Raw genomic sequence first — 57671 nt, 5'->3', positions numbered from 1 at the left:
GTGCCTCGGCGCGGAGGACGGCCCCACCCCCGTCGACGGCAGTTCGGCCATCGCCGACCGTCTGATGCTCAAGCTGGACCCCGCCACGCTGGGCTGGGCGCTCGGGCAGCCCTCCGGCCGGGGTGAGATGCGGGCCTGGTTCGGGCTCGCCGACGGCCGTGACGCCGACCCCCTCTCGCTGCTCCTCGCGGTGGACGCGCTGCCGCCGACCGCCTTCGAGCTCGGGCTGAAGGGCTGGGTGCCGACGGTCGAGCTGACCGTGCACGTGCGGTGCCGTCCGGCGCCGGGCCCGCTGCGCGTCTCCATCACCACCCGCAACCTCGCCGGCGGCTTCCTGGAGGAGGACGCCGAAGTCTGGGACAGCGCCGACCGCCTGGTGGCCCAGTCCCGCCAGCTCGCCCGGGTCCGGCTCGGCTGACCGGGGCCCGCCGCCGGTGCCGGGTCAGTCCAGCCAGTGCCGGCGGCCGACGCTGATCAGCCGCATCTGGCGCGTCGCGGTGTCGGCCGCGCGCCGGCGCTCCTCCTCCGGGGCTTGAAGCGTCTCCAGGAACAGTGAGGCCGTGGCCAGCATCTGGTCGACGTACAGGCCCGCGAGCATCAGCAGGTCGGCCTCGCTCCAGCCCGCCGACACGGGGTCCTTGGCCAGCTCGTCCCTGACCTCTCCGGCGGACCTGACCAGTTGCTCCCGTATCGCCTCCCGCACCGGCTGCACCCCGCCGTGCCGTTCACGCGCGACGAAACGGACGTGGGCGGGGTGGGCGGCCACGTGTCCGGCGATCAACTCGACCGCGCGGGCGATCCGTTCGTCGCTGCCCTCGGCCGGCGACACGGTGGTCCGGATCATCGGGTGCAGGCTCCCCAGCGCCTCCTCCACCAGCGCCACGCCCAGGTCGGCCGTGGAACGGAAGTGCCGGTAGAAGGCGGTCGGCGCGACGCCCGCCGCGCGCGTGACCTCGCGCAGACCCAAACTGCTCAGGCTCTGCTCCTCCAGCAGTGCGAGCGCCGCGTCCAGCAGCGCCTGCCGGGTCTTCCGCTTCTGGGCTAGACGGACACCGGGGGTGTGACTCATGCCATGCAGTTAACAACTGTTCTCTGAAATTGAGAACCCATGAGGCGCGCTAGACTGGATAGTCAGTGAACAAGTGTAACTACGAGCGTTCACCGATGGTTGGGGGATCCGCTCCATGCTGTTTCTCGTCGCCGCACTCCTGCTCCTCGGCGTGGTCCTGGGCACCGTCGCCCACGCACCGCTCACGTTCTCCGTCGCCGTCGGCCTGGTCATCGCCGTCTGGCTCGGCGTCTTCGCGATCCGTGAACGGCAGGGCCGCCGCCGCGGCACCTCCGCCCACTGACGCACGGTCCACCGACGCACGGCAGGGAGACCACCATGCAGCTCACCGCACCGGCCGCCCGCGATACCGGCATCCGGGACACCGACGGCATGGCCGTCGCCTCCTTCGTCCTCGGCCTGCTCGGTCTGCTCGTCCTCAACGTGTTCCTGGGTCCGATCGCCATCGCCCTGGCGGGCGTCGCCCTGCGGCGCGGCACCGCGCGCCGCGGCCGGGCCCTCCTGGGCCTCGGCCTGGGCATTGCCGACCTGCTCGTCCTGGCGGCGTTCATGTCCGCGGACAACACGATGTCGTGGAGCCTCTGAGCCACCGCACCGCCTCGTCCAGCCCGCTCCGCGACGAGGCCAGCCTTGCTCTGAGGCCGGGCGCGACCGACCCGTAGAATCGGCCTCACCATGGCTTACCTCGACCACGCCGCGACGACCCCGATGCTCCCCGAGGCAGTCGAGGCACTCACCGCGCACCTCAGCGTCACCGGCAACGCCTCCTCCCTCCACGCGTCCGGCCGCCGCGCACGGCGCACCGTCGAGGAGGCCCGCGAGACCCTCGCCGAGGCACTCGGCGCCCGTCCCAGCGAGGTGGTCCTCACCTCCGGCGGCACCGAGGCCGACAACCTCGCCGTCAAGGGCCTGTACTGGGCCCGCCGCGACGCCGAACCGACCCGCACCCGGGTCCTGGCCAGCCCCGTCGAGCACCACGCGGTCCTCGACGCCGTCCACTGGCTCGGCGAGCACGAGGGCGCCACCGTCGAGTACCTGCCGGTCGACGCCCACGGCCGCGTCCACCCCGACGCGCTGCGCGAGGCCATCGCCCGCGACCCCGACGACGTGGCCCTCGCCACCGTCATGTGGGCCAACAACGAGATCGGCACGGTCATGCCGGTCCGGGAACTCGCCGACGTGGCCGCCGAGTTCGACGTGCCGCTGCACGCCGACGCGGTCCAGGCGATCGGTCAGCTCCCCGTCGACTTCGCCGCCTCCGGGCTCGCCGCGATGACGGTTTCCGGTCACAAGGTCGGCGGCCCCTACGGCATCGGCGCACTGCTCCTCGGCCGCGAGTACAGCCCCGTACCCGTCCTGCACGGCGGCGGCCAGGAACGCCACGTCCGCTCCGGCACCCTCGACGTCCCCGCCGTCGCCGCCTTCGCCGTCGCCGGGCGCCTCGCCGCCGGGCAGCGCGAATGGTTCGCCCGCGAGATCGGCGCCCTGCGCGACGCCCTGGTCGACGCGGTCCGTACGGCGGTGCCGGACGCGATCCTCGGCGGCGACCCGGCACCGGGTGGCCGTCTCCCCGCCAACGCCCACTTCACCTTCCCGGGCTGCGAGGGCGACTCCCTCCTCCTCCTGCTCGACGCCCAGGGCATCGAGTGCTCCACCGGATCCGCCTGCACCGCGGGCGTGGCCCAGCCCAGCCACGTCCTCCTGGCCACCGGCACCGACCCCGACCTGGCCCGCGGCACCCTGCGCTTCTCGCTGGGCCACACCTCCACCGAGGCCGACGTCGAGGCACTCGCCAAGGCCATCGGCCCGGCGGTCGAACGGGCGCGGGCGGCGGGGCTGAGCTAGCCGACGCCGGGGTCAGGCGCTCTTCGAGGTACCGGGGGAGGGGGCCGAGGGACCGGGAGAGGGGGTGCTCGTCGCCGCCCGCCGCACCAGCTCCATGTACCGGTCCCAGTCCCAGTGCGGCCCCGGATCGGTGTGGTCGGTGCCCGGCACCTCCACGTGGCCGATGATGTGCTCGCGGTCCAGGGGTATGTCGTACCGCGCGCAGATCCCCGCCGTCAGCCGCGCGGAGGCCGCGTACATCTCGTCGGTGAGGTCCTGCGGGCGGTCCACGAAGCCCTCGTGCTCGATCCCCACACTGCGCTCGTTGTAGTCGCGGTTGCCCGCGTGGTACGCCACGTCCAGCTCGCGGATCATCTGGGTGACGCGGCCGTCCTGCCCCACGATGTAGTGCGTGGCCGCCTTGTGCGCCGGGTCCTGGAACGCCTTCACCGCGCTAGCGAAGCTGCCCTGCGTGACATGGACGATCACCATGTCGACGCCGAAGTCGTCGGGCCGGTCCGCCCGCCGCCAGTTCTCGTCCGACGCCGCCACCCAGCTGGCCGCCGCGTAGTCGACCACGCCCTCCTCGCGGGGCCGCTCCACCCCCGGCACGCGCCACCACAGGCGGGCCAGCTCGTCGCGCGCCAGCACCGCGGTGCCCACGGCCGCCGCGGTGCCGCCGACGAGCAGCGCCCGCCGGCCGATGCGCCGGTCCGCGTCCCTGGACCCGCCGGACCCGCCGCCCGGTCCGCTCGCGGACCCGCCGGTGGATGAGCCTGTCGATGCGTGCTTAGCCCCCATGTGATCGTGAACGCATACTCGCGCGCTCCGGTTCCCGCCTCCCCGTACTCTGGAGGGGTTATGACTGACACCTCGCAGCGCACCCGTCCCCTCCGCGTCCTCGCCGCCATGTCGGGCGGAGTCGACTCCGCCGTCGCCGCCGCCCGCGCGGCCGAGGCGGGGCACGACGTGACCGGCGTCCACCTCGCGCTCTCCGCGAACCCGCAGTCCTTCCGCACCGGCGCGCGGGGCTGTTGCACCATCGAGGACTCGAGGGACGCCCGCCGCGCCGCGGACGTCATCGGCATCCCGTTCTACGTGTGGGACCTCGCCGACCGCTTCCGGGAGGACGTGGTCGAGGACTTCGTCGCCGAGTACGAGGCCGGCCGCACCCCGAACCCGTGCCTGCGCTGCAACGAGAAGATCAAGTTCGCCGCGCTGCTCGACAAGGCACTGGCGCTCGGCTTCGACGCCGTCTGCACCGGCCACTACGCCCAGGTGATCCTCCGCGAGGACGGCACCCGCGAGCTGCACCGCGCCTCCGACATGGCCAAGGACCAGAGCTACGTCCTCGGTGTGCTGGACGACCGCCAGCTCGCCCACGCGATGTTCCCCCTCGGCGACACGGTCACCACCAAGGACGAGATCCGCGCGGAGGCCGAGCGCAGGGGCCTGGCGGTGGCCAAGAAGCCCGACTCGCACGACATCTGCTTCATCGCCGACGGCGACACCCAGGGCTTCCTGGCCGGCCGGCTCGGCAAGGCCGAGGGCGACATCGTCGACGAGGCGGGCAACCGGCTCGGTACCCACGAGGGCGCCTACGGCTACACCATCGGCCAGCGCAAGGGCCTCAGGATCGGCACCCCGGCCCCCGACGGCAAGCCGCGCTACGTCCTGGACATCTCCCCGGTGACCAACACCGTCACCGTCGGCCCCGCGGAGGCCCTGGACGTCGACGCCCTGCGCGCGATCAAGCCCCGCTGGTGCGGTGCCGCCCCCACCGGCCCCGGCACCTACACCGCCCAGCTCCGCGCCCACGGCGGCGAGACCGAGGTGCGCGCGGAACTGGTCGACGGTGCCCTGGAGGTGACGTTCACGGAGCCGGTGCGCGGCGTCGCCCCCGGCCAGGCGATCGTGCTGTACGACGGCACGCGGGTGGTGGGGTCGGCGACGATCGCGTCCACCTCGCGGGCGACGGCGGGCGCGGCCTGAGCGGAGGGACCCGCCCACCCAGGTCGGCCACCGGATCACCGCGATCACCGCGCGAAGAACTCCGCCAGCACCGGCGCCAGCATGCCCGGCTCCACCATGTGGGTCTGCCCCTCGACGGTGCCGTACCTCCCGTCGGGGGCGGCGTCCGCGATCGCACGGGCGGCCTCGTGCCACCAACCGTCGCTCGCGCCGCCCGCGAGGGCCAGCAGGGGACAGGTGATCGAGGCGATCTCGGCCCGGGGAACGCGGTTGTCGCCCATCACCGCGTCGTCGTACGCCAGACTCGGCGCGACCGACTCCATGCCGGCCCACATCGGCGACTGGCGGGCGCCCCGGATCATCTCCTCGCCCAGGCCGGCCAACCGCAGGAACAGTTCCACCGCGCCCCCGTGCCGCCCCTGTCCGAGAGCCTCCGTCAGCCGCTCCCGGTACTCCGCACCGGCCCGCGCGGTCGCGTCGTCCACGGCGTACGGCACCTCGTACACGGCGACGCGGCGCACCGGCAACCCACTCGCCGCCGCCCGGAGCGCCAGCGCGCCGCCCGACGAGACACCGAACAGCGACGCCTCGCCGCCCAGCGCCTCGATCAGCGCCGTCAGGTCCTCGACCTCGCGCTCCACCGAGTAGGGCGCCGTGTCGCCGCTTCGCCCGCGGCCCCTGCGGTCGTACACGGTGACGTCGAGACGGCCCGACAGTTCGGCGGCCAGCGGAACCATCGTGGCGCCGGTCGACATGGCGCCGCTGACGAGGACGACCGCCGGTCCGTCACCGGTGCGTTCGTAGCCGATGCGCGTGCCGTCGCGTGAGAGGGCCTGCATCTCCATGCCTGTGCAGACTGCCCTACGGCACGCGAATAATCGGTCAGGAACGGGTCAGGACACCTCCGCGTCGTAGAAGCACAGGTGGTCCTTGATCTCCGCCACCTCCGGCTTCGGGTCCGGGTACGCCCAGACCAGGTCGGCGGCGTCCGGCAGCGACCAGTAGGACGCGTCGCCCTTGAAGGGGCAGTGAGTGGTCGTACCGGACGGCGTGAGCAGGTCGAGCCGCACGTCCTCGGCCGGGATGTAGTACCGGTCGGGACAGCCCGTCTCATGCAGCACCAGCGCCGCGTCGCTCTCGGCCAGCACCCGGTCGCCGCGCACCACGCGCACGTGCCGGTCGCTCGGTTCGACGGTGATGCGGTGTCCCTTGAGTCCCTTGGTCACGATCGTCCTCCCGGTGGCGGGGTGTCGCTCACTGCAGCGCGCCCGGAGGCCGGGTTCTTCCCCTCCGGGCCCGGCCGTACGATGAAGACCATGAACATCTGCGTCTTCCTCTCCGCCGCCGACCTCGACGAGCGCTACACGCGCCCCGCGCGGGAGTTCGCCGAACTGCTGGGCAAGGGCGGTCACACCCTCGTCTGGGGCGGGTCCGACGTCGGCCTGATGAAGGTCGTCGCCGACGGGGTGCAGGAAGCCGGGGGACGACTGCTCGGCGTCTCGGTCGACTTCCTGGCGGCCAAGGCGCGCGAGGGCGCCGACGAGATGGTCATCGCGCGGGACCTCGCCGAACGCAAGCGGCTGCTGCTGGAGAAGGCCGACGCCGTCGTCATCATGGTGGGCGGCACCGGCACGCTGGACGAGGCCACCGAGATCCTGGAGCTCAAGAAGCACGGGCACACCGACAAGCCGGTCGTCCTGCTCAACACGGCGGGCTTCTACGACGGCCTCAAGGAGCAGTTCCGCCGCATGGAGGACGAGGGCTTCCTGCCCCGCCCCCTCACCGACCTGGTGTTCTTCGCCGAGGAGCCGGTCGGCGCGCTCGCCTACCTGGAGGAGAGCCAGGGCATCGAGTAGGCCCGCGGTGATGCGAGCATGGCGGGCATGGCTACACATGTGATCACCGGAGCGGGCTCCGGCATCGGCGCGGCCGTCGCCCGCCGCCTGTACGAACGCGGCGACGAGATCGTGCTGCACGCGCGCGACGCGGGCCGCGCGAAGGAACTGGCGGCCGCGTTCCCCGGCGCCAGGACGCTCGTCGGCGACCTGGCGGAACCGGACAAGCTCTCCTGGGCCGTCTCCCACCAGACGCTGCCCGACCGCGTGGACTCGCTGCTGCACATCGCGGGCGTCGTCGACCTCGGCACGGTCGGCGACCTCACCCCGAAGACCTGGCGCAACCAGCTCAACGTCAACCTGGTCGCCCCCGCCGAGCTGACCCGCCTCTTCCTGCCCCAGCTCCGCGTCGCCCAGGGCCACGTGCTGTTCGTCAACTCCGGCTCCGGCCTCAACGCCCACGCCGGCTGGTCCGCGTACGCCGCCTCCAAGCACGGACTGAAGGCCCTCGCCGACTCCCTCCGCCACGAGGAGCACGCGAACGGCGTCCGCGTCACCTCCGTGTACCCCGGCCGCACCGCCAGCCCCATGCAGGCCAAGGTCCACCGGCAGGAGGGCAAGGAGTACGACCCCGCCCGGTGGATCGACCCCGAGTCGGTGGCCACGACGATCCTGATGGCTCTGGACCTCCCGAGGGACGCGGAGGTCAACGACCTGACGGTGCGCCCGGGGCGGTAAGCACCGGTTATTCCAGCCCGTCCGGCGTTCGAGGACGAGGCCGTCCAGGCCGAAGCGGGGGTCCGGCGGCGGCAGCCCCCGGGCACGGGAAGGGCAGGGGCGGCGGGGGCGAAACCCTTCCCGGCACCCTGCGTACGCTTCCCCTGTGAACGACAACCCCCGCTTCGGCCCCGCCACCGGCATCGGCTCCCTGCCGGGCCAGGACGCCCGCGAGGCCGCGAAGACAAGCACCGGCACCTTCGAGGACTTCCCCTTCCTCCCCGAACTGCCCGCCCGCGGCCCCGGCGCCGACATGATCGGTCGCACCGCCGGCCTGCTCGTCGAGCTCTACGCGCGCGTGGAGCCCAGCGGCTGGCGCCTCGGTGACCGTCCGGGCCGGGACACCAAGCGGGCCCGTTCCTGGCTGAGGGAGGACCTCGACGCCCTGGAGGAGTTCACCCAGGGCTACGAGGGCCCGCTCAAGGTCCAGGCCGTCGGCCCGTGGACCCTGGCCGCCGCCCTGGAACTCCGCAACGGCGAGGCGGTTCTCTCCGACGCCGGCGCCTGCCGCGACCTCGCCGCCTCGCTCGCCGAGGGCCTGCGCCTGCACCTGGCCGAGGTGCGGCGCCGTGTCCCCGGCGCCCGTGTCGTCCTCCAGCTCGACGAACCGTCCCTGACCCCCGTACTGCGCGGCCGGGTGCGCACCGCCAGCGGCTACCGCACCCACCGCGCCGTCGACCGGCAGGTCGTCGAGTCCGCCCTCCGGGACCTGGCCGCCGTCCACGGCACAGGCCCGGTCGTCGTCCACTCCTGCGCCCCCGACGTGCCCTTCGCCCTGCTGCGTCGCGCGGGTGTCACCGGTGTCTCCTTCGACTTCTCGCTCCTCACCGAGCGTGACGACGAGGCGATCGGCGAGGCGGTCGAGGGCGGCACCCGCCTGTTCGCCGGTGTCGTCCCGGGCACGGACACGGCATTGTCAGACCCGGCCGGTAGCGTCATGGGTGTCAGGACGCTGTGGCGCAGGCTGGGGCTGTCTCCGGGGCTTCTCGCGGAGGCGGTCACCGTCACGCCGTCGTGCGGACTCGCGGGCGCGTCCCCCGAGTACGCCCGCCGGGCCCTCGCCCACTGCGTCCGGGCGGCGAGATCACTCGCGGACAACCCAGAGTAACGGGAGGACAACACGGTGGCCGGCGACAAGCAAGCGGAGACGACGAACGTGCCCGCCGAGGCGCGTGAGAAGCACGTGCAGCTCGCTGAGCAGATCGAGGAGCACCGCTTCCGGTACTACGTGAACGACGCTCCCGTCGTCAGCGACGCGGACTTCGACCGGCTGCTGCGTTCCCTGGAGGAGCTGGAGGAGGAGTACCCGGAGCTGCGCACCCCGGACTCCCCGACCCAGAAGGTCGCCGGGTCCTACGAGACGGAGTTCACGGCCGTCGAGCACCGTTCCCGCATGCTCTCCCTCGACAACACCTTCAACGACGAGGAGATGGCCGCCTGGACCGAGCGCATCGCCAAGGAGCTGGGCGAGCAGGAGTACCACTTCCTGTGCGAGCTGAAGGTCGACGGACTCGCCGTCAACCTCACCTACGAGCGCGGCCGTCTCGTCCGCGCCGCCACCCGCGGGGACGGCCGCACCGGCGAGGACATCACGCCAAACGTCCGTACCATCGCCGAGATCCCGGAGCGCCTGAAGGGCGACGGGGTCCCCGACCTCGTGGAGATCCGCGGTGAGGTCTACTTCCCGATGGAGAAGTTCCAGGAGCTCAACGCCCGGTTGAACGAGACGGGGGACAAGCCCTTCGCCAACCCGCGCAACGCGGCGGCCGGTTCGCTGCGCCAGAAGGACCCGCGCGTCACCGCCTCCCGCCCGCTGCACATGGTGGTCCACGGCATCGGCGTCCTGGAGGGGTACCAGGGCAAGGGCATGACCCGCCTCTCCCAGGCCTACGACCTGCTCAAGACCTGGGGCCTGCCCACCTCCCCGCACAACAGGGTCGTCGACGGCCTCGACGGCGTACGCGAGTTCATCGCCTACTACGGCGAGAACCGGCACTCGGTGGCCCACGAGATCGACGGCGTCGTCGTCAAGCTCGACGAGATCCGCCTCCAGGGGCGGCTCGGCTCCACGGCCCGGGCGCCGCGCTGGGCCATCGCGTACAAGTACGCGCCGGAGGAGGTCAACACCAAGCTCGTCGACATCAAGGTCGGCGTCGGCCGCACCGGCCGCGTCACTCCGTACGCGCAGGTGGAACCGGTCACCGTGGCCGGCAGCGAAGTGGAGTTCGCCACCCTGCACAACCAGGAGGTCGTCAAGGCCAAGGGCGTCCTCATCGGCGACACCGTGGTGCTGCGCAAGGCCGGCGACGTCATCCCGGAGATCCTCGGGCCGGTCGCAGACCTGCGGGACGGCAGCGAGCGGGAGTTCGTGATGCCCGCCGAGTGCCCCGAGTGCGGGACGCCGCTGCGGGCCATGAAGGAGGGCGACATCGACCTCCGCTGCCCCAACGCCCGTACCTGCCCGGCCCAGTTGCGGGAGCGCGTCGCCTACCTGGCGGGCCGGGAGTGCCTGGACATCGAGCACTTCGGCGGCGTCGTGGCGGCCGCGCTGACCGGGCCGCTGGAGCCGGCCGACCCACCGCTGGTGGACGAGGGCGACCTCTTCGACCTCACCGTCGAGAAGCTGTTGCCCATCAGGGCGTACGTCCTCGACCCGGACAGCGGTCTGCCCAAGCGCGACCCCAAGACGGGTGAGGAGAAGATCGCCACGGTCTTCGCCAACAAGGAGGGCGAGCCGAAGAAGAACACCCTCTCCCTGCTGAAGCACATCGAGGAGGCCAAGACCCGCCCGCTGGCCCGCTTCATCAACGGCCTCTCCATCCGGTACGTGGGGCCGGTCGCCGCCCAGGCCCTCGCCCGCGAGTTCCGCTCGATCGACCGCATCGAGCAGGCCACCGAGGAGGAGCTGGCGAGCGCGGACGGCGTGGGTGCCACCATCGCCGCCGCCGTCAAGGAGTGGTTCGCCGAGGACTGGCACCGCGAGATCGTCCGCAAGTGGAAGGCGGCCGGAGTCCCGCTGGAGGAGCAGTCGACCGGCGAGGACGAGGGGCCGCGCCCGCTCGAAGGACTCACCGTCGTCGTCACCGGCACCCTGGAGAACTTCACCCGTGACGGAGCCAAGGACGCCCTGCAGAGCAGGGGCTCGAAGGTGACCGGGTCGGTGTCCAAGAAGACCTCGTTCGTCGTGGTCGGCGACAACCCGGGGTCGAAGTACGACAAGGCGATGCAACTGAAGGTGCCGGTTCTGGACGAGGACGGTTTCGCCGTGCTGCTCGAACAGGGACCCGAAGCAGCGGCCGAAGTCGCGCTTTCGGCCGAGGAATAGCGGTTGAAGGCCACCCGATCGGCGCATACCAGATGCATACGGGTGGCCGGGTCGCATTCGGGCAACCGCCGACGACCGGTGCCCCTGGAAGCCTTGCGCGGCCTACTGTTGGGATGTGCGCCTGCCGTGCCCAGCTGCGGTTGGGGCATCCTCCTGTCCCCGAGGGACGGGGGGAAGGGTTCTCCAACGCGGAGCCGTTGATGGTGGTCGAGGCGGGGGCCGCGTGGCGTGGGCACCGCCGGCTGTGAGAGGGACGGGAATGGAACCGACCGAGAGCGCCGCCGCGGGCTCACGGCTGCGTCGCATGGTGGGCGCGGGGCACGTGAGCCGGTGGCTCGGGCAACGGGGTGGTGGCGCACCCCGTCCCGCGGTGGGCGCCCGCGCCTCCGCGCCGCCGACGACCGGCCACGGCTCGGCGCCACCGGGTGACGGTCACGGCTCGGGGCCCGGGGGCCCCGGCCACGGCGCCGCACCGTCGCGCGCCGGCCACGTCCCGACGCACACCGACACCGACGGCGAACGGCACCTGTCCTGGCCCGCGTTGCCCTCGGCGGTCGTCGCGGCCGCCGCCTTCGTGCTGGGCGCCGGTTTCTACCGGGCGTTCACCGGCGGCCACGCGCTTTTCCCGTCCGGCCCCGCCGGCTGGGCGCTGGCCGTGCTGACCGGCATCGTCGTCGGCCACCTGGTGATGCTCGGCCGGTCCCGCTGGTGGGGCGGCACCGGGTCCGGCGCCGCCCTCACCCTCGCCGTCCTGCTGCTGTACGGCTGGGTTCCGGCCGGCATGGTCAGCCTCACCGTCGTCGTCCTGGTCGGCATAGCCCGCCGGGGCCGGTGGCGGCACGGCATCCTGCACGGCGCGGTGGACGTCCTCGGTATCGCCGCGGGGGCGATGCTGCTCGGTGTCTGCGGCTCCGTGCCGTCCGTGGAGGACCCCTGGAACCCGGCCACCTGGGGGGTGTACGCGGTGCCCAAGGTGGTGCTCGTCGCCGTCGCCTACCTCGTCGTCACCCGCGCCCTGCTGTGGTACCTGCAGACACCGCGGGCCGGCCTGCCCACCGTCGCCCGCACCGCCCTGGTCAGGCAGGGACTGGTCGCCGTCGCGCTGCTCGGCATCGCCCCGCTGGTCTGCGTGGTGGCCGTCGCCAAGCCGCTGCTGCTGCCGCTGTTCGCCATTCCGCTGATCGCCCTCGACTACACCCTGTGGATCGCCCGCGCCCGTGCGGAAGAGCAGTTACGCGACCCGCTCACCGGACTGCCCAACAGGCAGTGGCTGTTGGAGCGCACCTGGACCGCGCTGGACGACGCCGAGCGCATCGGCGCCCGCGCCGCCCTGCTGCTGATCGACCTCGACCGCTTCCGGTCGGTCAACGACACCCTCGGTCACCTCGCCGGTGACCGGCTGCTGCTGCAGACCGCCGACCGGCTGCGGCAGGCCCTGCCGCGCGGGGCGGAGGCCGCGAGGCTCGGTGGCGACGAGTTCGCCGTCTTACTGCCCGTCGCCGACTCGACCACGTCGGCGACCCGGATCGCCCGGGGGCTGGTCGGCACGCTCAGCTCCCCGATGGACCTGGACGGGCTCACCCTCGTTCTGGAGGCCAGCGCCGGTGTCGCCGTCTTCCCCGACCACGCGCTGGACGCGGAAGGGCTGCTGCGCCGCGCGGACGTGGCGATGTACCAGGCGAAGCGCGACCGCACCGGCGTGGAGGTCTACGAGTCCAAGCGTGACTCCAACACCCCGGACCGCCTGGGCCTGCTCGGTGACCTGCGCCGCGCCCTGGACGCCCACGAGGTCCAGCTGCACTACCAGCCCAAGGTCCGCTTCGACGGACACGTGGCCGGACTGGAGGCGCTGGTGCGGTGGGTGCACCCCGAGCGGGGCAAGGTGCCACCGGACGAGTTCATAGCGATCGCCGAGTCGTCCGGGCTGATGCCCCACCTCACCGAGTACGTACTGGAGACGGCGCTCGAACAGGTCGCCCACTGGCGTTCCCAGGGCCTGTTCGTGCCGGTCGCGGTCAACGTCTCCCCGCGCGACGTGCACACCCCGGGCTTCGCGGGCTCGGTCGCGGCCCGGCTGGCCCGGCACGGAGTTCCGGCCGGAGCGCTCCAGCTGGAGATCACGGAGCACGTCCTGCTGGAGGACCCGCAGCGCGCCGCCGACACCCTCAACGCCCTGACCGGACACGGCGTCAAGATGTCCCTGGACGACTTCGGCACCGGTTACTCCTCGCTGGTCCACCTGCGCCGGCTCCCGGTCAGCGAGCTGAAGATCGACCGCTCGTTCGTGGCCCGGCTGGCCGTCGACACCGAGGACGCCGAGATCGTGCGCTGCACCGTCGACCTGGCGCACTCCCTCGGTCTGCTCGTCGTCGCCGAGGGAGTGGAGGACGACGAGACCTGGGAGCGCCTGCGCGACCTCGGCTGCGACGCCGTACAGGGCTGGCTGGTCGCCGCCGCGATGCCGCCGGACGAGACCACCGCCTGGCTGCTGGCCCGTGGCGCCCGGGGCTGGCAGCGGCCCGCCGCCGCGCTCCCCGCGGCGGCGGGGGACGACCCGGGCCGGGTCGGCTGACCTCCCGCATCACGGGTCGGGCGAAGGGCACCCGGCACCCCGTGGCCGTCCACGTCACCCGGCCACGCCGGCCGCCCACCCACCGAGGCGACCCGTCCACGTCCGACGCGCGGCACACCCGGGAAACCAGCCATGTCACTGTTCGTTCCGAAGTTCGACGAGTCCGTGGTCGTCCGCGAGGCCGACGCGGAGGTCGTCGGCCGGGCACCCACCACCGTGCGTCTGCTGGCCGACAGCAGTGCTACCGGCGGCGCCCTGTCCACGCAGCGCGTCACGCTCACCGCGGGCGCCGACGGCGCCAAGCCGCACCGGCACGAGAACCGCGCCGAGATGTTCTTCCTGCTCGACGGCGCCGCCGACATCCTCTCCGGCGAGGACGTCCTCACCGCCGGGCCCGGTGACCTGGTCGTGATCCCGCCGGGCAAGCCGCACGCCTTCGCCGCCGTGCCCTTGACCGGCGCCGACCTGCTGATCGTCCTCACCCCGGGCATCGAGCGCTTCGAGTACTTCCGCCACCTCCAGCGCATCCGCCTCGGCGAGGCCACCCCGGAGAGCCTCCTGGACGTCCAGGACCTGTACGACAACCACGTCCTGAGCAGCCCCGCCTGGGACGCGCGCCGCGCCTGAGCGGGCGGCGGGGGAAACCGTTTCACGGGCACGGGGCGCCGCCCCATAGGATTGGGCCAAACCGACTTGCCAAAGCCGATTCGCCCCAACCACACACTCACCCCAGAGGAACGCTGCATGCCTGGCATCACGCGCGAGGAGGTCGCCCACCTCGCCCGGCTGGCGCGTCTGGAGCTGAAGCCCGAAGAGCTCGATCACTTCGCGGGACAGCTGGACGACATCATCGGCGCGGTCGCCCGCGTCAGTGAGGTCGCCGACCAAGACGTACCGCCGACCTCGCACCCGCTCCCGCTGACGAACGTCATGCGGCCGGACGAGGTCCGTCCGTCGCTCACGCCCGAGCAGGCGCTCTCCGGCGCCCCGGCCCAGGAGCAGCAGCGTTTCAAGGTGCCGCAGATCCTGGGGGAGGAGTAACCGCCATGAGCGACATCATCAAGCTCACCGCGGCCGAGATCGCCGAGAAGATCGCCTCCGGCGAGCTGACCGCGGTCGAGGTCACCGAGGCCCACCTGGCCCGCATCGAGGCCGTCGACGAGAAGGTGCACGCCTTCCTGCACGTCGACCGCGAGGGCGCCCTCGCCCAGGCCCGTGCCGTGGACGCCAAGCGCGAGCGCGGCGAGAAGCTCGGCCCGCTGGCCGGCGTCCCCCTGGCGCTCAAGGACATCTTCACCACCGAGGGCGTGCCCACGACCGTCGGCTCGAAGATCCTGGAGGGCTGGATCCCGCCGTACGACGCAACCGTCACCAAGCGCCTCAAGGACGCCGACGTCGTCATCCTCGGCAAGACCAACATGGACGAGTTCGCCATGGGGTCCTCCACGGAGAACAGCGCCTACGGCCCGACCGGCAACCCCTGGGACCTCACCAAGATCCCCGGCGGCTCCGGCGGCGGCTCCTCCGCGGCCCTCGCGGCCTTCCAGGCCCCGCTCGCCATCGGCACCGACACCGGCGGCTCCATCCGCCAGCCCGCGGCCGTCACCGGCACGGTCGGCGTCAAGCCGACCTACGGCGGCGTCTCCCGCTACGGCATGGTGGCCTTCTCCTCCTCCCTCGACCAGGGCGGTCCCTGCGCCCGCACGGTCCTGGACGCGGCCCTGCTGCACGAGGTGATCGCCGGGCACGACCCGATGGACTCCACCTCCATCGACGCCCCCGTCCCCGCGGTCGTCGACGCGGCCCGCAACGGCAGCGTGCAGGGCATGCGCGTCGGCGTCGTCAAGCAGTTCCGCGGCGAGGGCTACCAGGCCGGCGTCGTCCAGCGCTTCGACGAGTCCGTCGAGCTGCTGAAGGAGCTGGGCGCCGAGATCGTCGAACTGGACTGCCCGTCCTTCGACCTCGCGCTCTCCGCGTACTACCTGATCGCCCCCTCGGAGTGCTCCTCCAACCTCGCCCGCTTCGACGGCCTGCGCTACGGCCTCAGGACCGGCGACGACGGCACGCACTCCGCCGAGGAGGTCACCTCCCTGACCCGCGAGGCCGGCTTCGGCCCCGAGGTCAAGCGCCGCGTCATGCTCGGCACGTACGCCCTGTCGAGCGGCTACTACGACGCGTACTACGGCAGCGCCCAGAAGGTCCGCACCCTCATCAAGCAGGAGTTCGAGCGGGCCTTCGAGCAGGTCGACGTGATCGTCTCCCCGACGACCCCGACCACCGCCTTCCCGATCGGCGAGCGCGCCGACGACCCGATGGCGATGTACCTGGCCGACCTGTGCACCATCCCCACCAACCTGGCGGGCAACGCGGCCATGTCGCTGCCCTGCGGCCTCGCCCCCGAGGACGACCTGCCGGTGGGTCTGCAGATCATCGCCCCCGCCATGAAGGACGACCGCCTCTACAAGGTCGGCGCCGCCGTCGAGGCCGCGTTCGTGGAAAAGTGGGGCCACCCGCTGATCGAGGAGGCACCGTCGCTGTGAGCGCACTGTCCAAGGCCAAGGGCTTCAAGAGGTCCAAGTCCGGTCTGTACGTCTCGATGGCCACCTCGGCGTTCGGCGCCGTGGGTGTCTACAAGCAGATCAAGAAGGCTCGTGGCGACAGCGACACGCTGCGGCTGCTCGACGCCGTCGTGACCGGCGCCGCCGTCGTCACCAACCTCGCCATCCTCTACCGCGAGCTGAAGCGCCTGGGCGACGACGACGTCCTGCTGGGCTGAGAGGGAAGTTACACCGTGACCACCACGACCGACCTGGTGTCGTACGAGGACGCGCTGGCGTCGTACGACCCCGTCATGGGCCTCGAGGTCCATGTCGAACTCGGCACCAAGACCAAGATGTTCTGCGGCTGTTCGACCGCGCTCGGCGCCGACCCGAACACCCAGACCTGCCCCGTCTGCCTCGGCATGCCCGGCGCGCTCCCGGTCGTCAACGCGACCGGCGTCGAGTCGGCGATCAAGATCGGTCTCGCGCTGAACTGCGAGATCGCCGAGTGGTGCCGCTTCGCCCGGAAGAACTACTTCTATCCGGACATGCCGAAGAACTTCCAGACCTCCCAGTACGACGAGCCGATCGCCTTCGACGGCTACCTCGACGTGCAGTTGGAGGACGGGGAGACCTTCCGCGTCCAGATCGAGCGCGCCCACATGGAGGAGGACACCGGCAAGTCGACGCACGTCGGCGGCGCGACGGGCCGTATCCACGGCGCCTCGCACTCCCTCCTCGACTACAACCGCGCCGGCATCCCGCTCATCGAGATCGTCACCAAGCCGATCGAGGGAGCGGGCGAGCGCGCCCCCGAGGTCGCGCGGGCCTACGTCCGCGAGCTGCGCGAGCTCATCCGTGCCCTCGGCGTCTCCGAGGCCCGCATGGAGATGGGCCAGATGCGCTGCGACGTGAACCTGTCGCTGCGCCCCAACGGCACCGAGAGGTTCGGCACCCGCAGCGAGACGAAGAACGTCAACTCGCTGCGCTCCGTCGAGCGCGCCGCCCGCTTCGAGATCCAGCGTCACGCGGCGGTGCTGAGCGGCGGCGGCACGATCATCCAGGAGACCCGCCACTTCCACGAGGACACGGGGTCCACGACCTCCGGGCGAGTGAAGGAGGAGGCGGAGGACTACCGGTACTTCCCGGAGCCCGACCTGGTGCCGGTCGCCCCGTCCCGCGAGTGGGTCGAGGAGATCCGGTCCAACCTGCCCGAACTGCCGCTGGTGCGCCGCAACCGGCTCCGCGAGGAGTGGGGCATCTCCGGCAACGACATGCAGTCCATCCTCAACGCCGGCGCGCTGGACCCGATCGTCGCCACGATCGACGCCGGTGCCGACGCGGCTTCCGCCCGCAAGTGGTGGATGGGCGAGCTGGCCCGCAGCGCCAACGAGTCCGGCAAGGCGCTCGACGAGCTGGCGATCACGCCGGTCCAGGTCGCGCGGGTCGCCGAGCTCGTCACCAAGGGCGACCTGAACGACAAGCTCGCCCGCCAGGTCATCCTGGGCGTCCTGGCCGGCGAGGGCACGCCGGACGAGGTCGTCGACAAGCGTGGCCTGAAGGTCGTCTCCGACGAAGGCGCGCTCACCACCGCCGTCGAGGAGGCCATCGCCGGCAACCCGGCCATCGCCGACAAGATCCGCGGCGGCAAGGTGGCCGCGGCCGGCGCCCTGGTCGGCGCCGTCATGAAGGCGACCCGGGGCCAGGCGGACGCGGCCCGCGTCAAGGAGCTGATCCTGGAGAAGCTGGGCGTCGCCGAGGGCTGAGCACCGCTGCTCCGAGGTCCTGGGGAACGCGTCACCGCGACGGGTTCCCCAGGACCTCTGTTGTGAGCAAGCCCACTAAGTGCGCAAACGATCACTTCCGCCTGGAAGAGTGATTTCGCATTGCTCATGCGTTCTTTGCGGGCGGTTCACACTAAGTAAGACTGTTCCCGGTCAAAGATCCACAATCAGACACCTGGGAGCACGTTCGTGGCAGCCCTCGCACGCTGGTGTGTACGACGTCGTCTCGTCACCGTTCTGCTCTGGCTCGTCGCCCTCGGCGGCGCCACCACGGCCGCCGCGGTCGCGGGCTCCGCGTACTCCAACGACTACGGCGTGCCCGGCACCGACTCCGACCGCGCCTCCCGGCTGCTCACCTCCGGCTTTCCCGGCCTCGGTGGCGACAGCGACACGATCGTCTGGCACACGACGACCGGCACCGTGCGCGCCCCCGACGTCGAACAGGCCGTGACGCGCACCCTGGACCGCATCGCGGAACTCCCCGGCGTGGCCTCGGTGACCAACCCCTACGACGACTCCGACTCGCCGCGGATCAGCGGGAACTCCCGCACGGCGTACGCCTCGGTCACCTTCGAGGACGCCTCCCAGGACATAGACCCGGCCGAGGCGCGGGCCGTGGTCGACACCGCGAAGGCGGCCGGGACCGACGGTCTCCAGGTCGAACTGGGCGGCAGCGCCGTCGCGCTCACCGAGACGCCCGACGACCACCTTGCCGAGGCCGTCGGCGTGGCCGTCGCCGCCGTCGTCCTGTTCCTCGCCTTCGGCTCCCTCGCCGCCTCCCTGCTGCCCATCGCCACCGCGCTCGTCTCCGTGGGCACCGCGTACGCCGGTATCACCCTGCTCGGCCACGCCATGACCGTCGCCGACTTCGCGCCCATGCTGGGCACCCTCATCGGTCTCGGCGTCGGCATCGACTACGCCCTCTTCATCGTCACCAGACACCGGCGCGGACTGAAGCGCGGCCTCACGGTCGCCGACGCCGCCGAGAACGCCGTCGCGACCACCGGACGGGCGGTCGCCTTCGCGGGTGCCACCGTTTGCATCGCGCTGCTGGGCATGCTGATCCTCCGGCTCAGCTTCCTGAACGGCGTGGCCGTCGCCGCCTCGCTCACCGTCGTCCTCACCGTCGCCGCCTCCGTGACGCTGCTGCCGGCGCTGCTGTCGTACCTCGGCCCGCGCGCCCTGAGCCGCCGCGAGCGGCACCGACTCGCGGAGCACGGGCCCGAGCCCGAGCTGCCGACCGGGTTCGCCGCCCGTTGGTCGGCGTTCGTGGAGCGCCACCCCAAGCTGCTCGGCGCCCTCGCGCTCGTCGTCATCACCGTCCTCGCCCTGCCCACCCTCGGCCTGCGCCTGGGCACCTCCGACCAGGGCAACGACCCCAAGGGCAGCACCACCCGCCAGGCCTACGACCTCCTCGTCGAGGGCTTCGGTCCCGGCGTCAACGGTCCCCTCACCCTGGTCACCGAGGTCGGCGGCGCCGAGGACCGGCTCGCCCTGGACAACCTCGACGCCTCCCTGCGCACCACCGAGGGCGTCTCCTCGGCGACCCCGGTGACCTACGACTCGGGCGGCGACACGGCGTACCTCACCGTCGTGCCCGAGTCCTCACCGCAGTCGCCGGACACCAGCGAGCTGGTCGAGCGGCTGCGCTCCGAGGTGCTGCCGCGCGCCGAGAACGGCACCGCGCTCGACGTGCACGTGGGCGGTGTGACGGCCGGCTACGACGACTTCGCCGAGGTCATCGTCGGCAAGCTGCCCCTCTTCGTCGGCGTCGTCGTGGGCCTCGGCTGCCTGCTGCTCCTGCTCGCCTTCCGCTCGATCGGCATCCCGGTCAAGGCCGCCGCGATGAACGTCGCCGCCGTCGCCGCCTCCTTCGGCATCGTCGTGGCGATCTTCCAGTGGGGCTGGGGGAGCGAGCTGCTGGGCCTCGGCAGCGCGGGCCCGATCGAACCCTTCCTCCCCGTGATTATGGTGTCGGTGCTCTTCGGGCTCTCCATGGACTACCAGGTCTTCCTGGTCAGCCGGATGTACGAGGAGTGGCTGGAGACCGGCGACAACCGTCGTGCCGTCCGGGTGGGCCTCGCCGAGACCAGCCGGGTGATCAACTCCGCCGCGGTCATCATGATCTCGGTCTTCCTCGCCTTCGTCCTCAGCGGCGACCGCGTCATCGCCATGTTCGGCGTCGCGCTCGCCGCCGCCGTCGCCCTGGACGCCTTCGTCCTCCGCACGCTTTTGGTGCCCGCCCTCATGCACCTGCTCGGCAGCGCCAACTGGTGGCTGCCGCGCCGCCTGGACAGGCTCCTGCCCCGCATCAGCATCGAGCCGCCCGAGTGCCGTGCCGCCCATGAGAGGCTGGCCGCGGCGACGGACGCCGAAGTGGCGGACGTCCTTGCGGAGGAGGAACGGCAGCAGGATGTACGCGATACCACTGGGTGACGACGGAGCCGAACTGCGCCCCCTGGAGACCTGGCACGCCGAGGAGTTCCTGGCCCACCTGGACCGGGGCAGGGAGTTCATCACACAGCACATCCCCTTCGGCGCCAAGGCCACCGACGTGGCCTCCGCCCGGGAGATCCTCCAGGCATACGCCGACAGGCACGCCGCCGACAGCGGCTTCCTGCACGGGCTGTGGCTGGACGGCAAGCTCGTCGGCGGACTCCTCTTCCGGGTCTTCGACGCCGCCACCGGCGTCTGCGAGATCGGCTGCTGGCTGGAGCCCGCCGGAACGGGCCGCGGCCTGGTCACACGCGGTGCCCGGGTCCTGATCGACTGGGCGTTCGACGAGCGCGGCATGCACCGTGTGGAGTGGCACGCCTCGTCCGCGAACACCCCGAGTGTCAACGCCGCCCGGCGACTCGGCATGATGCGTGAGGGCGTGCTGCGCGAAAGCTCCCTCCACCGGGGCGTCCGCCAGGACATCGAGGTGTGGGCGGTACTCGCGCCCGAGTGGCGTGCGGCACGTGAGGCACGCGCGCGTGCCGCTCACAAGGATCATTAAGGGACCTCTCAGACAGCGTCCGTACGGTGCGAGGCATGGGAACGAAGACAGTGGACGAGACCGGCGTGAAGACCGACGAGCACAGGACGGACGAGGCAGCGGAGGCTCCCGAGACCACCGGAGCCGAGAAGTCGGAGGGTGCGGAGGACACGCCCGACGACGCCGAGGCGGCTGACGACATCGACCTCGCCACCACCGAGACCGAGGGTCCCACCGGCGTCGGCCAGGGCGCCGGTGCCGTCGTCTCCGCCGGTCTGGGCATCGTCTCGCTGACCGGCAGCTGGGTCGGCACCGTGGCCTCCGCACGCGAGTCACTGGTCGGCCAGCTGCAGACGTCCTCCTCGTCCAACGTGGGCATGCTGATAGAGAAGGGCTACGGCAACGCCTGGCACGCCACCGCCCTGTGGGGCGGGGCGTTCGCCCTGGTCGCGCTGATAGTCGGTGTCGTGGTGCTGGCCCGCCCCGCGTTCGGCGCGCCCGGCCGCCCGCAGGCCCCGTGGATCAAGTCGGTCGCCTGGGCGGGCGTCGCCCTCGGCGTCATCGGCCTGCTGCTCGCGGTCCTGAAGTACACGGACATCCTTCTCGGTCTGCCGTCCACCGGCTGACCAGGCTTTCTCAGGGGTCTTAGGGCATCCACGCGCCCCCCGGCGCACGCCCTAAGACCCCCCATGCACGTCCATGGCCCCGCCCGGCGCCGAAGATGCGGAACTCACCCGATGTGGCGGCCTCTGGGAGACGAAGGTTGAGGCATCGCAGACAGCGAAGCACCGGCCGAGGTCGGCCGTTCCGAGGACGCGCTCGGCATCCTGCGCGAGGGCGTCGAACTCACCCGGCGGACGGGGCTGCTGGAGACCGAGGCCTGGGTGTGGGGCAATCTCACCGAGTCGCTGATTTCGCTCGGCCGCTGGGACGAGGCGCTGGAGGCCGCGGCGCGGGCCGGAGCCCCGGCCCGGGGCCCGGCGCCACGCGGCGGCGCCGCCGTCAAGCGGGCCGTCGTCGCCCTCGCCCGCGGTGGGACGGCCGAGGCCGTCCCGGCTGCTCGCCGAGGCACGCGCCGCCTACGGCACACACGACCCCATGCCGCAGCGCCGCCTCCCGCTGGCCGTCCTCGCCGTCGGCATCGCCGCCGCCGAAGGCCGCGTCCCGGACGTCCGCGCCCGAACTCGGCCGGGCCCTGGACGCGGGCCTGCCGCCCGGCACCCAGCGCTACGGCTGGCCGCTGCTGCTGTCCGCCGCCGAGGCGGAGGCCGACGCCCGCGGGCTGCCGGCCGCCGAGGAGGGGCGGGCCGAGGCCCTGGAGCGGCTCATCAAGGCCGCCAGGTCGCTCACCACCGGCGCACCGGCCTGGCTCGCCCACGAGAAGTGGGTCCGTGCCGAACTCCACCGGGCCGAGGGCCGGGACACCCCGGCGCTCTGGACGGAGGCGGTCACCGCCTTCGAGTGCCTGGAGCGGCCCTACGAACTCGCCCGGGGCCGGCACCGGCTCGCCGCCGCCCTCCTGGACACCGGCGGCGAGGACGAGCGCGCCCGCGCCACCGAACTGCTCCTCCTGGCCGGCACCGTCGCCCGCCACCTCGGCGCCCGTCCACTGGCCGACGCGGTCGACCTGCTCGGCCGGCGCGCCCGTCTCACCCTGGGCCGCGCCGCCGGGCCGGAGCGCGCCCCCGCCGACCCGGCCGAGGCCCTCGGCCAGCAGGGAACGTGACGTGCTGCGCCTGGTCTCCGACGGCCGCACCAACCGCCAGATAGCGGAGAAGCTCTTCATCTCCCCGAAGACCGCCAGCGTCCACGTCTCCTACATCCTGGCCAAGCTCGACGTCTCCGGCCGCGGCGAGGCGGCGACGGTCGCCCACCGGCCGGCGCTCTTCCCGGCCGAACCGCTCCGGTCCGGTTCGGCGGAGTGAGGCTTACGCTGTGAAGGACGCCGACGGACGGAGGCTTTGTGTTCAACGCATTCGAGGAGCTGTTCTCCCCCGGCCGCAGGCACACCCGCGACGAGCAGAACCGACTGGAACTGACCCGCCAGGACGTCGGCGACGGCGACGGTGACCCGGGCCACGGCCCGGTAGACCTCTCGTCGGGAAAGGTCGTCGTCCAGGTCCCGCGCCCGGCCGAGGCGGAAGACGACTGACGACACCCGGGCGCATCAGGTCACCCGCAGCTCCAGGATCCGGTCGTCGTCCTCCTCCGCGTCGCCCCGGCCGTCCGTGTTGCTGGTCACGAGCCACAGCCTGTCGCCGTCGGCCGGGACCACCGTGCGCAGCCGGCCGTACTCGCCCTGGAGGAACGCCTGCGGATCGGCCGCCGCCTCGGTGCCCTTCAGCGGGATCCGCCACAGACGCTCACCGCGCAGGCCCGCCATCCACACCGAGCCCTCGGCGAAGGCGGCGCCGCTGGGGGAGGCCTCGTCGGTGCTCCACTGGGCGAGCGGGTCGTGGAACCCGGAGCCGCCGCCCTTGCCCTTGCCCTCGGCCTCGGGCCAGCCGTAGTTGTCGCCCGGCTTGATCGCGTTCAGCTCGTCCCAGGTCTGCTGCCCGAACTCCGAGGCGAACAGCCGCTGCTCGTCGTCCCAGGCCAGCCCCTGCACGTTCCGGTGGCCGTACGAGTACACGACGGAGTCGGGGAAGGGGTTGCCGGGAGCCGGCTCGCCGTCCGGCGTCATCCGAAGGATCTTGCCGCCCAGGGACTCCTCGTCCTGTGACAGCCCGGTGTCACCGCTCTCGCCGGTGCCCGCGTAGAGCATCCTGTCGGGGCCGAAGGCGATCCGGCCGCCGTTGTGGATCTCCCCCTTGGGGATGCCCCTCAAGACCGTGTCCGGTTCGCCCAGCCGCTCGCCGGGCGGCTCCTTCTCGTCGTACCGCATGCGCACGATCCGGTTGTCCGAGGCCGAGGTGAAGTACGCGTAGACCATCCGGTCCGAGGCGTAGTCGGGGGAGAGCGCGATGCCGAGGAGGCCGCCCTCGCCGGACGGGGACACCCCGGGCACCTCGCCCAGCTCCGTCTTCTCGCCGGTCTCCTCGTCGACCCGCGTGATCGTGGCCTCGTTCCGGGAGGAGACCAGCAGGCCGCCGCCGGGGAGCGGTGCCAGGCCCCAGGGACTCTTCAGGCCGGTGGCGACCGTACGGACCACCTCCACGGAGCCCTTCGCGGGCGGGGTCTCCTCGGTGGCAGACCCCGGGGGCGACGACTGAGCCGCCGTACGGCTCGCGGAGGTGCCGCCGTCCGCTCCCGACGGTTCCCCGCCGTCGGAGGAGCAGCCGGCCGTCAGCAGCAGGGCGGCGGCGGCCAACACGGCCGACACGGCTCGACGTTGCACGATCATGGTCGACAGGGTCCCTTCGAAGCGGCGGGTTCTCCTTGTCATACACCGCACGCGCCCTCCAAGTTCCCGATCGCCCGATCCCGAACCCGGCAATCGCGTGCGTCACTCCCAAGAGCCCTGAGCCGCCGGCAGCCGGCGCACCTCCGCCAGGTCGTCCTCGGTCAGCCGCAGGGCGGCCGCCCCCGCGTTCTCGTTCACCCAGCGCTCCTGCTTGGTCCCCGGCACCGGCACCACGTGCCGCCCCTGCTCCAGCACCCAGGCCAGCGCCACCTGCGCCGGCGTGACCGAGTCGCCGTGCCGGGCCGCGATCCGGCGCAGGCCCGCCACGATCGGCTGGTTGGCGGCCATCATCTCGGCGGTGAAGCGCGGGTGCCGGGCGCGCAGGTCCTCGGGTTCGAAGCCCTGGCCGGGCGTCAGCGTGCCGGTCAGGAAGCCGTTGCCGAGCGGCATCGCCGCCAGGAAGCCCACGCCGCGCGAAACACACCACGGCAGCAGGGTCCGCAGCGCCTCCGGCGACCACACCGACAGTTCGGCCTCGACCGCGCTCACCGGGAACACCTGCTGCACCCGCTCCAGCTGCCGCACCGTCGCGTCGTGCAGCCGAGCCCCCGACCGCCGGGCCGACCGCGCGCCGACCGCGCAGAGCCCGAGCGCCCGCACCTTCCCGGCCCGCACCAGCTCCGCCATCGCACCCCAGGTCTCCTCGACGGGCACCTCGGGGTCGGCGCGGTGCAGCTGGTAGAGGTCGATGACATCCGTCTGCAGCCGGCGCAGGGAGGCGTCGCAGGCACGTTTCACGTAGCCGGGGCGGCCGTTGGCCACGATGTGCTGATCACCCACCAGCAACCCGACCTTGGTCGACACGAAGGCGTCCTGCCGCCGCTCCTTCAACACCCGCCCGAGCAGCAGCTCGTTGGTGAACGGGCCGTACATGTCGGCCGTGTCGAGCAGACAGACGCCCAGGTCCAGGGCCCGGTGCACTGCCCTGACCGACTCCTCGCCCCGCTGCCGGGACGCGCTGTACGCCCAGTTCATCGGCATGCACCCCAGTCCGACGGCCCCCACCGCGAGTGCCGTCGCGCCGATCGTCCTGCGCTCCACCTGGTCGTGACCCTCCCTCGTCAGGCCACCCAACCTAACCTCTGCCCTTCCGCACCCCTGACATAGCCTCCTGACCATGACTGCTGACGTGTGGCTGCCCATCCCGCCGGACGAGATCGAGGGTCTCCCCGAGGGCCCCGCCTACCGCTACTGGAACGGCGAGGAGACCTTCCCCGCCGACCCGGCCGACTGCGCGTACTACGTCGTCCCCTACATGAAGCCCAGCGGTATCGGCACCCGCCCGCTGCCCGAGATGCGCTCCGTCCAGGTCGTCCAGACCCTCTCCGCGGGCATCGACCACGTGGAGCCCGGACTGCGGCACCTGCCTGAGGGCGTGCGACTGTGCAATGCGCGCGGCGTGCACGAGGCCAGTACCGCGGAACTCACCCTCACCTTGATCCTCGCGTCGCTGCGCGGCGTTCCCGATTTCGTCCGGGCGCAGGACCGGGGCGAGTGGCTGGGCGGCTTCCGGCCCGCGCTCGCCGACCGGAAGGTGCTCATCGTCGGCTACGGATCGATCGGCGCCGCGATCGAGGACCGGCTCGTGCCGTTCGAGGTCGCGCCGGTCGTGCGCGTCGCGCGCTCCGCCCGCACCACGGCGCGCGGCCCGGTGCACCCGCTCACCGAACTGCCCGCCCTGCTCCCGGAGGCGGACGTCGTCGTCCTCTCCACCCCGCTCACCGAGGCGACCCGCGGCCTGGTCGACGCGGAGTTCCTGGCCCGCATGAAGGACGGCGCTCTGCTCGTCAACGTGGCGCGCGGCCCCGTAGTCGACACGAAGGCGTTGCTCACCGAACTGGAGAGCGGGCGCATCACCGCCGCCCTCGACGTGACCGACCCCGAACCGCTGCCGCCGGGCCACCCCCTGTGGCAGGCTCCGGGCGTACTCGTCAGCCCGCACACCGGGGGCCCGACCTCCGCCTTTCTGCCGCGCGCCAAGCGGCTGCTGGTGGACCAGTTGAGCCGTTTCGTGAACCGGGAGCCGCTGCGCAACGTGATCCTGACGACGGGTGCTTAGCCCACCTCCGGGCACCCTCCGCAACGCCCCGGACGCGGTGGGTGTGCGCATAACCGCTGGTCGTCACGGAGAGTAGAGACACTATGTCCCTGAGTGACGAACCTGGTGTATCGTCCGACAGGGGACGCGCCGCGCACCGGTCGGCGCCGGGGATGGATCCAGACAGTGAGGGGGGCGACGGGCGATGCACGGCCTATGGACGAACGACCCGACGTGGCGGAGCCGCCGCCGGCGACCCTGGCGCACGACCACGACCGCGCGCAGACGGGGCCGGTCCGGCCACCACGGTCCGCCCGGCCCTCACCGGTACCGGTACAGCGGCCGAGGGACGCAGACACAGGCGGCGCCGAGGGGCACGCGGGCCGCGGGGACGGCGCGGACCAGGAGGCCCCGGTGAGCCCACCGACCCCCGTACCCATGCTGGACGGCGCGCTCCGCGCACAGCCCTCGCCCGGACCCATGCCGTCGTCCCGGTCGTCGGCCGCCGCCGGCGGGCCGACCCTCGTCCGCCAGCTCGTCCTGGCCTTGATCTGCGCGGGTTACGCCGTCGGTTCCGCGTTCGGCTGGGGTTCGGACTACGTCGCCCAGATCATGGGCGACTTCGGGCTGAGCGCCGCCGCGGCAGCCGCCGCCGTCTCCTGCTTCGTCTACGCCCGTGGACCCCGCGTCCGCTTCCGGCCCGCCTGGCTGCTGTTCGCCCTCTCCTCGGCGATGTCGTCCCTGGGCAACGCGGTCTGGGGATGGTACGAGGTCGTCCTGCGGCAGCCCGTGCCCAGCCCCAGCTACGCGGACCTGTTCTTCCTGTGCTTCGCGCCGCCCGCCATCGTCGGGCTGCTCGTGCTGGCCAAGCGGCCCGTGACGAAGGCGGGTTGGATCTGCCTGGGCCTCGACGCGTGGCTCATCGGGGGCTCGCTGCTGACCCTGGCGTGGAGCCTCGCGCTCGCCCAGGCGGCCAAGGCCGACAGCGGTTCCAGCGTGGCCCACTCCGCGCTCTCGGTCGCGTACCCGCTGCTCGACATCGCGCTCGTCAGCATGGTGCTCGCCCTGCACTTCAGGCGCTCACCCGTCTGCCGTTCCGCGGTCAACACCGCCATCGGCGCGTTGGCCCTGACGGTGATGTGCGACGCCCTGTTCACCTCGCCGCTGCTGCACAACAACTACCGCTCCGGCCAGTTGCTCGACGCCGGCTGGTTCGCCGGTTCGCTGTTGCTCGCCTACGCCCCCTGGGCCACGTCCCGGCGTGGACAGCAGGCGGACGAGGAGCGGAGCGGCGGGCGCACACGCGTGGTGCGCGGGCACGTGCCCGGCCAGCGGGGTGCCACCGGCCACCATCCGGCACCGGCGGCCGTGCCCGGTCACTCGTCCGGCCCCGGCCCGGCGAGCGAGCGCGGGCGCTATCCCGCCGCCCGGCCCATCGCCGGTTCCCTGGCCGCGCTCACGCCGTACCTCGCCGCCGCCGTCTGCACCCTGGGCATCCTCTACAACGTCCTCAACGGCCGCAGTGTCGACCGCGTGGTCCTGCTGACCGGCGGCACCGTGGTGCTCGCCCTCGTCGTGCGCCAGGGCATCATGCTGCTCGACAACATCACCCTCACCCAGGAACTGGCCCAGAAGGAGAACCACTTCCGCTCCCTGGTGCAGGGCTCCAGCGACGTCATCATGATCGCCGCGCCCAACGGCATCCTCCGTTACGTCTCCCCGGCCGCCGCCGGGGTCTACGGACGCCCGGCCGAGGAGCTGGTCGGCAGCGAGCTGGCCGCTCTCATCCACCCCGAGGACCTCGGCTGCGTGGTCCACGAAGTGCGCCGGTTCCTCGCCGCCAGTCCGGTGGAGGAGCCCACCACGCGCATCGAGTGCCGCTTCCGGTCCGGGGAGGGCGGCTGGCTGAACGTCGAGTCCACCGTCAACCGGCACCACGGCGGACTGATCTTCAACAGCCGGGACGTGACCGAGAGAGTGCGCCTGCAGGCGCAGCTCCAGCACAACGCCGAACACGACCCGCTCACCGACCTGCCCAACCGCGCCCTGTTCACCCGACGCGTCCAGCAGGCCCTGTCCGGCCGTCGCGCCTCGGACCGGGGTGCCGCCCTGCGTGGCACCGCGGTGCTCTTCATCGACCTGGACGGTTTCAAGGCCGTCAACGACACCATCGGGCACCAGGCCGGCGACGAGCTGCTGGTCCAGGCCGCCCGCAGACTGCACGAGGCCGTCCGCAAGGGCGACACCGCCTCCCGGCTGGGCGGCGACGAGTTCGCGGCCCTGATCGTCGGGGACGGTTCCGCCCGGGAGCGGGGCGCCCGCGAGCGGCACATCCTGGAACTCGCCGACCGTCTCAGGACGACCCTCTCGCAGCCGTACCTCATCGACGGGAACGAAGTACGCGTCAACGCCTCCATCGGAGTCGCCTTCGCCGAACCCGGCCTCGGCGCCGGGGAGTTGCTGCGCAACGCCGACCTCGCGATGTACCGCGCCAAAGCCGGCGGCAAGGGGCGCGTCGAGCTGTACAGACCGCAGATGCAGCAGGACGTCGTGCGCAAGGCCGAGCTGGCGACGCGCCTGCGGGCCGCGCTGCAGGGCGGGGAGTTCACGCTGCTGCACCAGCCGGTGGTCTCCCTGGCGGACGGCCGGATCGCGTCGGTCTGCGCCCGGCCGCGCTGGCGCTCCTCCCAGGGGGTCCTGTTCACCCCGGCGGAGTTCCTGCGCGTGAGCGAGGACGGCGACAGGACCGCCGAGCTGGACCGCTGGGTGCTCCAGGAGGCCGTGGAGCAGGCCGCCGAGCGCGCGGCGGCCGGTCTGCCGGTGGCCGTCGCCATACGGATCGGCGCCCGCCGTCTGCTGGACCGCTCCATGCCGCCGGGGACCGTGGAGGCCTTGCTCACCCGGCACGGGCTGCCCCCCGGCTCTCTCGTGATCGAGCTGTCGGACATCGATCCACGGGTCGGCCTGGACGAGCTGGACCGTCGGCTGAACGCCCTGCGCAGGGTCGGCGTCCGCATCGCCCTGGACGGCTTCGGCAGCGGCTACGCGGCGATCACCGCGCTGCGGCGCCTCCCCGTGGACGTCCTCAAGCTCGATCGGGGACTCGTGGAGGGCGTCGTGGAGTCCGGGCGGCTGCACAAGATCACCAGTGGTCTGCTGCGCATCGCCACCGACCTGGGGCTGCAGTCCGTGGCCGACGGGGTGGACCTGCCCGAGCAGATCGTCGCCCTGCGCGCGATGGGCTGTACGCACGGGCAGGGCATGGCGTTCTCCGGGCCGCTGGACGAGTACCGGCTGCGCAGGGCGCTCGGCACCGGTCGCTACCCGGTGCCGCACGGTCCGGCCGAACCCGCCTTCGCGGGCGGTGTCACGGCCGGTCTGCCCACCGTCCTGCGTGGTGGCACGACCCTCCGCTCACATGATGAGACGCCCGTCCCACCCACTTGACAGTGGGTGTGCGCCGGGTGGAGGGTCAGTGCCATGCGCACCCGAATTCTCGTACTTGGAAAGCGCGTCGGCTGAGCAGGTGACGTCCGGACCGTTCCGGACTCCCTGCGACCCACACCCGGCGCGCTCCCCTCGCTTGCCTTATGGCACGAGGGGTTTTTTGTTGCACCAGCACCGCTGAGCAACAGTCACGCATCGCCCCAAACTCGCAAAAACCCTCAGCATCGAGAAGAGAATGCCGATGACCGAGCAGGCCACCGGGGCCCATCACCCGCAGCCCCGGCCCCGATCCGGAGGACAGTCCGCCCCCGAGCACGTCACGGGTGCGCAGTCCCTCATCCGCTCCCTCGAGGAGGTCGGGGTCGACACGGTATTCGGCATTCCCGGCGGCACCATCCTCCCGGCGTACGACCCGCTGATGGACTCCACCCGGGTGCGCCACGTCCTGGTCCGCCACGAGCAGGGCGCCGGCCACGCGGCCACCGGCTACGCGCAGGCCACCGGCAAGGTGGGCGTCTGCATGGCGACCTCCGGACCCGGCGCCACCAACCTGGTCACCCCGATCGCCGACGCGCACATGGACTCCGTGCCGCTGGTCGCGATCACCGGCCAGGTCGTCTCGTCCGCGATCGGCACGGACGCCTTCCAGGAGGCGGACATCGTCGGCATCACCATGCCGGTCACCAAGCACAGCTTCCTGGTCACCAAGGCCGAGGACATCCCCCGGGTGATCGCGCAGGCCTTCCACATCGCCTCCACCGGACGCCCCGGCCCCGTCCTGGTCGACATCCCCAAGGACATCCTCCAGAAGAGAACCACCTTCTCCTGGCCCCCGGTCATGGACCTGCCCGGCTACCGCCCGGTCACCAAGCCGCACGCCAAGCAGATCCGCGAGGCCGCCAAGCTGATCACCGCCGCCAAGCGGCCGGTCCTCTACGTCGGCGGCGGCGTCCTCAAGGCGCAGGCCACCGCCGAGCTGAAGGTCCTCGCCGAGCTCACCGGAGCGCCCGTCACCACCACCCTGATGGCGCTCGGCGCGTTCCCCGACAGCCACCCGCTGCACGTGGGAATGCCGGGCATGCACGGTTCGGTCAGCGCCGTCACCGCGCTGCAGAAGGCCGACCTGATCGTCGCCCTCGGAGCCCGCTTCGACGATCGCGTCACCGGCAAGCTCGACAGCTTCGCCCCGTACGCCAAGATCGTCCACGCCGACATCGACCCGGCCGAGATCGGCAAGAACCGCACCGCCGACGTGCCGATCGTCGGCGACGCCCGCGAGGTCATCGCCGACCTCGTGCAGGCCGTCCAGAAGGAGCACAGCGAGGGCAACACGGGCGACTACAGCGCCTGGTGGAAGGATCTCAGCCGCTGGCGCGACACCTACCCCCTCGGCTACGACCAGCCGGAGGACGGTTCGCTCTCCCCGCAGGCGGTCATCGAGCGCATCGGACAGCTGGCCCCCGAGGGCACGGTCTTCGCGGCCGGCGTCGGCCAGCACCAGATGTGGGCCGCGCACTTCGTGCAGTACGAGCAGCCCGCCACCTGGCTGAACTCCGGCGGCGCCGGGACCATGGGCTACGCCGTCCCGGCCGCCATGGGCGCCAAGGCCGGCGTCCCCGACCGCACCGTCTGGGCGATCGACGGCGACGGCTGCTTCCAGATGACCAACCAGGAACTGACCACCTGCGCCCTGAACAACATCCCGATCAAGGTCGCCGTCATCAACAACGGCGCCCTCGGGATGGTCCGCCAGTGGCAGACCCTGTTCTACAACCAGCGGTACTCCAACACCGTGCTGCACTCCGGCCCGGACGACGTCAACCCGGACGCCCGGGGCACCCGCGTCCCCGACTTCGTCAAGCTGTCGGAGGCCATGGGCTGCTACGCCATCCGCTGCGAGGACCCGGCCGACCTCGACAAGGTCATCGAGGAGGCCAACTCCATCAACGACCGCCCGGTCGTCGTGGACTTCATCGTCCACGAGGACGCGATGGTCTGGCCGATGGTGGCCGCCGGCACCTCCAACGACGAGATCATGGCCGCCCGGGACGTCCGCCCCGACTTCGGCGACAACGAAGACGACTGAGCGAGAGAGACCGAAGAGACCATGTCCAAGCACACGCTCTCCGTCCTGGTGGAGAACACCCCCGGCGTCCTGGCGCGGATCACCGCCCTCTTCTCCCGCCGCGGCTTCAACATCGACTCCCTCGCCGTCGGCGTCACCGAGCACCCCGACATCTCCCGCATCACCATCGTGGTGAGCGTCGAGGACTTCCCGCTGGAGCAGGTCACCAAGCAGCTCAACAAGCTGGTGAACGTACTCAAGATCGTCGAGCTGGAGCCCACCCAGGCCGTCCAGCGCGAACTCGTCCTGGTGAAGGTGCGCTCCGACAACGAGACGCGTTCCCAGATCGTCGAGATCGTCCAGCTCTTCCGCGCCAAGACCGTCGACGTCTCCCCGGAGGCCGTGACCATCGAGGCCACCGGCAGCAGCGACAAGCTGTCCGCCATGCTCCGGATGCTGGAACCGTACGGCATCAAGGAACTCGTCCAGTCCGGCACGATCGCCATCGGCCGCGGCGCCCGTTCGATCACGGACCGCTCGCTGCGCGCACTCGACCGGTCCGCATAACGACGGAAGCGGGCGGCCGCGGACACCCCGGCCGCCCGCATTCCGAGACCCCGAACCTTCCCTTCCCCTCACCGGCATACGGTGGGACGCAACACCTGCACTCAAGGAGAGAACCCAGTGGCCGAGCTGTTCTACGACGCCGACGCCGACCTGTCCATCATCCAGGGCCGCAAGGTCGCGGTCATCGGGTACGGCAGCCAGGGCCACGCCCACGCCCTGTCGCTGCGCGACTCCGGCGTCGACGTGCGCGTCGGTCTGCACGAGGGCTCCAAGTCCAAGGCCAAGGCCGAGGAGCAGGGCCTGCGCGTGGTGAGCCCGTCCGAGGCCGCCGCCGAGGCCGACGTCATCATGATCCTCGTCCCGGACCCCATCCAGGCCCAGGTCTACGAGGAGCACATCAAGGACAACCTGAAGGACGGCGACGCCCTGTTCTTCGGCCACGGCCTGAACATCCGCTACGGCTTCATCAAGCCCCCGGCCGGCGTGGACGTCTGCATGGTCGCCCCCAAGGGCCCGGGCCACCTGGTGCGCCGTCAGTACGAGGAGGGCCGCGGCGTTCCCTGCATCGCCGCCGTCGAGCAGGACGCCTCCGGCAACGCCTTCGCGCTGGCCCTGTCGTACGCGAAGGGCATCGGCGGCACCCGCGCCGGCGTCATCAAGACGACCTTCACCGAGGAGACCGAGACCGACCTCTTCGGCGAGCAGGCCGTCCTCTGCGGTGGCACGGCCGCGCTGGTCAAGGCGGGCTTCGAGACCCTGACCGAGGCCGGCTACCAGCCGGAGATCGCCTACTTCGAGTGCCTGCACGAGCTGAAGCTGATCGTGGACCTCATGTACGAGGGCGGCCTGGAGAAGATGCGCTGGTCGATCTCCGAGACCGCCGAGTGGGGCGACTACGTCACCGGCCCGCGGATCATCACCGACGCCACCAAGGCCGAGATGAAGAAGGTCCTCGCCGAGATCCAGGACGGCACCTTCGCCAAGAACTGGATGGACGAGTACCACGGCGGCCTGAAGAAGTACAACGAGTACAAGCAGCAGGACTCCGAGCACCTGCTGGAGACCACCGGCAAGGAGCTGCGCAAGCTCATGAGCTGGGTCGACGAGGAGGCGTAAGCCTCAACGCCGGGGGCCGGGGCGACATCGCCCCGGCCCCTTCGGCGAACCCGGGGTAACGTCGGACGTACGGCGTTGTCCACCCCGTCCAGCCACGGACGGGTGATCCTTCCGCAGAGGCGCAGGACGACCTCCGCCACGCCACTAGACTGCTGCACAACATACGCGTCAGGCCCACAGCGTCGTGCGTCTTCCACGCGGCTCAGCGACACCGAATGCGGCCGTCGGGACGGCCGTCCGCATTGGACTTGTGAGGACTCACGTGAGCTCGAAACCCGTCGTACTCATCGCCGAAGAGCTGTCGCCCGCGACCGTGGACGCGCTCGGCCCCGATTTCGAGATCCGCCAGTGCAACGGCGCGGACCGGGCCGAACTGCTCCCCGCCATCGCCGACGTGGACGCGATCCTGGTCCGCTCGGCCACCAAGGTCGACGCCGAGGCCATCGCCGCCGCCAAGAAGCTGAAGGTCGTCGCCCGGGCCGGTGTCGGCCTGGACAACGTGGACGTCTCCGCCGCCACCAAGGCCGGCGTCATGGTGGTCAACGCCCCGACCTCCAACATCGTGACCGCGGCCGAGCTCGCCTGCGGTCTGCTCGTCGCCACCGCCCGCAACATCCCGCAGGCCAACGCCGCGCTGAAGAACGGCGAGTGGAAGCGCAGCAAGTACACCGGCGTCGAGCTGGCCGAGAAGACCCTCGGTGTCGTGGGCCTCGGCCGCATCGGCGCCCTCGTCGCGCAGCGGATGTCGGCCTTCGGCATGAAGGTCGTAGCCTACGACCCCTACGTGCAGCCCGCGCGGGCCGCGCAGATGGGCGTCAAGGTGCTGTCGCTGGACGAACTGCTCGAGGTCTCCGACTTCATCACCGTCCACCTCCCCAAGACCCCCGAGACCCTCGGCCTGATCGGTGACGAGGCGCTGCGCAAGGTCAAGCCGAGCGTCCGCATCGTCAACGCCGCGCGCGGCGGCATCGTCGACGAGGAGGCGCTGTACTCGGCGCTCAAGGAGGGCCGCGTCGCCGGCGCCGGCCTGGACGTGTACGCCAAGGAGCCCTGCACCGACTCGCCGCTGTTCGAGTTCGACCAGGTCGTCTGCACCCCGCACCTCGGCGCCTCCACGGACGAGGCCCAGGAGAAGGCCGGCATCGCCGTCGCCAAGTCGGTCCGTCTCGCCCTCGCCGGTGAGCTGGTCCCGGACGCGGTGAACGTCCAGGGCGGTGTCATCGCCGAGGACGTCAAGCCGGGCCTGCCGCTCGCCGAGCGCCTCGGCCGCATCTTCACCGCGCTGGCCGGCGAGGTCGCCGTCCGCCTCGACGTCGAGGTCTACGGCGAGATCACCCAGCACGACGTGAAGGTGCTGGAACTGTCCGCCCTCAAGGGCGTCTTCGAGGATGTCGTCGACGAGACCGTGTCCTACGTCAACGCCCCGCTGTTCGCCCAGGAGCGCGGCGTCGAGGTCCGCCTGACCACCAGCTCGGAGTCCCCGGAGCACCGCAACGTCGTCACGGTGCGCGGCACCCTCCAGGACGGCGAGGAGGTGTCGGTCTCCGGCACGCTGGCCGGCCCCAAGCACCTCCAGAAGATCGTCGCCGTCGGCGAGTACGACGTGGACCTCGCCCTCGCCGACCACATGGTCGTCCTGCGCTACGAGGACCGTCCCGGCGTCGTCGGCACCGTCGGCCGCGTCATCGGCGAGGCCGGCATCAACATCGCCGGCATGCAGGTCGCCCGTGCGACGGTCGGCGGAGAGGCGCTGGCCGTGCTGACCGTCGACGACACGGTGCCCTCCGGAGTGCTGGCCGAGGTCGCCGCGGAGATCGGGGCGACGTCGGCCCGGTCGGTGAACCTGGTCTGAGTGACCCCTCCGGGGGCTACCGCCCCCGGACCCCCGTTCGCCCTGAACGGGCTCGTCCTCGAAACGCCGGACGGGCTGGGACGTCCAGCCTGTCCGGCGTCTTCCTTGCACCTCTCCTCGCGCACCCGGACCTTCCGCAGTGTCACCGACGTCAGAACCGCCGCGCCGGCGGGCACCACCGCGCCCGCGATCGCCGCCGCGTGCATCCCACTGGTGAACGCCTCCCGTGCCGCGGTGGCCAGGGCGTCTCCCGCGCGCCCCGGCAACTGCCCGGCGACGGCCGGCGCGCTGCCCAGCGTCTCGTGTGCCGCCTCCGGTGCCGAGTCCGGCATCTCCTGCCGGTAGACCGCCGTACCGATGGAGCCGAGCACCGCCATTCCCAGCGCCCCGCCGAACTCGGCGCCGGTCTCCATGAGGGAGGACGCGGAGTCCAGTACGCCCCCGAGGCCGACCGGCTCACCGAGGGGCTGCGCCAGGTCGGCGAGGGCGTCCGGAAGGGCTGAGCGACACTCACAGGCGGGCGGCCTTCAACGCCATGTGCAGCAGCAGCCGGTCCTCCCCGTCGTCCAGGTCCAGGCCCGTGAGCTGTTCGACGCGGGACAGCCGGTAGTACAGGGTCTGCCGGTGGATGCCCAGCTCGGTGGCCGTGCGGCCCGCCTGGCCCGCGCAGTCCAGGTAGACCTCGGCGGTGCGGGCCAGCTCGCGGTGGGCGGGGGAGAGCAGCACCCGTACGGCAGGGTCGTGGGCGGACTGCGCCGGCAACCCGGTCAGCAGGCGGAACGCCCCGATGGACGTCCACTCGGCGACCGGCCCGAACCGGCTCTCGGCGCGCGCCGCCCGGGCCGCCGCCGACGCCTCCTGCCAGGCGGCCCCCAGCTCCGCCAGACCGGTGCGCGGGGCGGAGACCCCTGCCGCCGTCACCGCGCCCGCCCGGGCCGCCGCCACCGCCCCGGCCGCCGAACCCACGGCCCCGGCCACGCCCCGCGCCCGCTCCAGCAGCCGCCCCGCCGCCGAGGTCGCCGGGGCCGGCACGTCCGCCGAGCGCAACCGGACCAGCAGCGCCAGCGACTGGGCCGACGCTCCCCACGGCACCGTGCACAGCGCCGTCGCCCCCGGCACCGTGCGCACCGAGGGGGCGTCGTCGGGGTCGGCCGACGGCCAGGGGGCCACACACACCACCGCGTGCGGGGTGTCCGCGCGGGCGCCGAGCGCGGTGCGCAGTTCGGCCACCGCCATGTCCCGCTGCCAGTCGCGCTCCGCGGTCAGCACCGCCCGCAGCTCCCGGCTCAGGTCGGCGCCGTGCTGCGCCTCGTCCGCGAGCAGCGCGCCGATCCGGCCGGTGACCTCCATGGCCGCCGCCAGCTGCCGCTCGGTCGGGCCGGGGTCGGTGTCCAGGAGCCACACGTAGCCGAGGACGACACCCCGATGGCGTACCGGGAGGCAGGTGCGTCCGCGATAGACCCCTGCTTCCGGGGTCGGCGGAATGCGGACGGGGCCCTTCGCGCGCGTGATGCCGAAGCCCTCGAACCACGTCCGGACGGCCGCGGTGGAGCGCCGGGTCAGGATCGAGCGGGTGCGCACCGGGTCCAGCACGGACGGGTCCAGGTCGCCCTCGCTGTCGTAGGCGCCGAAGGCGATCAGCTCGAAGTCGCGGTTCTCCAGGGTCGCGGGGGCCCCCAGCACTTCGGAGATCTCGTCGACCAGCTCCTGGTAGTCGCCACGGGCGCCCCCGGAGCCTGCGCCTGCGGCACCTCTGGAATCCGACGTCACCCGGGCATTGTGCCGCATTTGCGAACGGCCTTCATACATCTGTCTGAGATCCGTGGCACGGATGCGTGACAGCTGTCGATGGCCCACGATCGGGGGCATCCTTAGATTTCACGGTGGTTCTCCGTGCCGTTCCCGAAACGTCGGGCCACGGCCCTGTGTTGGTTGGTAAGTGGAGGTGCCCCGTGTTGGGTCCCGTGATTCTCGCCGCGTCCCGCAGCGACCGGATGCGTCGGCTGGTTTCCGCCGCGCCCGTGACCAAGCCGGTCGTCGACCGGTTCATCCCCGGCGAGACGGTCGACCAGATTGTCCCGATCATCCGGGAGCTGACCGACCAGGGCCTGGAGCTGACGATGGACGTCGTCGGCGAGGACATCACCACCCCGGCGCAGGCGGAGACCGCCCGCGACGCCTACCTGGAGCTGATCGACCGGCTCAAGCCGTTGGACCTCGGCACCCGCGCCGAGATGTCCGTCAAGCTCTCGATGTTCGGCCAGGCACTGGCCGGCGGTCACGAGCTGGCCCTGCGGAACGTCCGCCCGGTCGTCGAGGCCGCCGCCGAGATCGGCACCACCGTCACCCTCGACGCCGAGGACCACACCACCCTCGACTCGATGTTCGCCATCCACGAGGAGCTGCGGAAGGACTTCCCGCAGACCGGCTGCGTCATCCAGGCATACCTCTTCCGCACCGAGGCCGACGCGCGCCGGCTCGCCGACAACGGCTCTCGCGTACGGTTGGTGAAGGGCGCCTACAAGGAGCCCGCCGAGGTCGCCTACCAGCAGCGCCACGAGATCGACAAGGCGTACGTGCGCATCCTGCGGACGCTGATGGAGGGCGAGGGTTACCCGATGATCGGGTCCCACGACCCGCGCCTGATCTCCATCGCGCAGGAGCTGGCCCGCACCGCCGGGCGCAAGCTCGACGAGTACGAGTTCCAGATGCTGTACGGCATCCGCGGCGACGAGCACCTGCGGCTCGCCGCCGAGGGCCACCGCATGCGCGTGTACACCGCCTACGGCACCGACTGGTACGGCTACTTCATGCGCCGTCTGGCGGAGAAGCCGGCCAACCTCCGGTTCTTCGCCCGCTCGATGGTGAGCAAGGGCTGAGCCCGCACCCGCTCGCACAACCCGCTCAAGTCAAGGAGTAACGGAACCCATGGACGCTGTGACCCAGGTCCCCACCCCCGTCAACGAGCCGGTGCACGGCTACGCCCCCGGCTCGCCCGAGCGTGCCCGTCTGGAGGCCAAGCTCAAGGAGCTGGCCGACAACCCGATCGATCTGCCCTGCACCATCGGCGGCGAGAAGCGGATGGGCGGCGGTGAGCGCTTCGACGTCGTGCAGCCGCACAACCACAAGGCGCGTCTGGGCACGTACGCGAACGCCACCCAGCAGGACGCCCAGGACGCGATCGACGCCGCCCTGGCCGCCGCCCCGGCCTGGCGCGCGATGTCCTTCGACGACCGCGCGGCGATCATCCTGCGCGCCGCCGAGCTGCTGTCCGGCCCGTGGCGCGAGACCATCGCCGCCTCCACGATGCTCGGCCAGTCCAAGACGGCCCAGCAGGCCGAGATCGACAGCCCCTGCGAGCTGATCGACTTCTGGCGCTTCAACGTCCACTACGCCCGCAACATCCTGGCCGAGCAGCCCCCGGCCAACTCCCAGGGCGTGTGGAACCGCATGGACCACCGCCCGCTGGAGGGATTCGTCTACGCGATCACGCCGTTCAACTTCAGCGCGATCGCCGCCAACCTGCCCACCGCCCCGGCCCTGATGGGCAACGTGGTGGTCTGGAAGCCGTCCCCGACCCAGACCCACGCCGCCGTGCTGCTGATGCAGCTCCTGGAGGAGGCCGGTCTGCCCAGGGGCGTCATCAACCTCGTCACCGGCGACGGCATCGCGGTCTCCGAGGTCGCCCTGGAGCACCGGGACCTCGCGGGCATCCACTTCACCGGCTCGACCAAGACCTTCCAGCACCTGTGGAAGACGGTCGGCAACAACATCGAGAAGTACCGCACCTACCCGCGCCTGGTCGGCGAGACCGGCGGCAAGGACTTCCTCGTCGCCCACCCGAGCGCCGACCGTGCCGTCCTCAAGACCGCTCTGACCCGCGGCGCCTTCGAGTACCAGGGCCAGAAGTGCAGCGCCACCTCCCGCGCGTACATCCCGGCGTCCATCTGGAACGACGGCTTCAAGGAGGAGTTCGCCGCCGAGGTCGACTACCTCACCATGGGCGACGTCACCGACCTGTCGAACTTCATCGGCGCCGTCATCGACGAGCGGTCCTTCGCCAAGAACAAGGCCGCCATCGACCGCGCCAAGGAGGACGACGCCTGCACGATCGTCGCCGGCGGCTCCTACGACGACTCGGTCGGCTACTTCGTCCGCCCGACGGTCATCGAGTGCACCGACCCGGAGAACGAGGTCTTCCGCACCGAGTACTTCGGCCCGATCCTCGCCGTGTACGTCTACGAGGACGACAGGTACGACGAGATGCTGACCCAGATGGAGTCGGTCTCCGACTACGCCCTCACCGGCTCGGTCATCTCCAACGACCGCGCGGCGGCGGCGTACACGATGGAGAAGCTGCGCTACGCGGCCGGCAACTTCTACATCAACGACAAGTCGACCGGCGCCGTCGTCGGCCAGCAGCCCTTCGGCGGCGGCCGTGCCTCCGGCACCAACGACAAGGCCGGCGCCCCGCAGAACCTGATGCGCTGGACGCTGACCCGCGCCATCAAGGAGACGCTGGTCGCGCCGACCGACTACACGTACCCGCACATGGGCTGACGCCCCCTCGGCACGCCCGCGGACGGGCCAGGTCACCCGACCTGGCCCGTCGGCGTTTTCGCAGGTCAGGGCGGTGCGGTCGAGGCCACTGTCTCAGATAGTAGGAAGTCCGAGTAATTGTGGAGACAGACGCTCCGTGCTCCCTTAACTTTGTAGGAGCCGAACGTCCCGCTCGATCGAGCGAAGGGCGGTCGTGAGCCGGGCTCCGTGCAGGCAACCCCTGCTGCTCCGTGCTTCCCGCCCCTTCCGGCCTCACGCAATCCCCTTTCTCCGCACCCCGTGTGCTGTGCCGAAGGAGTCGATTCCATGGCCGAGACCACCGTCCGCCGCCGAGTCCGCCACCTTTCCCGTACCAGCGACTCCGAGCGCAAGAACGCCGCCGCCGCCCTCCAGCGCGCCCTCGACCGCCGCGACAACGGCGGCGCCACCGGCCACTGAGTCGCGCGGGACGACAGCGGCGTCCGAATGCCGGACGCCGCATGTCATCCCGTGGGACGCGCAGTAGGGTGCCGTCATGTCTCCCAGCATCAAACTCGCAGTGATTCCCGGTGACGGCATCGGCCAGGAGGTCGTGGCCGAAGGTCTGAAGGTCCTCTCCGCCGTCCTCCCGCAGGATGTGAAGCTGGAGACCAAGGAGTTCGACTTCGGCGCCCGGCGCTACCACGCGACCGGAGAGACCCTCACCGACGCCGACCTCGACGCCCTCAAGGCGCACGACGCCATCCTGCTCGGCGCGATCGGCGACCCCTCGGTGCCGTCCGGCGTCCTGGAGCGCGGCTTCCTGCTCAAGCTCCGCTTCGCCTTCGACCACCACGTCAACCTGCGGCCGTCCAAGCTGCTGCCGGGTGTCGCCACCCCGCTCGCCGGGCAGCCGGAGATCGACTTCGTCGTCGTCCGCGAGGGCACCGAGGGCCCGTACACCGGCAACGGCGGCACCATCCGCAAGGGCACCGAGCACGAGGTCGCCACCGAGGTCTCCGTCAACACGGCCTACGGTGTCGAGCGCGTCGTGCGCGACGCCTTCGCCCGCGCGCAGGCCCGCCCGCGCAGGAAGCTGGCGCTGATCCACAAGAACAACGTGCTGACCTTCGCCGGTCACCTGTGGACGAACGTCTTCAACAAGGTGGCCGAGGAGTACCCCGAGGTCACCACCGAGTACATGCACGTCGACGCGGCGACCATCTACCTGGTCACCCAGCCCGAGCGCTTCGACGTGATCGTCACCGACAACCTCTTCGGCGACATCATCACCGACCTCGCCGCGGCCGTCTCCGGCGGCATCGGCGTCGCCGCGAGCGGGAACATCAACCCGTCCGGCGAGTTCCCCTCGATGTTCGAGCCGGTCCACGGTTCCGCGCCCGACATCGCCGGCCAGGGCAAGGCCGACCCCACCGCCACGGTCCTCTCCGTCGCCCTGCTGCTGCGCCACCTCGGCTACGAGGCCGAGGCCGCCCGCATCGAGGACGCGGTCTCGGCCGACCTCGGCGAGCGTGCCGGCAAGCCCGCCCGCTCCACCTCGGAGATCGGCGACGCGCTCGCCGGACGAGTAGCCGGCTGACCCGGCACGCTCGAAATCCAATCTTTCGAAGCCGCCGGGTCCGAAAAACAAGGTACCCGGCGGCTTTCTCCTGCGTCCGCCAGGTGCGACCATCGAACCATGGGCCGCATTCACCCCGTTTCATCCGTCACGGGCCGCGCGCGATAATCGAACGCGAAGCCGTGACATGAGGGAATGCTCGGACGTCCTAGCACCGGCCACCGGCCGTACGGGCGTGACAGCGGCCCGTCACAATCAAAACCGGTGAAGGACAACAATCCATGACGACGCCCACGATCGAGCTCAAGCCCTCCGCCACCCCGCTCTCCGACGCCGAGCGGGAAGCGATTCTGGCCAACCCCGGGTTCGGCCGCCACTTCACCGACCACATGGTGACGATCAAGTGGACCGAGGGCCGCGGCTGGCACGACGGACAGCTCGTCCCGTACGGCCCGCTCTCCCTCGACCCGGCCACCATGGTCCTGCACTACGCGCAGGAGATCTTCGAGGGCCTGAAGGCCTACCGCCGCCCCGACGGCAGCGTCGCCACCTTCCGCCCGGAGAAGAACGCGCAGCGCTTCCAGGCCTCCTCGCGCCGCCTGGGCATGCCGGAACTGCCGGTGGAGACCTTCATCGAGGCGTGCGACGCGCTGGTGCGGCAGGACGAGAAGTGGGTCCCGGCGCACGGCGGCGAGGAGTCCCTCTACCTGCGCCCGTTCATGATCGCGACCGAGGTCGGCCTGGGCGTGAAGCCGGCCAACGAGTACCAGTTCCTGGTCATCGCCTCCCCGGCCGGCGCCTACTTCCCCGGCGGCGTCAAGCCCGTCTCCATCTGGGTCTCCGAGGACCGCGTCCGCGCCGTCCCCGGCGGCATGGGCGACGCCAAGACCGGCGGCAACTACGCGGCCTCCCTGCTCGCCCAGGCCGAGGCCGCCACCAAGGGCTGTGACCAGGTCTGCTACCTCGACGCGATCGAGCGCAAGTGGGTCGAGGAACTGGGCGGCATGAACCTGTACTTCGTGTACAGCGACAAGATCGTCACGCCCGCGCTCACCGGTTCCATCCTCGAGGGCGTCACCCGCGACTCCCTGCTCACCGTCGCCCGTGACCTCGGCTACGAGGCCGAGGAGGGCCGGATCTCGGTCGACCAGTGGCAGCGCGACTCGGAGAACGGCACCCTGACCGAGGTCTTCGCCTGCGGTACGGCGGCCGTGATCACGCCGGTCGGCACGGTCAAGCGCGCCGGTGCGCAGTGGCAGCAGAGCGGGGGCGAGACCGGGGAGGTCACACAGCGGCTCCGCGACGCGCTGCTGGACATCCAGCGGGGTACCGCCGAGGACAAGCACGGGTGGATTCACCGGCTGGTCTGAGGCGCGCCCGGCGCCGGGGCGGGCCTCGCCGGGGGCTTCGCCCCCGGGCCCCGCTCCGGCCTAGACGGCCTCGTCCTCAAGCGCCGGACGGGCCGAGTCGGCCGACCCCGGGCTCCGCAGGGAGCGGGCCCGGGGCTGTGGCAGGAGCAGGTGCACCACCCCACCCACCAGCCCCGACAGCAGGAAGCTGCAGTCCACGCCGCCGGTGAGCGCCAGCAGCGGGCCCTCGTGCGACGGCAGGGAAACCGCCAGCACGCCGACCACCGCGCCCGCCGCCCAGGCCGCCGTGGCCGGGAGGTTCCAGCCGGCGCGGTACCAGTAGGCGCCGCCCCGCGCCCGGCGGTTGAAGACCTGGAGCGCGTCGGCGTCGTACACCCCGCCGCAGCGTACGAAGCCGATCATCGTGATGACCGCCCACGGGGTGCCGATCGCCGTCAGCAGCAGTACGGAGGACGTCATCGCCGACTGTGCGTCCCAGGTGCAGTGCCCGGCGAAGACACAGGCGGTGGCGACGACGGCGACCGCGCAGGTGGCCCGGGGCCGGTAGGCGCGCGCATGGAGTACAGCATCAGTCCCGCGTTGCCGACCGAGCCCGCGGAGGCGGCCAGCAGCAGCGGCACCAGGTACCAGGTGGGGGCGGCGTCGACCAGCGGACCCGCGTAGTCGAGGGCGGCGCGGGCGGCGTACGACGTGAAGGTGCCGAAGAGCTGCGGCACCAGCAGGCCCAGCATCAGGTCCAGCCAGCTCGCGTGCAGGACCCGGCGGGAGGAGAAGCGGGCCGGGGGGATGCAGCGGGTGTAGTCGCCGAGCAGCGTGGTGAAGGCGATCGGTCCGGACGGACCGGCGGCCACGGCGGCGAGCAGCCACGTCGGCCAGAACCCGCCCAGCAGATGTCCGCCCGCCTCGGGCAGCGCGGCGGTCGTGAAGTCGGGGGCGTAGGCGATCAGTCCGAGGACCAAGAGCGGTCATGCCGAAGGCCAGCACCCGGGACAGGGCGAGCAGCACCCGGTAGCCGTAGACCGCGCCCGCGACGGTCGCCGCGGCGAGCAGCCCGTAGACGACGGCGTACGCGGCCCCGCCCTGCGGCAATCCGGAGAGCCGGTCCAGCACGCCCATCATCACGTCCCCGCCGGTCCACACGGTCAGCACGGTGTAACCGAGGGTGAGCAGTAGCCCCACCACCGAGCCGACCAGCCGCCCGCGCACCCCGAACCGGGCGCCGGACGACGTGGAGAGGTTGGTGCCGGTGCGCAGGGAGACCAGGGCCAGCGGCGCCGTGAAGACCGTGCCCGCCACCACGGAGCTGACCGACGCCCACCAGTCCAGGCCGAAGAACGGCGGCGGCCAGCCGAAGACGATCACACCGAGGCAGAGGTTGGAGCCCAGCAGGATCGAGACGAGGTCCCGCGGCCCGCTGGTTCGTTCCTCCTCGGGGACGGTGTCGACTCCGCGCTGTTCGATCGGCGTGGCTGGTCTACTTCGACGGCCGCCTGTAGTTTAGAGCGACGCTCAATGTGACGTGTGGCGCTGCCCTCCGTCAACGGTCCGTACCATGTGTATGCCGTTTAGAGTGATGTTCAAATCTGAGGGAAGGCAAGGAGGTGCCACGTCGTGAGACTGACTCCCACGGAACGTGACCGGCTGCTGCTCTTCGGGGCGGCCGAGCTGGCCCGGGCCCGCCGTGCCCGTGGGCTCAGGCTCAACGTGCCGGAGGCGACCGCACTGATCGCGGACACCGTGTGCGAGGCCGCCCGCGACGGCGCCCGGCTCGCGGAGGCGATCGAGCGGGCCCGGTCCGTGCTGGGCCCGGGCGACGTGCTGCCCGGCGTCGCGGACGTGGTCACCGAGGTGCACGTGGAGGCCGTCTTCGACGACGGGTCCCGGCTCGCCGTGGTCTCCGACCCCATCGGGGACGGGCTGGGGGAGGAGGCACCGGGCGCCCTGCTGCCCGGGCCCGACCACGCCGAGACCGAGGTCGCGGTGCGCATCCCGGTGGCCAACACCGCGACCGTGCCGGTCTCCGTAACCTCCCACTTCCACTTCTTCGAGGCCAACCCGCGGCTGGACTTCGACCGCGAACGGGCCTACGGCATGCGGCTGGCCGTCCCCGCCGGGTCCTCGGTCCGCTTCGGGCCGGGGGAGAGCGCCGAGGTCGGCCTCGTGCCCATCGGCGGGCGGCGGATCGCGATCGGCTTCGCGGGTCTGGTGGACGGGCCGCTGGACGCGCCGGGGGCGAAGGAAGAGGCGCTGCGGCGGGCCGCGGCCTGCGGCTACCTGGGGGTCGCGCAGAAAGTACGGGAAGTTGAGGAAGAGCGGGAAGCGCGCGAAGTGCCAGGAGAGCCGGACGCACCGGAAGGAGGCGGGAGATGAGCCGCTCGAAGGGACGCGAGGTCCGCGAGTCGATCCACGTCGACCCCCACGCCTACGCCGCCACCCACGGCCCCCGGGCCGGTGACCGCGTGCGCCTCGGTGACACGGGGCTGGTGATCCGCGTGGAGTCCGACGCCCAGCGGTACGGCGACGAGTTCCTGGCCGGCTTCGGCAAGACCGCCCGCGACGGACTGCACCTCCAGGCCGCCGCCGTCCGCGAGACCTGTGACGTCGTGATCAGCAACGTCGTCGTGATCGACGCGGCCCAGGGGATCAGGAAGGTGTCGATCGGCATCCGTGAGGGGCGGATCAGCGGGATCGGCAGGGCCGGCAACCCCGACACCCTCGACGGGGTCGACGTCGTGGTCGGCACCGGCACCACCATCGTGTCCGGTGAAGGGCTCATCGCCACCGCCGGAGCCGTCGACACCCACGTCCACCTGCTCTCCCCCCGGATCATGGAGGCGTCGCTCGCGTCCGGCGTGACGACGATCATCGGGCAGGAGTTCGGCCCGGTGTGGGGCGTCGGCGTCAACTCGCCCTGGGCGCTGAAGCACGCGTTCGGCGCGTTCGACGCCTGGCCGGTCAACATCGGCTTCCTCGGCCGGGGTTCGTCGTCCCACGAGGCGCCGCTGATCGAGGCGCTGGCCGAGGGCGGGGCGAGCGGTTTCAAGGTGCACGAGGACATGGGCGCCCACACCCGCGCCCTGGACACCGCCCTGCGCGTCGCCGAGGAGCACGACGTCCAGGTCGCCCTGCACAGCGACGGCCTGAACGAGTGCCTGTCGGTCGAGGACACCCTCCGCGTCCTGGAGGGCCGCACCATCCACGCCTTCCACATCGAGGGCTGCGGCGGCGGACACGTCCCCAACGTCCTGAAGATGGCCGGCGTCCCCAACGTGATCGGCTCCTCCACCAACCCCACCCTGTCCTTCGGTCGGGACGCGGTCGCCGAGCACTACGGCATGATCGTCTCCGTCCACGACCTCAAGACCGACCTGCCGGGCGACGCCGCCATGGCCCGCGACCGCATTCGTGCCGGGACCATGGGCGCCGAGGACGTGCTGCACGACCTGGGCGCCATCGGCATCACCTCCTCCGACGCGCAGGGCATGGGCCGGGCCGGCGAGACCGTCCGCCGCACCTTCGCCATGGCCGGCAAGATGAAGGCCCAGTTCGGCGCCGACGGGGACGACGACAACGCGCGCGTCCTGCGCTACATCGCCAAGCTGACCGTCAACCCGGCCATCGCCCACGGCCTGTCCCACGAGGTGGGCTCGATCGAGGTCGGCAAGCTGGCCGACATCGTGCTGTGGCGGCCGGACCACTTCGGCGCCAAGCCGCAGCTCGTCCTCAAGTCGGGCTTCCCGGCGTACGGCGTGGTCGGTGACCCGAACGCGGCCACCGACACCTGCGAACCCCTCGTCCTCGGTCCGCAGTTCGGCGCCCACGGTGCCACCCCCGCCGAGATATCGGTGGCCTTCGTCGCGCAGGCCGCCCTCGACCAGGGCAACGACACCATGCCGACCCGCCGCCGCCGGGTCGCCGTGCGCGGTACGCGCGGCATCGGACCGGCCGACCTGCGCTTGAACTCCCGTACCGGCGCGGTCGACGTCGACCAGCGCACCGGCCTCGTCACCCTGGACGGCGACCCGTTGCGCTCCGAACCGGCCGACTCGGTCTCCCTCAATCGCCTTTACTTCCTCTGACCTGCCCCCGACCTCCTGGGACACCTCCATGACCTTCCGCATGCCCCCCGAGTGGGCCCCGCACGAACGCACCTGGATGGCCTGGCCCGGCCCCAACCCGACGTTCACCGACGACGAGGAGTTGGCCGGGGCCCGTGCCGCCTGGGCGTCCGTCGCCCGCGCGGTGCGCCGATTCGAGCCGGTGACGATGGTGCACGGACCCGGCCAGGGCGACACCGCGCGCGAGCTGCTGGGCCCGGACGTCGACCTGGTGGAGCGCGAGCTGGACGACGCCTGGATGCGGGACATCGGCCCGACCTTCGTGACGGACGGGCAGGGCGGGCTGGCCGCCGTGGACTGGGTGTTCAACGGCTGGGGCGCCCAGGACTGGGCCCGCTGGGAGCACGACTCCAAGATCGCCCACCATGTCGCGGACCTCGCCGGCGTCCCCGTCCTCGGCAGCACGCTCGTCAACGAGGGCGGCGCGATCCACGTCGACGGCGAGGGCACGGTCCTGCTGACCGACACCGTCCAGCTCGGCGCCGGCCGCAACCCCGGCTGGACCCGTGAGCAGGTCGAGGCGGAGATCCACGCCAAGCTCGGCACCACCAAGGCGATCTGGCTCCCGCACGGCCTGACCGGCGACTACGGCAGGTACGGCACCCAGGGCCACGTCGACATCGTCGCGGCCTTCGCCCGTCCGGGCACCGTCGTCGTGCACAGTCAGCGCGACCCCGCCCACCCCGACCACGCCCGTTCGCAGCTGTACGCGGAAATCCTGCGCGGCCAGACCGACGCCGAGGGCCGCCGCCTGGAGGTCGTCGAGATTCCCGCCCCGACCGTCCTGAAGGACGAGGAGGGCGACTGGGTCGACTACTCGTACGTCAACCACTACCTGTGCAACGGCGGCGTCGTCCTGTGCGCCTTCGACGACCCGCACGACGAACTCGCGGCGGGCATCTTCCGGCGCCTGTTCCCCGAGCGCACGGTGACACCGGTGGACGCCCGTACGATCTTCGCGAGCGGTGGAGGCATCCACTGCATCACGCAACAGCAGCCGAGGATCTAGAAGGAGTCAGCCATGGCCGGTGCGGCGCGAGCGCGGAAGAACGCACCGCCCCGCGAGGAAGTCCTCGCCGCCGCCATGGAGATGATCGCCGAGCGCGGCCTGGAGAAACTGACCATGGCGGCCCTCGGCCGCGAGGTCGGCATGAGCAGCGGCCACCTCCTCTACTACTTCCACTCCAAGGACGAACTGCTGCTGCGCACCCTGGAGTGGAGCGAGGGCCGCCTCGGTGTCGAGCGAGGGCGCCTGCTCACCCGCACCGGCACCGCCCGCGAACGCCTCGACGCCTACGTCGACCTGTACGTCCCCGAAGGCCACCGCGACCCGCACTGGACGTTGTGGTTGGAGGTCTGGAACCGCTCGCAGAGCGCCGCCGACGAATCCGCCGCCCGCGACCGGCAGGCCACCATCGAGGGTGCCTGGCACCGCGACCTGGTCGCACTGCTCGCCGAGGGCGTCTCGCGCGGAGAGTTCCGCCCCGTCGACCCCGACCGCTTCGCCTCCCGGCTGCGCGCCCTGCTCGACGGCTTCGCCATCCACGTGGCGATCGGACTGCGCGGCACGGACCGGGAGCAGGTGCTCGGCCACGTGGGGGAGTTCCTGGCGGACGGGCTCTTCGCCGCGACCTGAGCGTCCGGTTCCCCAACGTGCCCGCCCGGACGTGAACGTCCGGTTCCGGACGGTCACTGCTCGCATCCTGAGACGGGCGGTGAGCACGGGGACGAACTGTGCCAGACTGCCGCCGTGCTCTCGTTCGCCATGATTATTGGCAGCAGGCGCGCCGGTCCGCAGTGACCACCACGTACGACCAGGTACGGGTGGACACCGTCGTCCTCGACCCGCGCGCAGACCTCTCGCACCCGCGAGAGGTTTTTCGTTTTCCTGGCCCACCCCCAGCCGGGAAGAGAGCGCGAGGGATCATAGACGGACGGTGGAACCGGTCATTCCGGTAGACCGAGATCCCATACAGGAGCCTCCAGATCATGACCGCACCCAGCGAACTCGACGATTCGTTCCACGTCTTCGACACCACCCTGCGCGACGGCGCGCAACGCGAGGGCATCAACCTCACGGTCGCGGACAAGCTGGCCATCGCACGGCACCTGGACGACTTCGGCGTGGGCTTCATCGAAGGCGGCTGGCCCGGCGCCAACCCGCGGGACACCGAGTTCTTCGCCCGTGCCCGCGAGGAGATCGAATTCCAGCACGCCCAGTTGGTCGCCTTCGGCTCCACGCGCCGCGCGGGCGCCACCGCCGCCGAGGACCACCAGGTCAGGGCACTGCTGGAGTCCGGCGCCGAGGTGATCACGCTGGTCGCGAAGTCCCACGACCGGCACGTCGAGCTGGCCCTGCGCACCACGCTCGACGAGAACCTCGCCATGGTCGCGGACACGGTCTGCCACCTCAAGGCCCAGGGCCGCCGGGTCTTCGTCGACTGCGAGCACTTCTTCGACGGCTACCGCGCCAACCCCGAGTACGCCAAGGCCGTCGTCCGTGCCGCCTCCGAGGCGGGCGCCGACGTGGTCGTCCTGTGCGACACCAACGGCGGCATGCTCCCGGCGCAGATCCAGGCCGTGGTCGCCACGGTGCTCGCCGACACCGGCGCCCGGCTCGGCATTCACGCCCAGGACGACACCGGGTGCGCCGTCGCCAACACCCTCGCCGCGGTCGACGCGGGTGCCACCCACGTCCAGTGCACGGCCAACGGCTACGGCGAGCGCGTCGGCAACGCCAACCTGTTCCCGGTCGTGGCCGCGCTGGAGCTGAAGTACGGCAAGGAGGTGCTGCCCGAGGGCCGGCTGCGCGAGATGACCCGCATCTCCCACGCCATCGCCGAGGTCGTGAACCTCACCCCCTCCACCCACCAGCCCTACGTCGGCGTGTCCGCCTTCGCCCACAAGGCCGGACTGCACGCCTCCGCGATCAAGGTCGACCCGGACCTGTACCAGCACATCGACCCCCAGCTGGTCGGCAACACCATGCGGATGCTGGTCTCCGACATGGCAGGCCGCGCCTCCATCGAGCTCAAGGGCAAGGAGCTCGGCATCGATCTCGGCGGCGACCGCGAACTGGTCGGCCGGGTCGTCGAGCGCGTCAAGGAGCGGGAGCTCGCGGGCTACACCTACGAGGCCGCCGACGCCTCCTTCGAGCTCCTGCTGCGGGCGGAGGCCGAGGGCGAGCCGCTGAAGTACTTCGACGTCGAGTCCTGGCGTGCGATCACCGAGGACCGCCCCGACGGCTCCCACGCCAACGAGGCCACCGTCAAGCTCTGGGCCAAGGGCGAGCGCATCGTCGCCACAGCGGAGGGAAACGGCCCGGTCAACGCCCTGGACCGCTCACTGCGCGTCGCCCTGGAGAAGATCTACCCGGAGCTGGCCAAGCTCGACCTCGTCGACTACAAGGTCCGCATCCTTGAGGGCGTGCACGGCACCCAGTCAACCACCAGGGTCCTGATCTCCACGACCGACGGGACGGGGGAGTGGTCCACGGTGGGTGTCGCGGAGAACGTCATCGCCGCCTCGTGGCAGGCCCTGGAGGACGCGTACACGTACGGGCTGCTGCGGGCGGGGGTCGAGCCCGCGGAGTGAGCCGGGTCCCGGATCGGTCTCCCTCGGATTCCTCTTCCTCACTGATGTCTTATTGAGGTCGATTCGGGTACTTTCGAACGTATGAAGGACGCACGCGCTCGAGTCCTCATACGCCTCCTGGTCGCGCCGGTCGTCGCCCTCCTGGCGGTGCTGATGGCCGGTGCGCCCGGTGCGCAGGCGGCCACCGACGTCTCCGAGATCGGCGTGGCTCTGCGGGAGAGTCCCGTCTACGTGGACCCGGCCGCCTCCGACCTGCTGTCCGAGGCTGACGCCGAGGCGCTCGCCGACAAGATCGAGGACGCGAACGAACCCGTCTTCGTCGCGGTCCTCCCGGCCGGTTACCCGGCCGAGAACCTCTTCCAGAACCTCCGTACCGAGACCGGGATCACCGGCCTGTACGGCATCCGGCTCGGCGACGAGTTCGACGCGCGCGCCGACAGCAGCGTGCTGAGCCGCCAGGGCGTGGACAACCTCGTCACGGCCGCGCAGGGCGCGGGCGATCCCAAGGCCCAGCTCAACGACTTCGTCGACGACGCGCTGCGCAGCGTCCGCGGCTCCGCGCCGGCGTCCTGGGACTCCGGCGGCGGCGGTTCCGTCTCGACCGGCGCCCTGATCGCCGCCGGCGCGGTTGTGGCGGCCGGCGGTGCCGGGGTCTACGCGGTCGCCCGGCGCAACCGGCACCGCCGCGAGGAGGAGCAGCGGGAGGCGCTGGAGCGGGTGCGTGTGGTGGTCGACGAGGACATCACGGCGTTCGGCGAGGAACTGGACCGTTTGGACTTCCACCCCGGCGAGCCGGACGCCGACGACGCGATGCGCACGGACTACGAACGCGCCCTCGACGCCTACGAGCAGGCCAAGACGTACATGGCGGACGCCCGTGAACCGGAGGACGTGCGCGCGGTCACCCAGGCCCTGGAGGACGGCCGCTTCTCGCTCGCCCAGCTCGCCGCCCGGCGCGAGGGCAGGCCGCTGCCCGAACGCCGCCCGCCCTGTTTCTTCGACCCGCGCCACGGCCCGTCCGTCGCCGACGTCACCTGGACCCCGCCGGGCGGCGCCACCCGACAGGTGCCGGTATGCGCGGCCGACCAGGCCCGGCTGTCCGACGGCCTGGACCCGATGGTCCGCGAGGTGGACACCGAGTACGGCCGCCGCCCCTACTGGGACGCGGGCCCGGCCTACGGCCCCTGGGCCGGCGGCTACTTCGGCGGCGGCATCCTCCCCGGCCTGCTGGTCGGCACGATGCTGGGCAGCATGATGGCCGGCCCCGCCTACGGCGCGGGGTACGGCGACTTCGGCGGCCACGAGGGCGGCGACGTCACGGGCGGCGACTTCGATTCCGGCGACTTCGGCGGCGGTTTCGGGGGCGGCGACTTCGGTGGGGGCGGCGGGTTCGGCGGCGGTGGCGGGGACTTCGGCGGAGGCTTCTAGCTCGGCGGAGGCTTGAGGCGTGGGGGCCACACGGCGCGCGGCCCCCACGGTCACCTGTCTACGGTCGGCGCGGCACGCCTGCCGTTCCGTCGGCCCGGCCCACCGCGCCGAAGGCCGACGCGGCGGCGGTCAGGGCCAGGGCGCAGACGACGAGCCCCGCACTGATCCACGCCGGCGACCGGTATCCGTACCCCGCGCCGATCGCCAGCCCCCCGGCCCACGGGCCCAGCGCCGCGCCCACGTTGAACGCGGCCGTCGCGAAACCGCCCGCCAGGGTCGGGGCGTCCGGTGCCGCGTACAGCACCTGGGAGATCAGCGTGGAGCCGACCCCGAAGGACAGCGCGCCCAGCACGCACACGAGCCCGAGCAGCAGGACCGGGTGCCCGGCGCCCAGCGCGAGCACGCACCACCCGGCGCCCAGCGCGGCCCCGCCCACCGTCACCACCGACGCCGGGCTGCGGTCGGCGAACCGCCCGCCCACGTTCACCCCGGCGAACGATCCCGCCCCGAACAGCGCGAGCACCCCCGGTACCGACGCGTCGCCCAGCCCGCCGACCTCCGTGGCCAGTGGCGCGAGATACGTGAACGTGCAGAAGGTCGCCCCGTTCACCAGGGCCCCCATCAGCAGTGCGAGCAGCAGCCGCGGGCTGCGCAGCGACCGCAACTCGACCACCAGCAGGGGAGGCGCGCCGTCGGCGGCCCCGCCCGGCACCGACCGGGCCACCGCGACCACCGCGGGCACCGACAGCAACGCCACCGCCCAGAACGCCGAGCGCCAGCCCCACACCTGACCGAGCAGTGCACCGGCGGGCACCCCGACCACGCAGGCCAGCGTCACGCCGCCCAGCAGCGTGGCCGTGGCCCGCCCCTTGGCGTGCGGCGGCACCATGCCGGCGGCGGTCACCAGCGCCACGGCCAGGAACCCCGCGTTGGCCAGCGCCCCCACCACCCGCGTGGCCAGCAGCACCTCGAAACTGTCGGTGACCGCACCGACCACGTGGACGGCGAGGAAGACGAGCAGGAAGCCCAGCAGGGCGCCCCGCCGCGACCAGCGCCGCCCGAGCGCTGCCATCAACGGCGCCCCGACGACCATCCCCACCGCGAAGGCGGAGGTCAGGGCCCCCGCCGCGGGCACGGTGACCTGTAGATCCCCGGCGATGTCCGGCACCAGCCCGGACAGCATGAACTCGGACGTTCCCTGGGCGAACACGGCTAGGCCCAGCAGAAGAAGAGCGAACGGCATGAAGTAACCCCGCACCCGGAAGTCGACACGAAACACGACACGGCGGACGGCCGTCCGGTGGCGGTGGTGCGGCGGTGACTACGGGTACGCGCTCAGCGGGTCCCGCGGCCCGGCATCACGAACAGCCACCGGAGGACCGGTGGCCTGAGTCTGGACGCCTCTGGGCTGTTCACGCCGGGCACGTTAGCGGCTCGCGGCGAGTGACGCGACCGGATTTCGCCCGCGCCGCACGACCACGACGGCCGCGAGGCCCACGACCGGGCCGATCGCGGTCTGCACGCCGAAGTGCTCGCCGAGCATCAGGGCGCCCCACACGGCCGTGACCGGAGACATGAGGAACATGAGCGTGCTGACCTCGGTGAGGCCCGACCGGCGCAGGATCAGCCAGTACAGCCCGTAGCCACCGAAGGTGGGCAGCACCGCCAGCCAGGCGGTCGCCGTCCGGAACGACGGGCGGGACCGCCGCCCCGTCGCCCACCGCCAGCGCCGAGAAAAGGACGGCACTGGTCAGGCAGTGGATCGCGAGCGCCGCCCGGAGCGCGACCGGAGTGCGCCGGTGCCCACGGACGGTCACGACCGGCACACCATCCGCCCTGGCCCGTGCCCTGATCGACGGCGTCCAGCCGCTGGTCGCCGGTGCGCTCGCCGGGCCCGTGCTGCGGCAGTACGTGTTCCGTCGGCAGTGGCTGGGACTGTGGCTGGGGACGGCGCTCGGGCGTCACCGAGGTCATCGTGACCGGTTTCGCCACGGAGGTTCGCGTGGGACACCACGGCGCGACAGGCGCTGAGCCGGGGGTGACCTGGTCGTGGTGGCCGACGGGCACCCCACGTCGCGGCGGACCGCTGCCGACGCGGTCCGCCCGGTGCCGGCGGACGACTCGATCGCGCAGTACAACACGATCTACGGGACGATCGGCTGGCCCGGCCGGCGCATCCGGGTCCGGGCCGCCGCCGACGTCGAGCTCACACCTGCTTGATCGCCGAGATGTCGAAGTTCAGCTTGATCTTGTCGGACACCAGCACGCCGCCCGTCTCCAGGGCCGCGTTCCAGGTCAGGCCCCACTCCGAACGCTTGATCTCCGCCGTGCCCTCGAAGCCGACGCGCTCGTTGCCGAACGGGTCCTTGGCGGCGCCGTTGAACTCCAGGTCGATGCTGATCGGCCGGGTGGTGCCGAGGATCGTGAGGTCACCGGTGACGCGGTAGTCGCCGCCGCCGAGGGACTCCGCCATGGTTGAACGGAAGGTCATCATCGGGAACTCGTCCGTCTTGAAGAAGTCCGAGCTCTTGAGGTGGCCGTCACGGTCGGCGGAACCCGTGTCGATGCTGTCCATCGTGACGTCGAGGGTCGCCGTGGACTTCTCCGGGTGGATGCCGTCCAGGTGCAGCGTGCCGCTGAAGTCGAGGAACTTGCCCTTGACGTTGGTGACCATGGCATGGCGCGCGGTGAAGCCGATCGTCGTGTGGGACGGGTCGATCGTGTACGCGCCGGTCAGGGTGGTGAGGTCGGGGGTCGTGGTCATGGTGTCCTCCAGGAAGGTCGAGCCGTGATGTTGAATGTTCAACCAGTCCAACGGCGGCGACTCTAGTCCTATTCCGTACGGCCTTCAACGGTTATGACCGGCGCGGCGGCGACGTCTGAGGAGCGGGTCGGGTAGGCACGTACAGCCGTACAACTCCCGACCGTGACCACCGGCGACTACCGACTTCTTCGACGTTCAGCAACGCCGTGGGTGCCGACGACGCTGCCGCTGGACCGGGTTCTGCGAGGAGCTGGTGCGGACCCAGGCCGCGATCAACCGCAACACCGCTTCCTCAAACCGGCCGACGCGCCGCCGCAGCCTCCGTACCGCCGCCTGGCGGTGTCCGGAGCGGGGAAAGGTCATGGGCATGACCCCCATGTGGCCGTACGCCCGCCGGACCGGCGCCGAACCCACCCGCCGCACCTTCCTGCTCGCGACCGCCCTGGCCGCCGCGCTCGCCCCCGGCCTCGGCGCGCCCGCCCTCGCCGTCCCCGCACCCGCCGCGGACCCGGTGGATCCCTACGACACCCTGCGCAGACGCTGGCTCGACATCGCCCTCGGCACCGGCTACGACCCGGCCGCCGAACCGTACGCCTCCCGCCTCGCCGAGACCGGCGCCCGCGCCCGCCGCCACCGCGCCACCATGGCCCCCACCCCCACCTCCCTGTGGCCCGGCCACCCCTTCGATCCGCCCGCCGGTATCACCTTCGCCTACGGCCGCCTGTGGACCATGACCCAGGCCTACGTCCAGCAGGGCACCGGCTCCACCGGCGACCAGGCCCTCCTCGCCGACATCCTGCGCGGCCTCGACCACCTCTCGGCCACCGTCTACAACCCCGCCACCACCCGCTACGGCAACTGGTGGGAATGGCAGATCGGCAGCCCCCGCCTCCTGATGGACATCTCCGCCGCCCTGTACGACCACCTCGGCCCCGATCGCACCGCCGCCGCCTGCGCCGCCGTCGACCACTTCGTCCCCGACGTGATGCTCGGTGACTACTCCGGCACGTCCACCGGCGCCAACCGCGTCGACCTGTGCCGCTCCGTCGCCCTACGCGGCGTCCTGGGCCGGAGTCCCGCCAAGATCGCGCTGGCCCGCGACGCGCTCTCACCGGTCTTCCCGTACGTCACGAGGGGCGACGGCCTCTACGCCGACGGCTCGTTCGTACAGCACACCTGGGTCGCCTACTCGGGGACGTACGGCCAGGTCATGCTGGACGGGCTCGGCCGGCTGTTCACCCTGCTCGCCGGTTCGGAGTGGGAGGTGACGGACCATGGCAGGCAGATCATCCTCGACAGCGTCGAGAAAGCCTACGCGCCCCTCGTCCACGACGGACTGGTCATGGACGGCGTCAACGGACGCGCCATCAGCAGGGGGTACCTCAAGAGCGACGACCTGCGCGTCATGCGCAGCGACCACTTCCACGGGCAGCAGCTCATCGCGGCCATGGCAGTCCTCGCGGGCGGCGCGAGTGATGCCGAGCGCGAGCGCTGGTACGCCCGGATCAAGGGCTGGATCGAACGGGACACCGTCACCCCGATCCTCACCGCGCCCCAGTTCCCGGTCGCCGACCTGGCCCGGCTGCACGCGATCGCCGACGCCCCCGTCGAGTCCGCGCCCGAGCCCACCGGGCACCGCCTCTTCGCCGCCATGGACCGCGCCGTCCACCGCCGCCCGGCCTTCACCGCCGGCCTCGCCATGGCCAGTGACCGCATCGCCCACTACGAGTGCGGCAACGGCGAGAACCCGCGTGGCTGGCACACCGGCGCCGGCCTGCTCACCTGGTGGGCGAACGGGACCGCTTCGGATCAGTACACGGACTGGTTCTGGCCGACCGTCGACTGGTACCGGCTGCCCGGAACGACCGTCTCCACCAAGCGCCTGGCCGACAGGGCCGGTGGCGAGTGGGGCGCACCCAAGCCCGACGCGCGCTGGGTCGGCGGCACGACCGACGGCGAGTACGCGGCCGTCGGCCAGCACCTCAAGGGCCTCGGCTCGACCCTCGATGCCCGCAAGTCCTGGTTCTTCCTCGCCGACGCGGTGGTCTGCCTCGGCGCCGGCATCACCTGCGCGGACGGCGTCCCCGTGGAGACGGTCGTCGACAACCGCAATCTCGGAGAGGACGGCACCCAGACTCTCGCACGCGGTCGGCACTGGGCCCACCTGGAAGGTCACGGCGGCTGGATCGTGCCCGACGGCGACCTGCGGATCCTGCGCGAGGACCGCACCGGCGCCTGGTCCGACATCAACACCACCAGCACCACCGAGCGCCGCACCCGCCGCTGGCAGACCCTCTGGCTGGACCACGGCACGGACCCGACCGACGCCGGCTACCACTACGTCCTCATGCCGGGCGCCTCCCGCAGGACCGTCGCCCGCCGCGCCGCCGACCACCGGTGGCTGACCGTCCTGGCCAACGACGACCACCGCCAGGCCGTCACCGTGCCCCCGCTCGGCCTCACGGCGGCCAACTTCTGGCAGGCCGGCACGGCAGGGCCGCTCACCGCGACCGCGGGCGCGAGTGTGCTGGTCCGACGCCGGGGTCGCACCGCTACCCTCTGCGTGAGCGAACCGCCGCGCACCGGAGAGCCCCTGGAGATCATCTGGGACCACCCGGTCCGGGGGGGTGGTACGCGCCGACGAGACGGTCGACGTCCTCGCCACAGGCCGCCGACTGCACCTCCGTGTCACTCCAGGGGTGGTATGTACCACCCTTGAATGTGAGGTGACTCTCAGCTGACGCCTTTGTGCGACCCCTACAAGCATCTGGGGCCCTGAGCAGCTGAAACGGCTGCATGCGGTGGGGGTTCTGTTCAGTGCTACCAGGAAAACGCGCCGGAGACTGTACGGAGTCGACGGCTCGCATTCCTTGGTCGGGTTCGTAGAGTCGCTACATGACCGTTTTGGATGAGGCGCCGGGTGAGCCGACGGACGCGCGCGGGCGAGTGGCTGAACTGCACGAGATCCGTGCGCAGGCTCTGGCCGGACCGAGCGAGAAGGCGACGGCGGCGCAGCACGCCAAGGGCAAGCTGACCGCGCGGGAGCGCATCGAGCTGCTTCTGGACCCGGGGTCCTTCCGGGAGGTCGAGCAGTTGCGGCGGCACCGGGCGACCGGGTTCGGCCTGGAGACCAAGAAG

At 71.8% G+C, this 57671-nt stretch carries 47 protein-coding genes and 7 pseudogenes (1 of these 54 running past the window's edge); 41 read left to right on the top strand and 13 right to left on the bottom strand.

Annotated elements, in window-relative coordinates:
* A protein-coding gene (locus IE142_RS31205) for a thioesterase family protein (RefSeq protein ID WP_191888845.1) crosses the window boundary here: on the top strand, positions 1 to 418 show its final stretch. 443 nt of this gene lie to the left of the window's left edge; only the last 418 of its 861 coding nucleotides appear in the window; its start codon lies beyond the left edge, outside the window; the stop codon is at positions 416 to 418.
* 24 nt (positions 419 to 442) lie between these two features.
* On the opposite strand, the gene IE142_RS31200 is transcribed toward IE142_RS31205, so the two are convergent.
* The gene (locus IE142_RS31200) at positions 443 to 1069 is read right to left on the bottom strand and encodes a TetR family transcriptional regulator (RefSeq protein ID WP_191888844.1); all 627 of its coding nucleotides are present in this window, start codon (positions 1067 to 1069) and stop codon (positions 443 to 445) included.
* Between the two features lie 115 nt (positions 1070 to 1184).
* On the opposite strand from IE142_RS31200, the gene IE142_RS31195 reads away from it, so the two are divergent.
* The 3 genes from IE142_RS31195 to IE142_RS31185 all read left to right on the top strand — a co-directional run bounded on the left by IE142_RS31195 (position 1185) and on the right by IE142_RS31185 (position 2914).
* Complete coding sequence (locus IE142_RS31195; protein WP_191888843.1) at positions 1185 to 1352, top strand: hypothetical protein; 168 nt, start codon at positions 1185 to 1187, stop codon at positions 1350 to 1352.
* 35 nt (positions 1353 to 1387) lie between these two features.
* The gene (locus IE142_RS31190) at positions 1388 to 1654 is read left to right on the top strand and encodes a DUF4190 domain-containing protein (RefSeq protein WP_191888842.1); all 267 of its coding nucleotides are present in this window, start codon (positions 1388 to 1390) and stop codon (positions 1652 to 1654) included.
* A 90-nt stretch (positions 1655 to 1744) separates the two neighbouring features.
* Positions 1745 to 2914, top strand: a complete 1170-nt coding sequence (locus tag IE142_RS31185) for a cysteine desulfurase family protein (protein WP_191888841.1) — start codon at positions 1745 to 1747, stop codon at positions 2912 to 2914.
* A gap of 12 nt (positions 2915 to 2926) precedes the next feature.
* Here the strand turns inward: IE142_RS31185 and IE142_RS31180 are convergent, their stop codons facing one another.
* Positions 2927 to 3694: an N-acetylmuramoyl-L-alanine amidase gene (locus IE142_RS31180; protein ID WP_191888840.1), complete on the bottom strand. Its 768-nt coding sequence runs from the start codon at positions 3692 to 3694 to the stop codon at positions 2927 to 2929.
* A gap of 60 nt (positions 3695 to 3754) precedes the next feature.
* On the opposite strand from IE142_RS31180, the gene mnmA reads away from it, so the two are divergent.
* Entirely contained in the window at positions 3755 to 4885 is a 1131-nt protein-coding gene (mnmA, locus tag IE142_RS31175; RefSeq protein ID WP_191888839.1) for a tRNA 2-thiouridine(34) synthase MnmA, read from the top strand.
* Between the two features lie 44 nt (positions 4886 to 4929).
* Here the strand turns inward: mnmA and IE142_RS31170 are convergent, their stop codons facing one another.
* Both IE142_RS31170 and IE142_RS31165 read right to left on the bottom strand, forming a co-directional pair.
* Complete coding sequence (locus IE142_RS31170) at positions 4930 to 5709, bottom strand: alpha/beta fold hydrolase (protein ID WP_191888838.1); 780 nt, start codon at positions 5707 to 5709, stop codon at positions 4930 to 4932.
* Positions 5710 to 5757: 48 nt separating this feature from the next.
* A complete protein-coding gene (locus tag IE142_RS31165) occupies positions 5758 to 6090 on the bottom strand; it encodes a DUF427 domain-containing protein (RefSeq protein ID WP_191888837.1) in 333 nt (110 codons plus the stop codon).
* A gap of 90 nt (positions 6091 to 6180) precedes the next feature.
* Between IE142_RS31165 and IE142_RS31160 the strand changes: the two genes are divergently transcribed.
* The 15 genes and pseudogenes from IE142_RS31160 to IE142_RS31090 all read left to right on the top strand — a co-directional run bounded on the left by IE142_RS31160 (position 6181) and on the right by IE142_RS31090 (position 22826).
* Positions 6181 to 6720 (top strand): LOG family protein, encoded by a 540-nt coding sequence (locus IE142_RS31160; protein ID WP_191888836.1) that lies wholly within the window; start codon positions 6181 to 6183, stop codon positions 6718 to 6720.
* A 27-nt stretch (positions 6721 to 6747) separates the two neighbouring features.
* On the top strand, positions 6748 to 7437 hold the full coding sequence (locus tag IE142_RS31155) for an SDR family oxidoreductase (RefSeq protein WP_191888835.1): 690 nt from the start codon (positions 6748 to 6750) through the stop codon (positions 7435 to 7437).
* A gap of 145 nt (positions 7438 to 7582) precedes the next feature.
* Positions 7583 to 8584, top strand: a complete 1002-nt coding sequence (locus IE142_RS31150) for a methionine synthase (RefSeq protein ID WP_191888834.1) — start codon at positions 7583 to 7585, stop codon at positions 8582 to 8584.
* 15 nt (positions 8585 to 8599) lie between these two features.
* A complete protein-coding gene (ligA, locus tag IE142_RS31145; RefSeq protein WP_191888833.1) occupies positions 8600 to 10801 on the top strand; it encodes an NAD-dependent DNA ligase LigA in 2202 nt (733 codons plus the stop codon).
* Positions 10802 to 11060: 259 nt separating this feature from the next.
* Positions 11061 to 13373, top strand: a complete 2313-nt coding sequence (locus IE142_RS31140; RefSeq protein ID WP_191888832.1) for a putative bifunctional diguanylate cyclase/phosphodiesterase — start codon at positions 11061 to 11063, stop codon at positions 13371 to 13373.
* Positions 13374 to 13505: 132 nt separating this feature from the next.
* Positions 13506 to 14000 carry a cupin domain-containing protein gene (locus tag IE142_RS31135; RefSeq protein WP_191888831.1) on the top strand — a complete coding sequence of 165 codons (495 nt, stop codon included), beginning with the start codon at positions 13506 to 13508 and terminating at the stop codon, positions 13998 to 14000.
* A 117-nt stretch (positions 14001 to 14117) separates the two neighbouring features.
* Positions 14118 to 14414: an Asp-tRNA(Asn)/Glu-tRNA(Gln) amidotransferase subunit GatC gene (gene gatC, locus IE142_RS31130; protein ID WP_004925108.1), complete on the top strand. Its 297-nt coding sequence runs from the start codon at positions 14118 to 14120 to the stop codon at positions 14412 to 14414.
* A 5-nt stretch (positions 14415 to 14419) separates the two neighbouring features.
* On the top strand, positions 14420 to 15913 hold the full coding sequence (gene gatA / locus IE142_RS31125) for an Asp-tRNA(Asn)/Glu-tRNA(Gln) amidotransferase subunit GatA (protein ID WP_191888830.1): 1494 nt from the start codon (positions 14420 to 14422) through the stop codon (positions 15911 to 15913).
* Entirely contained in the window at positions 15910 to 16149 is a 240-nt protein-coding gene (locus IE142_RS31120) for a hypothetical protein (protein WP_191888829.1), read from the top strand. The genes gatA and IE142_RS31120 overlap by 4 nt, the downstream gene beginning before the upstream one ends.
* 15 nt (positions 16150 to 16164) lie before the next feature.
* Positions 16165 to 17679, top strand: coding sequence for an Asp-tRNA(Asn)/Glu-tRNA(Gln) amidotransferase subunit GatB (gatB, locus tag IE142_RS31115; protein WP_191888828.1), 1515 nt, complete (start codon positions 16165 to 16167; stop codon positions 17677 to 17679).
* Positions 17680 to 17886: 207 nt separating this feature from the next.
* Positions 17887 to 20133 carry an MMPL family transporter gene (locus IE142_RS31110; RefSeq protein ID WP_191888827.1) on the top strand — a complete coding sequence of 749 codons (2247 nt, stop codon included), beginning with the start codon at positions 17887 to 17889 and terminating at the stop codon, positions 20131 to 20133.
* Positions 20111 to 20695, top strand: a complete 585-nt coding sequence (locus tag IE142_RS31105) for a GNAT family N-acetyltransferase (RefSeq protein WP_191888826.1) — start codon at positions 20111 to 20113, stop codon at positions 20693 to 20695. Before IE142_RS31110 ends, IE142_RS31105 begins: the two co-directional genes overlap by 23 nt.
* Before the next feature lie 35 nt (positions 20696 to 20730).
* Positions 20731 to 21300, top strand: coding sequence for a hypothetical protein (locus tag IE142_RS31100; RefSeq protein WP_191888825.1), 570 nt, complete (start codon positions 20731 to 20733; stop codon positions 21298 to 21300).
* A gap of 171 nt (positions 21301 to 21471) precedes the next feature.
* Positions 21472 to 22599, top strand: a pseudogene (locus IE142_RS31095) (LuxR C-terminal-related transcriptional regulator); the annotation flags it as partial.
* A gap of 38 nt (positions 22600 to 22637) precedes the next feature.
* Positions 22638 to 22826, top strand: a complete 189-nt coding sequence (locus IE142_RS31090) for a DUF6191 domain-containing protein (RefSeq protein WP_191888824.1) — start codon at positions 22638 to 22640, stop codon at positions 22824 to 22826.
* Between the two features lie 15 nt (positions 22827 to 22841).
* Here the strand turns inward: IE142_RS31090 and IE142_RS31085 are convergent, their stop codons facing one another.
* Both IE142_RS31085 and IE142_RS31080 read right to left on the bottom strand, forming a co-directional pair.
* Positions 22842 to 24017 carry a PQQ-dependent sugar dehydrogenase gene (locus IE142_RS31085; protein WP_191888823.1) on the bottom strand — a complete coding sequence of 392 codons (1176 nt, stop codon included), beginning with the start codon at positions 24015 to 24017 and terminating at the stop codon, positions 22842 to 22844.
* A 102-nt stretch (positions 24018 to 24119) separates the two neighbouring features.
* Positions 24120 to 25118, bottom strand: a complete 999-nt coding sequence (locus IE142_RS31080) for an aldo/keto reductase (protein WP_191888822.1) — start codon at positions 25116 to 25118, stop codon at positions 24120 to 24122.
* Positions 25119 to 25194: 76 nt separating this feature from the next.
* On the opposite strand from IE142_RS31080, the gene IE142_RS31075 reads away from it, so the two are divergent.
* The 6 genes from IE142_RS31075 to serA all read left to right on the top strand — a co-directional run bounded on the left by IE142_RS31075 (position 25195) and on the right by serA (position 35162).
* On the top strand, positions 25195 to 26136 hold the full coding sequence (locus tag IE142_RS31075) for a 2-hydroxyacid dehydrogenase (RefSeq protein ID WP_191888821.1): 942 nt from the start codon (positions 25195 to 25197) through the stop codon (positions 26134 to 26136).
* Positions 26137 to 26553: 417 nt separating this feature from the next.
* A complete protein-coding gene (locus IE142_RS31070) occupies positions 26554 to 29562 on the top strand; it encodes a putative bifunctional diguanylate cyclase/phosphodiesterase (protein ID WP_191888859.1) in 3009 nt (1002 codons plus the stop codon).
* A 241-nt stretch (positions 29563 to 29803) separates the two neighbouring features.
* Positions 29804 to 31648, top strand: coding sequence for an acetolactate synthase large subunit (locus IE142_RS31065; protein ID WP_191888820.1), 1845 nt, complete (start codon positions 29804 to 29806; stop codon positions 31646 to 31648).
* Positions 31649 to 31669: 21 nt separating this feature from the next.
* A complete protein-coding gene (gene ilvN, locus IE142_RS31060) occupies positions 31670 to 32194 on the top strand; it encodes an acetolactate synthase small subunit (RefSeq protein WP_019329768.1) in 525 nt (174 codons plus the stop codon).
* Positions 32195 to 32311: 117 nt separating this feature from the next.
* Positions 32312 to 33310 (top strand): ketol-acid reductoisomerase, encoded by a 999-nt coding sequence (gene ilvC / locus IE142_RS31055; RefSeq protein WP_043379589.1) that lies wholly within the window; start codon positions 32312 to 32314, stop codon positions 33308 to 33310.
* A gap of 262 nt (positions 33311 to 33572) precedes the next feature.
* Positions 33573 to 35162, top strand: coding sequence for a phosphoglycerate dehydrogenase (gene serA / locus IE142_RS31050; RefSeq protein WP_191888819.1), 1590 nt, complete (start codon positions 33573 to 33575; stop codon positions 35160 to 35162).
* Positions 35163 to 35224: 62 nt separating this feature from the next.
* On the opposite strand, the pseudogene IE142_RS37080 reads toward serA, so the two are convergent.
* Together IE142_RS37080 and IE142_RS31040 are read right to left on the bottom strand one after the other, a co-directional pair.
* Positions 35225 to 35662: pseudogene (locus tag IE142_RS37080) on the bottom strand (MFS transporter); the annotation flags it as partial.
* A 10-nt stretch (positions 35663 to 35672) separates the two neighbouring features.
* Positions 35673 to 36950 carry a PucR family transcriptional regulator gene (locus IE142_RS31040; protein ID WP_370466439.1) on the bottom strand — a complete coding sequence of 426 codons (1278 nt, stop codon included), beginning with the start codon at positions 36948 to 36950 and terminating at the stop codon, positions 35673 to 35675.
* Between the two features lie 164 nt (positions 36951 to 37114).
* On the opposite strand from IE142_RS31040, the gene IE142_RS31035 reads away from it, so the two are divergent.
* From IE142_RS31035 to IE142_RS31020, 5 genes are all read left to right on the top strand, one after another.
* Positions 37115 to 38041 (top strand): proline dehydrogenase family protein, encoded by a 927-nt coding sequence (locus tag IE142_RS31035; protein ID WP_191888816.1) that lies wholly within the window; start codon positions 37115 to 37117, stop codon positions 38039 to 38041.
* Between the two features lie 49 nt (positions 38042 to 38090).
* On the top strand, positions 38091 to 39722 hold the full coding sequence (gene pruA / locus IE142_RS31030; protein ID WP_191888815.1) for an L-glutamate gamma-semialdehyde dehydrogenase: 1632 nt from the start codon (positions 38091 to 38093) through the stop codon (positions 39720 to 39722).
* A 306-nt stretch (positions 39723 to 40028) separates the two neighbouring features.
* Positions 40029 to 40160, top strand: a complete 132-nt coding sequence (locus IE142_RS37445) for a hypothetical protein (RefSeq protein WP_078949240.1) — start codon at positions 40029 to 40031, stop codon at positions 40158 to 40160.
* Between the two features lie 76 nt (positions 40161 to 40236).
* Entirely contained in the window at positions 40237 to 41280 is a 1044-nt protein-coding gene (locus IE142_RS31025; RefSeq protein WP_191888814.1) for a 3-isopropylmalate dehydrogenase, read from the top strand.
* Positions 41281 to 41540: 260 nt separating this feature from the next.
* Positions 41541 to 42629, top strand: coding sequence for a branched-chain amino acid aminotransferase (locus tag IE142_RS31020; protein ID WP_191888813.1), 1089 nt, complete (start codon positions 41541 to 41543; stop codon positions 42627 to 42629).
* Positions 42630 to 42689: 60 nt separating this feature from the next.
* Here the strand turns inward: IE142_RS31020 and IE142_RS31015 are convergent.
* Positions 42690 to 43588, bottom strand: a pseudogene (locus IE142_RS31015) (cytosine permease).
* Positions 43589 to 43649: 61 nt separating this feature from the next.
* A pseudogene (locus IE142_RS37440) lies at positions 43650 to 44015 on the bottom strand (cytosine permease); the annotation flags it as partial.
* Positions 44016 to 44240: 225 nt separating this feature from the next.
* Between IE142_RS37440 and ureA the strand changes: the two are divergent.
* The 6 genes from ureA to IE142_RS30985 all read left to right on the top strand — a co-directional run bounded on the left by ureA (position 44241) and on the right by IE142_RS30985 (position 51769).
* On the top strand, positions 44241 to 44999 hold the full coding sequence (gene ureA / locus IE142_RS31010; RefSeq protein ID WP_191888812.1) for an urease subunit gamma: 759 nt from the start codon (positions 44241 to 44243) through the stop codon (positions 44997 to 44999).
* Entirely contained in the window at positions 44996 to 46708 is a 1713-nt protein-coding gene (locus IE142_RS31005; RefSeq protein WP_191888811.1) for an urease subunit alpha, read from the top strand. The genes ureA and IE142_RS31005 overlap by 4 nt, the downstream gene beginning before the upstream one ends.
* Before the next feature lie 28 nt (positions 46709 to 46736).
* Complete coding sequence (locus tag IE142_RS31000; RefSeq protein WP_191888810.1) at positions 46737 to 47756, top strand: agmatine deiminase family protein; 1020 nt, start codon at positions 46737 to 46739, stop codon at positions 47754 to 47756.
* Positions 47757 to 47768: 12 nt separating this feature from the next.
* The gene (locus IE142_RS30995) at positions 47769 to 48383 is read left to right on the top strand and encodes a TetR/AcrR family transcriptional regulator (RefSeq protein ID WP_191888809.1); all 615 of its coding nucleotides are present in this window, start codon (positions 47769 to 47771) and stop codon (positions 48381 to 48383) included.
* A 353-nt stretch (positions 48384 to 48736) separates the two neighbouring features.
* Positions 48737 to 50341 carry a citramalate synthase gene (gene cimA / locus IE142_RS30990; protein ID WP_191888808.1) on the top strand — a complete coding sequence of 535 codons (1605 nt, stop codon included), beginning with the start codon at positions 48737 to 48739 and terminating at the stop codon, positions 50339 to 50341.
* 81 nt (positions 50342 to 50422) lie between these two features.
* On the top strand, positions 50423 to 51769 hold the full coding sequence (locus IE142_RS30985) for a hypothetical protein (protein WP_191888807.1): 1347 nt from the start codon (positions 50423 to 50425) through the stop codon (positions 51767 to 51769).
* A 58-nt stretch (positions 51770 to 51827) separates the two neighbouring features.
* On the opposite strand, the gene IE142_RS30980 is transcribed toward IE142_RS30985, so the two are convergent.
* Both IE142_RS30980 and IE142_RS30975 read right to left on the bottom strand, forming a co-directional pair.
* Positions 51828 to 53012 carry a Cmx/CmrA family chloramphenicol efflux MFS transporter gene (locus IE142_RS30980; RefSeq protein ID WP_191888806.1) on the bottom strand — a complete coding sequence of 395 codons (1185 nt, stop codon included), beginning with the start codon at positions 53010 to 53012 and terminating at the stop codon, positions 51828 to 51830.
* Positions 53013 to 53195: 183 nt separating this feature from the next.
* Positions 53196 to 53565 (bottom strand): annotated as a pseudogene (locus IE142_RS30975) (EamA family transporter); the annotation flags it as partial.
* A gap of 49 nt (positions 53566 to 53614) precedes the next feature.
* On the opposite strand from IE142_RS30975, the pseudogene IE142_RS37075 reads away from it, so the two are divergent.
* Positions 53615 to 53716: pseudogene (locus IE142_RS37075) on the top strand (EamA family transporter); the annotation flags it as partial.
* A 105-nt stretch (positions 53717 to 53821) separates the two neighbouring features.
* Positions 53822 to 53989, top strand: a complete 168-nt coding sequence (locus tag IE142_RS30970; protein WP_191888805.1) for a hypothetical protein — start codon at positions 53822 to 53824, stop codon at positions 53987 to 53989.
* Here the strand turns inward: IE142_RS30970 and IE142_RS30965 are convergent.
* On the bottom strand, positions 53976 to 54533 hold the full coding sequence (locus tag IE142_RS30965) for a YceI family protein (protein ID WP_191888804.1): 558 nt from the start codon (positions 54531 to 54533) through the stop codon (positions 53976 to 53978). The genes IE142_RS30970 and IE142_RS30965 overlap by 14 nt on opposite strands.
* Positions 54534 to 54894: 361 nt before the next feature.
* Here IE142_RS30965 and IE142_RS30960 point away from each other — a divergent pair.
* A pseudogene (locus IE142_RS30960) lies at positions 54895 to 57274 on the top strand (polysaccharide lyase 8 family protein).
* 154 nt (positions 57275 to 57428) lie between these two features.
* On the top strand, positions 57429 to 57671 hold a 243-nt coding region (locus IE142_RS30955), incomplete at its 3' end, for a carboxyl transferase domain-containing protein (RefSeq protein ID WP_306432622.1).

This window comes from Streptomyces mutabilis, from assembly GCF_014649815.1.
GTDB classification, from domain to species: Bacteria; Actinomycetota; Actinomycetes; order Streptomycetales; family Streptomycetaceae; genus Streptomyces; species Streptomyces mutabilis.
Note: the sequence above shows the minus strand (reverse complement) of the source record. Positions and strands in the feature narration are given on the sequence as shown.

Coding starts and splice junctions, on each gene's coding strand:
- IE142_RS31200 (WP_191888844.1), bottom strand. CDS start 1,069: ATGAGTCACACCCCCGGTGTCCGTCTAGCCCAGAAGCGGAAGACCCGG.
- IE142_RS31195 (WP_191888843.1), top strand. CDS start 1,185: ATGCTGTTTCTCGTCGCCGCACTCCTGCTCCTCGGCGTGGTCCTGGGC.
- IE142_RS31190 (WP_191888842.1), top strand. CDS start 1,388: ATGCAGCTCACCGCACCGGCCGCCCGCGATACCGGCATCCGGGACACC.
- IE142_RS31185 (WP_191888841.1), top strand. CDS start 1,745: ATGGCTTACCTCGACCACGCCGCGACGACCCCGATGCTCCCCGAGGCA.
- IE142_RS31180 (WP_191888840.1), bottom strand. CDS start 3,694: ATGGGGGCTAAGCACGCATCGACAGGCTCATCCACCGGCGGGTCCGCG.
- mnmA (WP_191888839.1), top strand. CDS start 3,755: ATGACTGACACCTCGCAGCGCACCCGTCCCCTCCGCGTCCTCGCCGCC.
- IE142_RS31170 (WP_191888838.1), bottom strand. CDS start 5,709: ATGGAGATGCAGGCCCTCTCACGCGACGGCACGCGCATCGGCTACGAA.
- IE142_RS31160 (WP_191888836.1), top strand. CDS start 6,181: ATGAACATCTGCGTCTTCCTCTCCGCCGCCGACCTCGACGAGCGCTAC.
- IE142_RS31155 (WP_191888835.1), top strand. CDS start 6,748: ATGGCTACACATGTGATCACCGGAGCGGGCTCCGGCATCGGCGCGGCC.
- IE142_RS31140 (WP_191888832.1), top strand. CDS start 11,061: ATGGAACCGACCGAGAGCGCCGCCGCGGGCTCACGGCTGCGTCGCATG.
- IE142_RS31135 (WP_191888831.1), top strand. CDS start 13,506: ATGTCACTGTTCGTTCCGAAGTTCGACGAGTCCGTGGTCGTCCGCGAG.
- gatC (WP_004925108.1), top strand. CDS start 14,118: ATGCCTGGCATCACGCGCGAGGAGGTCGCCCACCTCGCCCGGCTGGCG.
- gatA (WP_191888830.1), top strand. CDS start 14,420: ATGAGCGACATCATCAAGCTCACCGCGGCCGAGATCGCCGAGAAGATC.
- IE142_RS31105 (WP_191888826.1), top strand. CDS start 20,111: ATGTACGCGATACCACTGGGTGACGACGGAGCCGAACTGCGCCCCCTG.
- IE142_RS31100 (WP_191888825.1), top strand. CDS start 20,731: ATGGGAACGAAGACAGTGGACGAGACCGGCGTGAAGACCGACGAGCAC.
- IE142_RS31085 (WP_191888823.1), bottom strand. CDS start 24,017: ATGATCGTGCAACGTCGAGCCGTGTCGGCCGTGTTGGCCGCCGCCGCC.
- IE142_RS31075 (WP_191888821.1), top strand. CDS start 25,195: ATGACTGCTGACGTGTGGCTGCCCATCCCGCCGGACGAGATCGAGGGT.
- IE142_RS31070 (WP_191888859.1), top strand. CDS start 26,554: ATGCTGGACGGCGCGCTCCGCGCACAGCCCTCGCCCGGACCCATGCCG.
- IE142_RS31065 (WP_191888820.1), top strand. CDS start 29,804: ATGACCGAGCAGGCCACCGGGGCCCATCACCCGCAGCCCCGGCCCCGA.
- ilvN (WP_019329768.1), top strand. CDS start 31,670: ATGTCCAAGCACACGCTCTCCGTCCTGGTGGAGAACACCCCCGGCGTC.
- IE142_RS31040 (WP_370466439.1), bottom strand. CDS start 36,950: ATGCGGCACAATGCCCGGGTGACGTCGGATTCCAGAGGTGCCGCAGGC.
- pruA (WP_191888815.1), top strand. CDS start 38,091: ATGGACGCTGTGACCCAGGTCCCCACCCCCGTCAACGAGCCGGTGCAC.
- IE142_RS37445 (WP_078949240.1), top strand. CDS start 40,029: ATGGCCGAGACCACCGTCCGCCGCCGAGTCCGCCACCTTTCCCGTACC.
- IE142_RS31025 (WP_191888814.1), top strand. CDS start 40,237: ATGTCTCCCAGCATCAAACTCGCAGTGATTCCCGGTGACGGCATCGGC.
- IE142_RS31020 (WP_191888813.1), top strand. CDS start 41,541: ATGACGACGCCCACGATCGAGCTCAAGCCCTCCGCCACCCCGCTCTCC.
- IE142_RS31005 (WP_191888811.1), top strand. CDS start 44,996: ATGAGCCGCTCGAAGGGACGCGAGGTCCGCGAGTCGATCCACGTCGAC.
- IE142_RS31000 (WP_191888810.1), top strand. CDS start 46,737: ATGACCTTCCGCATGCCCCCCGAGTGGGCCCCGCACGAACGCACCTGG.
- IE142_RS30995 (WP_191888809.1), top strand. CDS start 47,769: ATGGCCGGTGCGGCGCGAGCGCGGAAGAACGCACCGCCCCGCGAGGAA.
- cimA (WP_191888808.1), top strand. CDS start 48,737: ATGACCGCACCCAGCGAACTCGACGATTCGTTCCACGTCTTCGACACC.
- IE142_RS30985 (WP_191888807.1), top strand. CDS start 50,423: ATGAAGGACGCACGCGCTCGAGTCCTCATACGCCTCCTGGTCGCGCCG.
- IE142_RS30980 (WP_191888806.1), bottom strand. CDS start 53,012: ATGCCGTTCGCTCTTCTTCTGCTGGGCCTAGCCGTGTTCGCCCAGGGA.
- IE142_RS30965 (WP_191888804.1), bottom strand. CDS start 54,533: ATGACCACGACCCCCGACCTCACCACCCTGACCGGCGCGTACACGATC.